The sequence below is a fragment of the Agromyces ramosus genome (assembly GCF_004216665.1).
Taxonomy (GTDB): domain Bacteria; phylum Actinomycetota; class Actinomycetes; order Actinomycetales; family Microbacteriaceae; genus Agromyces; species Agromyces ramosus.
The window spans coordinates 1,299,133-1,356,167 of record NZ_SGWY01000001.1; the positions used below are offsets into that span (position 1 = coordinate 1,299,133).

The window sequence follows — 57,035 nt, forward strand, 5'->3', positions numbered from 1 at the left end:
GCCTCGTAGCCGCCGCAGCTGCGCAGGATCGTGGTCCAGCTCGGGCCGCTCGCCTCGGTGAGCGATCGCGTGGCGAGCAGGCGCGCGGTCATGTCGGCACGCTCGATCGCGCGTCCGAGCGAGAAGAAGTGCCACGCCTCGTCGCGGCTCGTCGCCGAGTCCACGACGCCGATCGCGAGGGCGGAGCGATCGCGCACCCAGCGAAAGAACTCGTGCGTCTTGTCGGAGGCGACGCGCCGCGGCATCCGTGCGTTCGTCTGGTTGAGCGCCTCCCACAGCTCGGTTGAGACGATCTCCCGGGCGCGGCGGGCGTTCTCGCGCGCCGACGCGATCGAGTGCGCGATCGACGCGGGATGCGTGCGGTCGACGGCGAGCAGCGCGATCACGTCGTCGCGGCCGAGGGCCACGTCGTCGTTCGCCTCGCTGCCCATGACCGACAGCAGCGAGCGGCAGGCGGTGTCCTCGTCGATCCACGGGTCCTCCAGCAGCAGCTGCAGGTGCACGTCGAGGATCCGCGCGGTGCCGTCGCTGCGCTCGATGTAGCGGCCGATCCAGAACAGCGACTCGGCGATGCGGCTCAGCATGGGGCGCCTCCCCCATCGTCGAGCGGATGCCGCGGCGTCCGCTGCTGCTGCTGTTGCTGTTGCTGCTGGCGCGCCGGCGCATCCTCGTCCTGCGGCGACGCATCCGGTCGGTGGCTGCGGTGCGGTGCGGCCTGCTCGGCTTCGACGACCGGCGTGGACGCGGTCGCGGGGGCGCTGGCCTGGTCGGCGACGACCGCGCCGACACGGGCGCGGGCAGCCGGGGCGATGCCGGGGATCGGCCCGGTGATCGTGCCGCCGTCGAGCACCCACGTGTCCTTCGATCCGCCGCCCTGGCTGGAGTTCACCACGAGCTGGCCCTCGGGAAGCGCGACCCGCGTGAGCCCGCCCGGCAGCACCCACACGTCGTTCCCGTCGTTCACCGCGAACGGCCGGAGGTCGGCATGGCGCGGGCGCATGCCGTCCTCGACGAGTGTCGGGATCGTCGACAACTGCACCACCGGCTGCGCGATCCAGCCGCGCGGGTCGGCGAGCAGGCGGAGGCGGAGCTCGGCGAGCTCGGTGCGCGAGGCATCCGGCCCGACGACCAGGCCCTTGCCGCCCGAGCCGTCGACGGGCTTGACCACCAGCTCGTCGAGCCGGTCGAGCACCTCGGCGAGCGCGGCGGGCTCCTCGAGTCGCCACGTGTCGACGTTGGGAAGGATCGGCTCCTCGCCGAGGAAGTACCGGATGAGGTCGGGCACGTAGGTGTAGACGAGCTTGTCGTCGGCGACGCCGTTGCCGACCGCGTTCGCGATCGTCACGTGACCGAGTCGCGCGGCGAGCATCAGCCCGGGGGCGCCGAGCACCGAGTCCGGCCGGAACTGCTGCGGATCGAGGAACTCGTCGTCGACGCGACGGTAGATCACGTCGACGCGAGTGGGACCGGCGGTCGTGCGCATCCACACGCGGCCGCCGGAGCAGAACAGGTCGCGGCCCTCGACGAGCTCGACGCCCATGAGTCGCGCGAGCAGGGTGTGCTCGTAGTACGCGGAGTTGTAGACGCCCGGCGTCAGCACGACGACCGTCGGATCGTCGACGCCCTCGGGCGCGCTCGCACGCAGCGCCTGGAGCAGGCGGTTCGGGTAGTCGCCGACCGGCCGCACCCGCATCGACGTGAACAGCTCGGGCAGGGTCTGCGCCATGACCCGGCGGTTGGAGATGACGTAGCTCACGCCGCTCGGCACGCGCACGTTGTCCTCGAGCACCCGCCAGGCGCCGAGCTCGTCGCGGATCACGTCGATGCCGGAGACGTGCACGCGCACGCCGTTCGCACCCACGATGCCGGCGGCCTGCCGGTGGTAGTGGGTCGAGGAGCTGATCAGCGCCGCTGGGATCACCCCGTCGCGGATCGCGTGCTGCGGGCCGTAGACGTCGGCGAGGAACCGCTCGAGCGCGCGCACCCGCTGCGCGACGCCCGCCTCGACGATGCTCCAGTCGGAGGCCGCGATGACGCGCGGCACGGCGTCGAGCGGGAACGGTCGCTCCTCGCCCGCGAAGTCGAAGGTGACGCCCTGTGCGAGGTACGAGCTCGCCAGTGCGTCGGTGCGGCCGCGGAGCTCGTCCTGCGACATCCGCGCGAGCGCCGGGTAGAGCTCGCGGTACGGCTCGCGCACGGTGCCGGGCTCGGCGGGGAACATCTCGTCCCACGGGCGGGCGGCGCGCTTCCGCTTCCGCCCCGACCGCGTCGTGGCGTACCCGTCGAAGAGCGTTCCCATGTCGGAAGGCTTCCAGTAGTCGGTTACCGGGATGTTTCCGACACGCGACGCGCGGCGCATCCGTGGCACGGAGAAGCCCCCAGGCTCGGGCCATCCCGAGGGCTGGGGGCTTCGTTCCACTCGCTGCGGCTAGCAGGAGTTCGGCGCGCCCTGGCTGTTGGGCGGGTTCACGGTGCACTCGTCCTCGAGATCCTGGGGCTCCGGACTCGTGTTCGTCGTGTTGCCCTTCGTCTCCACCGTCGAGGTGGAGCCGACGCCGGCCTGGTTCTTCCCGGGACCTTCGAACGTCGCGCACGTCACCGTGCCCCGGTCCTTGGTACAGCCGTCTGGGAGCGGCGCTGCCGCGGCCCCCATGGCCGAGGCGCCGACCAGCAGCCCCGTCAGCGCGAAGGTTGCGAGGAGTTTCCGCATGGTTCCCCCTTGGAACGCCGGGCATGCCGATGCCCGGAACGTGAGGAGCGTCGGGTGGCACTCCCCTCCGCGCAGTCGCACCGGCGAGCGCAGATTCTCGGGTTGCACGTCCCGCGACTACGAGGAATCCTCAGGTTATGGCGGGCAACCGCGCGCGACAAGTCCCCCAATGAAGGGGGCACGCGCCGGGAGGCGCCGGACGGCCGGTCGCGGGGAACCGAGTGTCCTTAGCAAGGCTAATGAGCTAGGCTAACTATCCATGGCCACCATCGCAGAACAGAGCGCTGAGCTCCGCATGGCGACGTTCCGGCTGTCCCGGCGGCTCCGCGCGCAGAAGGCCGACCAGGGCCTCTCCGACGCCCAGTTCGCGGTGCTCGGCGTGCTCTACCGGCACGACGCGCTGACGCTCACCGAGCTGGCCGAACAGGAGCGCGTGTCCGCCCCGTCGATGAACCGCACCGTCAACTGCCTCGAGGAGTCGGGCTACATCGAGCGCGTCGCCGACGACCTCGACCGCCGCAAGGCGAACATCACCCTCACCGCTTCGGGCCGCGACGTCGTGAAGGCCACGATCTCCCAGCGCGACGCCTGGCTCACCACGCGCCTCCGCGAGCTGTCCAAGGACGACCGCGCCGCGCTGGCCCGAGCCGCCGAGCTGATGGGAGGGCTCGCGACCCAGTGAGTGCGATGTTCCGCTCCCTCGCCAGCCGCGACTATCGCATCTGGTTCATCGGCGCCCTCGTCTCCAACATCGGAGCGTGGATGCAGGCCACCGCCCAGAACTGGGTGGTGCTCACCGAGCTCACCGACACCGACGCCCTCGCCGTCGGCATCACCATGGCGCTGCAGTTCGCGCCGCAGCTCCTCCTCGTGCCGATCACGGGCCTCATCGCCGACCGGTTCGAACGCCGCAGGATCCTCATGGTCACGCAGAGCTGCCTCATGGTGCTCGGCCTCGCGCTCGGGCTGCTGCTCATCCTCGGCCACGCCGAGCTCTGGCACCTCTACGGCTTCGCGCTGGCCCTCGGCCTCGTGAACGCGGTCGACACGCCCGCGCGCCAGACGTTCGTCGCCGACCTCGTGTCGGGGTCGAACATGTCGAACGCGGTCGCGCTCAACTCGGCGTCCTTCAACGCCGCACGCATGATCGGCCCGGCCGTCGCGGGATTCCTCATCGCGCTCGTCGGTTCGGGCTGGGTCTTCGTCATCAACGCGTTCACCTTCGTGGCCGTGCTCGTCGCGCTCGCGATGCTGCGCGGCATGACGGTGCACCGGATGCCGCGGGCGACCGGCTCCGGCAGCCAGTTCGTGGCGGGCTTCCGCTACGTCGCGCGGCGTCCCGACCTCGTGATCGTGTTCGTGATCGTCTTCCTCATCGGCGCGTTCGGCATGAACTTCCCGATCTTCTCCTCGACCATGGCGGTCGAGTTCGGGCGCGGCGCCGGCGAGTACGGCGTGCTCAACTCGATCCTCGCGATCGGCTCGCTCACCGGCGCGCTCCTCGCGGCGCGACGCGAGCGGGCGCGCATGCGGGTCATCATCCTCGCCTCGGCCTTCTTCGGCGTCGCCGTGCTCATCGCCGCATTCATGCCGACGTACTGGGCCTTCGCGGCCTCGACCATCCTCATCGGATTCGGCGCGGTGTCGATCCTCACCACCGCGAACGGGTACGTGCAGACCACGACCGATCCCGAGCTGCGCGGCCGCGTGATGGCGCTCTACATGGCGATCCTCGTCGGCGGCACGCCCATCGGCGCCCCGATCGTCGGCGCCGTCGCCGACACGTGGGGTCCTCGCTGGGCGCTCGGCGTGGCCGCGGTCGCGGCGGGTGCGGCCGCGCTCATCGGCCTCGGCTGGCTCGTCTTCGCGCGGGGAATGCACCTCGCGCGGCATCCGCGGGCCCGCTGGCGGCCCGTCGTGCGATTCGCGGACGCCCCGACGGCCGCGATCGCGGTCATCCCCACGCGACCCGTGCGGGTGGTGCGCGACCAGGGCTCCCCGCCCCGCGAGCTCCGGGACCACGGGGAGCTCGTGCCGTCGGTGCCGAACGCACGGCTCGTGCCGGCCGACTTCTCCGAGGAGGTCGCGCTCACCTCGCCGATCCCGGTGCCACGGTCGCACCCACGCGACCGCGCGGCGCCGCATCCCGACGTCGCCGCACCGCACCGCGACGTGGCCGCATCGCGGCCCGCGTCGGCGCACCCCCGCACGCACGCACGCGGCACGCCGCCGGCGCCGGAGCGGACGACGCGCTGACCGCGTGCGAGCGGTGCCGTCAGCCCCCGGTCGAGGCGCGCACGACCAGCTCGGGCTGGAACACCACCTGCTGCCGCTCGAACTCCTCACCGCGCTCGGCCTCCTTCAGGAGCAGGTCGACCGCGGTGTAGCCGATGAGCGACGCCGGCTGGCGGATCGACGAGAGCGGCACCACCGCGGCCGAGGCGAAGTCGATGTCGTCGTAGCCGATGAGTGCGACCTCGTCGGGGACGCGCACCGAGCCCTGCATCATCAGCGCCTGCAGCACGCCCATGGCGAGCAGGTCGTTCGCCGCGAACACCGCATCCGGGCGTTCGGCGGGCCGGCGCTCCCGGATCGCCTCGCCCGCCGCGCGACCCTGCAGCACGGTCAGCGAATCGGTCTCGATGACCTCGAGGGTCATCCCCGGCGTCGCCGCGACCGCGCGACGCGCGCCCTCCAGCCGGTCGGCGACCTGGCGGATGCTCGACGGACCGCCGACGAACGCGATACGGCGACGCCCGGTCTCGGCGAGGTGGCGCACGGCGAGCTCGCCGCCGACGACGTCGTCGACGGCCACCGACGAGTAGCTGCGGTCGGCGGCCTCGCGGTCGACGAGCACCACCGGCGTGCCGCGTGCGCGGAGCCGGGCCAGGCGCGGCAGGTCGTCGGCGAGCGGTGAGATGAGCACGCCGTGCACCCGCTGCTCCTCGAACAGGTCGAGGTACGAGCCCTCGCGGTCGGCGTTCTCGTCGCTGTTGCCGAGCAGGATGGTCATGCCGTCCTCCGCCGCGCGATCCTCCGCGCCGCGGGCGACATCCGTGAAGAACGGGTTGCGCACGTCGAGCACGACGAGCCCGATGGATCGGCTCCGGCCGGCGCGCAGCTGCCGCGCCGCGTCGTTGCGCACGAAGCCGAGCTCCGCGATCGCGGCGATCACCCGCTCCACCGTGGCGGGGGCGACCTTGTCGGGACGGTTCAGCACGTTCGAGACCGTGCCCACCGACACGGATGCCGCGGCCGCGACGTCCCGCACGCTCACTGCCATCGGATCCCCTCGTCGATCGCCGCCCGCACATGCCGATGAGACGCAACCCGGCTCGTTCACACAGTATTGCGCATCGTGCGCCCAAAATGAATCGAATCAATAACGAGATCGGACAGAGGTTGACGCCAGCGGCCGATAGCCCTAGCATCGGGTTACTGAAACGATTCATTCCTCAACGCGGAGGTGCGTGCTACCGATGTCGCCAGAACCGACCACCGACGTCGGCACACCACCGCCGACCGTGCTCGCCCTGCGCCACGCCGCGAAGACCTTCGGTCCCGTGGTCGCCCTGGCCGATGGCACGATCGAGCTTCGTGCAGGCGAGATCCACGCCCTCGTGGGTGAGAACGGCGCGGGCAAGTCGACCCTCGTGAAGATCCTCGCCGGCCTCTACCACCCGGATGCCGGGGAGTTCACCGTCGACGGGCAGCCGGTCGCCTTCCGTACGGTCGCCGACAGCAAGGCCGCCGGCATCTCGGTCATCTACCAGGAGCCGACGCTCTTCCCCGACCTCACGGTCGCCGAGAACATCTTCATCGGGCGCCAGCCGAAAGGGCGAAGCGGCCTGATCAGCCGCGCACGCATGCGCACCGAGGCGCGCTCGCTGTTCGAGCGGCTCGGAGTGCCGATCGATCCCGACCGCATCGCCGAGGGCCTCTCGATCGCCGATCAGCAGATCATCGAGATCGCGAAGGCGATCTCACTCGACGCGAAGGTGGTCGTGATGGACGAGCCGACCGCGGCGCTCTCGGGGGTCGAGGTCGACCGCCTCTTCGCCGTGGCCCGCGGGCTCCGCGATGGCGGCGCCGGGATCCTGTTCATCTCGCACCGCTTCGACGAGATCTTCGCGCTCACCGACCGCATCACCGTGATGCGCGACGGCCGCTACATCGGCACCCACGACACCGCCGCCGTCACGACCCCGGTCATCGTGCGCGAGATGGTCGGCCGCGACATCGCACAGCTCTTCCCCAAGGTCGAGGCCGAGATCGGCGACGCCGTGCTCACGGTCGAAGGGCTCTCGAGTGCGGGCGTGTTCAGCGACATCGACTTCGAGGTGCGCTCCGGCGAGATCGTCGCCCTCGCCGGACTCGTCGGCGCCGGCCGTACCGAGGTCGCGCGGGCGGTGTTCGGCATCGACGGCTACGACCGGGGGAGCGTCGAGCTGCTCGGCCGACCGCTACGTCCGCGTGATCCACAGGCCGCCATCGACGCCGGCATCGGGTTCGTCCCCGAGGACCGGCGCAAGCAGGGGCTCGTCATGGACCTCTCGGTTGCCCGGAACGCGACGCTGACCTTGCGCAACTCGCTCGCGCGGTTCGGCCTCATCAACGGCGCCCGCGAACGCGCCGTCGCCGCGGAGTGGACGAAGCGCCTCCAGGTGAAGACGGGCTCGCAGGAGTACACGGTCGCCACACTGTCGGGGGGCAACCAGCAGAAGGTCGTCCTCGCCAAGTGGCTCGCCACCGAGCCGAAGCTCCTCATCGTCGACGAGCCCACCCGCGGCATCGACGTGGGTACGAAGGCCGAGGTGCACCGACTCCTCTCCGACCTCGCGGGGCGCGGCATCGCGATCCTGATGATCTCGTCAGAGCTTCCCGAGGTGCTCGGCATGGCCGACCGGGTCCTCGTCATGCACGAAGGCCGTATCACCGCCCAGCTCGATCGAGCGGATGCCACACCTGAAGCCGTGATGCACGCGGCGACCGCCTCACGGGAGCACAGCGCATGACCGACACCGTCACGTCGACGCCCACGCCGGCGCCGACTCCCCCGCCCCGGAAGTCCCGAGTGGGCGGCTCGCGCCTCGCCGCGGTGCTGCGCCTGCGCGAGTTCCCGGTCGCGCTCGCGCTCATCCTGCTTGTGCTCATCACGTACGCGGCCAACCCGCTCTTCCTCTCGCCGCAGGGCACGAAGGACCTGCTGCTCAACGCGACGATCATCATCATCCTCGCCGTCGGCCAGGCGATCGTGATCATCACACGCAACGTCGACCTGTCAGTGGGATCGATCCTCGGCCTGGTCGCATTCGGCACCGGTTCGCTCTTCGCGAACGTGCCCGGCATCCCGATCATCGCGGTCTTCGCGGTCGGGCTCGCCTTCGGCGCGATCCTCGGCGCGATCAACGGCCTCCTCGTGACCCTCGCCCGCGTGCCGGCGCTCGTCATCACGCTCGGCACGCTGTACATCTACCGCGGCCTCAACAATGCGTGGGCCGGCGGCACGCAGTACTTCGCTGGCGACCGCCCGGATGAGTTCGGCGCGCTGTCGGTCGACACGATCCTCGGTTTCCCGATCATCACGCTGCTCGCCGTCCTCGTGGTCGTCATCGTCGCGATCGTCATGGCGGGCACGCGAGCGGGTCGCGACCTCTACGCGATCGGATCCGATCCCGACGCCGCGACCCTCTTCGGCATCCCGGTCGGCCGCCGCGTCTTCATCGCCTTCGCCGTGAACGGGCTGCTCGCAGGCCTCGCGGGCGTGCTCTACGCTTCCCGCTTCAATTCCGTGGGCGCGACGACGGGAACGGGCCTCGAGCTCGACGTCGTCGCTGCGGCGGTCGTCGGCGGCGTCGCGATCTTCGGCGGCAGCGGCTCGGTGGTCGGCGCCGCGATCGGCGCCCTCCTCCTCACGACGATCACGAGCGCGCTCACCGCGCTGCGGGTCGACAAGTTCTGGCAGCAGGCGATCGTGGGCGTGCTCATCCTCGCCGCGATCATCATCGACCGCGTCGCGAGCATCCGAACCGCTCGCCGACTCCGAATGAGCGAGGCACGCGATGTCTGACCCCCGAAGCACGGAGACGGTGGAGCCCACCGCGACGTCGACCGTCTCGGCCGACACGACGAAGACGCTCCGCGACGAGCCGCGCGGCCGCACCGGCTGGGCCCGCATCCTGCTCGGGCGCGACGCGATCATGATCTACCTGCTCATCGCGACGATCATCATCGCGATGATCTCGATCCCCCGCTTCGCGTCGCCCGTGACCGTCGGCTTCCTCCTGCTCGACGTGATCCCGGTGCTGCTCATCGCGATGCCGATGACCCTCATCATCATCACGGGCGAGATCGACCTGTCGGTCGCGTCGATAGCGGGACTCACGAGCGCCCTCATGGGCGTGCTCTGGCAGGCCGGGTGGGACATCGGAATCGTGCTCGTCCTCGGACTGGTGATCGGCGTTCTCGCCGGCATGTTCAACGGCTTCCTCGTCGCCGTCTTCGGGCTTCCGTCGCTGGCGGTGACGATCGGCACCCTGGCGCTGTTCCGCGGGCTCGCGCTCGTCGTCATCGGCGACAACGCCGTCGCGAACTTCCCGCCCGAGCTCACGGGGTTCTTCACATCGAAGATCGGCGCGACCGGAATCCCCACCGTCATGATCGGCGTGGTGCTCATCGTGGCCGTCTTCGGTGTGATCCTGCACTTCACCCCATTCGGGCGCGGCCTCTACGCCCTCGGGTTCAGCACCGAGGCGGCGAGGTTCGTGGGCATCCACGTTGCCCGATCGAAGTTCTGGCTCTACGTCGCATCCGGTGGCGTGTCGGCCCTCGCCGGCATCTTCTGGACGCTCCGCTACTCGAGCGCCCGGTCCGACAACGCGAGCGGGCTCGAGCTCGCGGTGATCGCGGCAGTGCTCCTCGGCGGCGTGTCCATCTTCGGCGGCAAGGGCTCGATCCCGGGCGTCGTCGCCGGTGTCCTCCTCATCGGCACGATCAACTATGCGCTGCGACTCGGACGCGTCTCCGATGTCGTGCTCATCATCGTCACCGGCACGCTGCTGATCGCCTCGGTCGTCGCACCGAGCATCTTCGATGCCGTGAAACGCCGACGCCACGATCGCCGTGTGCGCCGCGAACTCCCCCAGGCTCAGCCCTCGGGGTCGGTCAGCGCCTAGCACCTGGCGCATGAAGGAAGGAAGAGACAATGGAGTTGTTCCGCACTCGCACCGGTCGGGCCACACGCGCCCGCCGGATCGCGACCATCGCCGCAAGCGCGGCGACCATCGCCCTCATCGCCACGGGTTGCGCCGCCGGCGGGGGCTCGGAGTCCGGCGAAGGCTCGGGCGCCGAGGGCGACCAGACGATTACGTTCATCCCGAAGCAGCTCAACAACCCGTACACCGACGTGGTGCTCGGCGGCGGCGAGGAAGGCGCTGAGGAGGCAGGCTTCGCGTCGAGCGCGGTCGTCGGTCCGCTCGACGCGAGCGCGTCGAGCCAGGTCTCGTTCATCAACGCCGAGACCCAGGCAGGCACGAACGTCATCGTCATCGCCGCGAACGACCCCGACGCGGTCTGCTCCGCGCTCGAGGAGGCGCGAACCGGCGGGGCCAAGATCGTCGCCTTCGACTCCGACGCGAACCCCGACTGCCGCGATGTGTTCATCAGCCAGGTCGTGGCGAAGGAGGTCGCGCTCATCCAGGTGGAACTCATCGCCGAGCAGATCGGCGGCGCCGGTGAGATCGCGATCCTCTCGGCCACCGCGAACGCCACCAACCAGAACGAGTGGATCAAGTTCATGGAGGAGGAGCTCGCGTCGAACCCCGACTACGCCGACATCGAGCTCGTCGCGAAGGTCTACGGCGACGACGACGACACGAAGTCGTTCCAGGAGGCCCAGGGCCTCATGCAGGCGTATCCGAACCTGAAGGGCATCATCTCGCCAACGACGGTCGGCATCGCCGCGACGGCGCGTTACCTCTCCGAGTCGGAGTACAAGGGCAAGGTGGCCCTCACGGGTCTCGGTCTGCCCAACGAGATGCGCCCGTTCGTGAAGGACGGCACCGTCACCGAGTTCGCACTGTGGGACCCGGCGCAGCTCGGCTATGTGGCGGCGTTCGCCGGCAAGGCCCTTGCTGACGGCGACATCACCGGCGCGGTCGGCGACACGTTCGAGGCCGGCGAGCTCGGCGAGCGCGAGATCGAAGAGGGCGGCATCGTCATCGTCGGTCCGCCCACCGTGTTCAACGCCGACAACATCGACGACTACGACTTCTAGTCGCTGAACCCGGGCGGATGCCGCGAGCCGCGGCTGCGGCATCCGCCCACTCTTCAGGCACCCGCCTGTACGCCGTTTCGGAGTTCCGCAGGACCGCCCGCCACCCGCGGACACCGGCGGAGCTGCCGAATCCGTGGACAGACCCGCCAAGCTCACGAAGGAGTGACGACCCATGACCGACGCACCCGCACGCGACGTGAGCGGACTGCTGCCGCCGAAGGCGCGGCGCAAACCGCGCATCGGCCTGGTCGCCGGCGGACTCGGCACCTACTGGCCGCAGTTCCCCGACCTGCTGCCCCAGCTGCAGGAGTCCGCACGCTACGTGTCGGAGCGATTCCGCGGCATGGACGCCGAGGTGACCGACGTCGGCTTCATCTCCGACGCGCAGGAGGGCTCGGTCGCCGCCGAGCAGCTGCGGCAGGCCGACTGCGACCTCATCGTGTTGTTCCTCACGACCTACCTCACGTCGTCGATGGTGCTGCCGATCGCGCAACGCGCGAACACGCCCGTGCTCGTGATCGACCTGCAACCGACCGAGAAGATGGACCACGCCTCGTTCGACACCGGCAAGTGGCTGGCGTACTGCGGGCAGTGCCCGGTGCCCGAGGTCGGCAACGTGTTCCGGCGGGCCGGTATCCCGTTCCGCAGCGTCTCGGGCTGGCTGCGCCAGGAGTCGGCGTGGCAGCGCATCGAGCGCTGGATCAATGCGGCGCACGTTCGCGCGGCGCTCCGCCACGCGCGACACGGCCTCATGGGCCACGTCTACCCGGGCATGCTCGACGTGTCGACCGACCTCACGCTGCTGCCCGTCACGTTCGGCTCGCATGTCGAGGTGCTCGAGTTCGATGACCTGCGGGTTCGCGTCGAGCGGGTCACCGACGCCGAGACGAGCGACCGGATGTCCCTCGCCCGCGAGATCTTCACGCTCGACGACACGGTCAACGACGAGGACTTCGCCTGGGGCGCCCGCGTCTCGGTGGGACTCGATCGCCTCGTCGAGGACTTCGATCTCGATTCGCTCGCCTACTACCACCGCGGACTCGACGGCGAGCAGCACGAACGCCTTGGGGCGGGCATGATCCTCGGTGCGTCGCTCCTGACGGCGAGGGGCATCCCCGCGACGGGCGAGTACGAGTTGCGCACCACGGTCGCCCAGCTCGCGACGCAGGTCGTCGGCGCGGGCGGGTCGTTCTGCGAGATCCAGGCGCTCAACTTCGAAGACAACGTGGTCGAGATGGGCCACGACGGCCCGGCGCACCTCGCGGTGTCGGCCCGCGACCCGCTGCTGCGGGGGCTCGGCGTCTACCACGGCAAGCGCGGTTGGGGCGTCTCGGTCGAGTTCGACGTGCAGTCCGGGCCGGTCACGCTGCTCGGACTCGGGCAGGACCGCGACGGCGGCCTCGCGTTCGTGGCGTCCGAGGGCACCGTGGTGCCGGGACCGCTGCTCGAGATCGGGAACACGACCAGTCGGGTCGACTTCGGGCGCGACCCGGGCGAGTGGGTCGATGAGTGGTCGGCGACCGGGATCGGCCATCACTGGTCGTTGTCGGTCGGCCATCGTGCCGGCGATTACCGCGCGGCGGCCTCGCTGCTCGGTATCGACTACCGGGAGGTGTGAGGCGCGTGTACTGTGATGGAAAGCGCATTCCCGATTGCGAAGCCGAACGTCGTGATCTAAACTTGAAACGATTCATTCACGAGAGAGACGGAACTCGACGATGAGCGAGACCAGCGGCCCAGGCGTCGCGCCCTTCGAACGCGTGTGCTTCCAGCTCCAGGTGAAACCCGAGCGCATCGATGAGTACCGCGAGCGCCATGCCGCTGTCTGGCCCGACATGCTCGAGGCCCTCAAGGCGACCGGTTGGAACAACTACTCTCTCTTCCTTCGCGATGACGGACTGCTCATCGGCTACGTCGAGACGCCGTCGATCGTTGACGCCCAGGCCGCGATGGCGCGCACCGACGTGAACGCCCGATGGCAGGCCGAGATGGGCGACTTCTTCGTCGACCTCGACGTGCCGCCCGACGAGGGATTCGTCAGGCTCACCGAGGTGTTCCACCTCGAGGACCAGCTCGCCGCGCTCGACGACGACGCGGCATCCGACCCCGCCCTCAGCGGCACCAGCACAGAAAGCAGCGACTCGTGAGCACCCTTCCCAGCAACCTCCTCGACCAGCTCGAACTGCAGTCGATCGAGCTCCCCTCCTGGGCGTTCGGCAACTCGGGCACCCGCTTCAAGGTGTTCGCCACGCCGGGCACGCCCCGCGACCCGTACGAGAAGATCGCGGATGCCGCGCAGGTCCACGCGTACACGGCGCTCGCGCCGACGGTGGCGCTGCACATCCCGTGGGACAAGGTCGACTCCTACGACGACCTGCGCAAGCACGCCGAAGACCAGGGCGTCGCGCTCGGCACCATCAACTCGAACACCTTCCAGGACGACGACTACAAGTTCGGCGCACTCACGCACGAGGACGCCGCCGTACGGCAGAAGGCGATCGACCACCACTTCGAGTGCATCGACATCATGCACGCGACCGGCAGCCGTGACCTGAAGATCTGGCTCGCCGAGGGCTCGAACTACCCCGGCCAGGCCGACCTGCGCGGCCGTCAGGACCGCCTGCACGAGTCGCTCGCCACGATCTACGAGCGCCTCGGCGACGAGGACCGCCTCGTGCTCGAGTACAAGTTCTTCGAGCCGGCGTTCTACCACACCGACGTTCCCGACTGGGGCACGAGCTACGCCCAGGTCGCGGCGCTCGGCGACAAGGCGATGGTCTGCCTCGACACGGGCCACCACGCGCCCGGCACGAACATCGAGTTCATCGTCATGCAGCTGCTGCGCCTCGGCAAGCTCGGCTCGTTCGACTTCAACTCGCGGTTCTACGCGGACGACGACCTCATCGTGGGCGCCGCGGACCCGTTCCAGCTGTTCCGCATCATCTTCGAGGTGATCCGCGGCGGCGGCTTCAACCACCCCGACGTGGCATTCATGCTCGACCAGTGCCACAACGTCGAGGACAAGATCCCCGGCCAGATCCGCTCCGTGCTCAACGTGCAGGAGATGACGGCTCGCGCGCTCCTCGTCGACACCGACGCCCTGCGTGCGGCGCAGGTCGCCGGCGACGTGCTCGAGGCCAACCGCATCTTCATGGACGCGTTCTACACCGATGTGCGGCCCGCCCTCGCCGAGTGGCGCGAGTCGCGCGGCCTGCCCGCCGACCCGATGGCCGCGTTCGCGGCATCCGGATACCTCGCCCGGATCGCGGCCGACCGCGTCGGCGGCGTGCAGGCCGGATGGGGCGCCTGAGCCGATGACGCAGCAGACGCCGTTCGCCGCGGCCGACGGCCTCGTGCGGGTGTACCCGGCGGATGCCGCGGGGGCCCGTCCGACGCCGTGCCTCGTGTGGGCGCATGGCGGCGGCTTCGTCGCGGGCGACCTGGACATGCCCGAGGCCGACCGGCTGGCCCGGACCTTCGCCGCGCGCGGCGTCACCGTCGTCTCGATCGACTACCGCCTCGTGGGCGACGGCGCCGGACGGTATCCCGCAGGCTCGGACGACGTGCTCGCGGCGTGGCGCTGGACCCTCGAGCACGCCGAGGAGCTCGGCCTCGATTCCACGCGGCTCGCGATCGGCGGGGCCAGCGCCGGCGCGAACCTCGTGACGGGCGCCGTGCTACGGCTGCTCGGCCGTGCTCCGGCGGCGACCGGCCCGGCACTGCCCGCCGGCGTCTTCCTCGCCTATCCGACCCTGCTCGCGGTGCAGCCCGCGCCGGGGCCCGAGCTCCGCGCCGCACTCGACGCGAACCCCGCGGCCGACCGGTTCGGCCCCGACGCCGTGCGCGACATGTACGAGACCTACCTCGGCGGCTCCGTCGACGACGCGCCGCTCACCGCGGTGCCGGGTCTCGCCGAACCGTCCGACGTCGTCGGCTTCCCGTCGACGATCGTCGTGAACGGCGACGTCGACGAGCTCCGCGTCTCCGGCGAGCTCTTCGCGGCGACCCTCGCCGCGGCCGGCGTCCCCGTCGAGCTCGCGTTGGAGCCCGGTACCGAGCACGGCCACCTCAACGAGGCCGACGAGCCCGCCGCATCCGCCACCGTCGACCGCGTCGCCGCCTGGATCGACCGCGGGTTCGAGCCCGCGGCATCCGGTGCGCTCGCGGCATCCGGCCACACGACCACCACCTGAACCCCACGAAGGAACCACCTCATGACGAACCAGGCAGCTGCCGACCTCATCGCGCGGTCGAACCGCCTCGGCGCCGACCCGAAGAACACGAACTACGCCGGCGGCAACACGTCGGCGAAGGGCACCGAGACCGATCCGGTCACCGGCGAGCCCGTCGAGCTGCTCTGGGTGAAGGGCTCGGGCGGCGACCTCGGCACCCTCACCGAACAGGGCCTCGCGGTGCTTCGGCTCGACCGCCTGCGCGCACTCGTCGACGTCTACCCGGGCGTCGACCGCGAGGATGAGATGGTCGCCGCGTTCGACTACACGCTGCACGGCAAGGGCGGCGCGGCGCCGTCGATCGACACGGCCATGCACGGCCTCGTCGACGCGGCGCACGTCGACCACCTGCACCCCGACTCCGGCATCGCCATCGCGACGGCCGCCGACGGCGAGGAGCTGACACGGAAGATCTTCGGCGACAGGGTCGTGTGGGTGCCCTGGCGCCGACCGGGCTTCCAGCTGGGCCTCGACATCGCCGAGGTCAAGGCGCAGAACCCGCAGGCGATCGGCTGCATCCTCGGCGGGCACGGCATCACGGCGTGGGGCGACACGTCGGAGGAGTCCGAGCAGAACTCGCTCTGGATCATCGACACCGCCGCGGCCTACATCGCCGAGCACGGCACGGCCGACCCCTTCGGCGCCGAGCTCGAGGGGCACGGTCCGCTCGAGGCATCCGAGCGCCGGGCGAAGGCCGCCGCGCTGGCGGCGACGATCCGCGGGCTGGCGAGCCACGACCGGCCGATGGTCGGCCACTTCACGGATGCCCCCGAGGTGCTCGACTTCCTCGCCCGCAGCGAGCACCCCCGCCTCGCCGCGCTCGGCACGAGCTGCCCCGACCACTTCCTGCGCACGAAGGTCAAGCCCATGGTGCTCGACCTGCCCGCCAGCGCGTCGATCGAGGACTCGGTCGCGCGCCTGAAGGAGCTGCACGAGGCCTACCGCGCCGACTACCAGGCGTACTACGACGCCCACGCCACGGCGGAGAGCCCCGCGATCCGCGGCGCCGACCCGCTCATCGTGCTCGTGCCCGGCGTCGGCATGTTCAGCTACGGCGCGAACAAGCAGACCGCCCGCGTCGCCGGCGAGTTCTACGTCAACGCGATCAACGTGATGCGGGGCGCCGAGGCGCTCTCCACGTACTCCCCCATCTCCGACGCCGAGAAGTTCCGCATCGAGTACTGGGCGCTCGAGGAGGCGAAGCTCCAGCGCATGCCGAAGCCGAAGCCGCACGCGACCCGCATCGCGCTCGTCACCGGCGCGGCATCCGGCATCGGCAAGGCCATCGCGACCCGCCTCGCCGCCGAGGGCGCCTGCGTCGTGATCGCCGACCTCGACCTCGAGAAGGCGCAGGCCGCCGCCGCCGAGATCGGCAACGCCGACGTGGCGATCGGGGTGCAGGCGAACGTGACGGATGCCGCGGCGGTCCAGGCCGCGATCGACGACGCGGTGCTCGCCTTCGGCGGGCTCGACCTCGTGGTGAACAACGCGGGCCTGTCGCTGTCGAAGCCGCTGCTCGAGACCACCGAGGCGGACTGGGACCTGCAGCACGACGTCATGGCCAAGGGCTCGTTCCTCGTGTCGAAGGCCGCCGCGCGGGTGCTCATCGACCAGGGCCTCGGCGGCGACATCATCTACATCTCCTCGAAGAACTCCGTGTTCGCCGGGCCGAACAACATCGCCTACTCCGCGACGAAGGCCGACCAGGCCCATCAGGTGCGCCTGCTCGCGGTCGAGCTCGGCGAGTACGGCATCAAGGTCAACGGCATCAACCCCGACGGCGTCGTGCGCGGCTCGGGCATCTTCGCGAGCGGATGGGGCGCCAACCGCGCCAAGACCTACGGCATCGAGGAGGAGGACCTCGGCAAGTTCTACGCCCAGCGCACGATCCTCAAGCGCGAGGTGCTCCCCGAGAACGTCGCGAACGCCGTGATCGTGCTCACCGGACCCGAGCTCTCGCACACCACCGGCCTGCACCTCCCGGTCGACGCGGGCGTCGCCGCCGCCTTCCTGCGATGAGCGCGGGGACCGGCGGCGTGCCGGGCGGGGGCACCGTCGCGGCGGTCGACCTCGGCGCGACCAGCGGACGCGTCATCCTCGGCCGTGTCGACGGACGGGCGGGCACGCTCGAGCTCGACCACGTCGCGCGGTTCCCGAACGACCCCGTGCGCCTCGCGTCCGGCCTGCACTGGGACTTCACGGGCCTGTACCGCGACGTGACGCGCGGGCTCGCCGACGCCTTCCGCCGCGATCCGGCGGTCGCCTCGATCGGCGTCGACTCGTGGGCGGTCGACTACGGCCTCCTCCGCGGCGACCGGCTGCTCGGCGAGCCGTTCCACTACCGCGACGAGCGCAACGAGCGCGGCGTCGAGGCGGTGCACCGGGTCGTCCCCTTCAAGAGCCTCTATCGCCGCAACGGCCTCCAGTTCCTGCCGTTCAACACGATCTACCAGCTCGCCGTCGAACGAGACGGCGGATGCCTCGACCTCGCCGATTCCCTGCTGCTCGTGCCCGACCTCGTCGGCTTCCAGCTCACGGGGGCGCGGGTGTCCGAGCGCACGAACGCGTCGACCACGGGCCTCGTCGGCGTGGAGTCGGGCGAGTGGGACGACGAGCTCATCGAGCGGCTCGGGCTCGCGGCATCCGTCTTCGCGCCGCTCGTCGACCCCGGCGAGTCGATCGGCGGACTGCGTCCGCGCGTCGCCGCCGACCTCGGCGCGCCGGCGGGGATCGAGGTCGTGGCGGTCGGCTCGCACGACACGGCGTCCGCCGTGGTCGCCGTGCCGATGCGCGCCGAGTCGGCGGCCTACATCTCGTGCGGCACGTGGGGCCTCGTCGGCGTCGAGCTCGAGCGCCCGGTGACGACGGATGCCGCACGGCTGGCGAACTTCACGAACGAGGGCGGCGTCGACGGGCGCGTGCGGTTCCTGCACAACGTGATGGGACTCTGGCTGCTCTCGGAGTCGGTGCGCTGGTGGGAACGCGACGGCGAGCGGATCGACCTGCCCGAGCTGCTCGCGGCCGCGGCATCCGTCACGGCCCCGGTCCCGGTGTTCGACGCGAACGACTCGAGCTTCCTCGCCCCGGGCGACCTGCCCGGCCGCATCACCGAGTGGTGCCTGGATCGCGGCATCGCCGCGCCGCAGGGCCGGGCCGAGTTCGCCCGCTCGATCATCGAGAGCCTCGCCGAGGCGTTCGCCGGGGCCGTGCGCGACGCGTCCATCCTCTCGGGGGTCGACGTCGAGACGATCCACATCGTGGGTGGCGGCGCTCTCAACGGCCTGCTCTGCCAGCGCACCGCCGACCGCGCCGGGTTGCCCGTGCTGGCCGGGCCCGTCGAGGCGACCGCGATCGGCAACGTGCTCGTGCAGGCCCGCGCCCAGGGCTTCGCGGGCGGGGACCTCGAGTCGCTGCGTGCGCTCGTCGCCTCGGCGTTCGCACCGACACGCTACGAGCCCTCAGCCTCCTGACCGGGTCAATGCCCGTGCGCGAGCTGCTGCAGCAGGACCACGGCGAGACCGAGCGCCACGAGGGCGCCGAGCGCGACGAGCTGCTTCCACCACGCGACCTGAGTCCGGCGCACCGCCACGAAGCCGATGAGGCCGAGGGTCACGAGGTAGACGACGGACGCGGCACGCAGCGCTCCGTCGAGCTCCAGCACGCCGAACGCCGCGAGCGCGAGGAGGATCAACGGCACGCCCGCCGAGGCGATCGCGGTGCCCGAGACGCGCAGCATGCGCCCCAGCTCGGTGCGGTCTGGGAACGCCGCGTGCACCGCGAGGTGCGCGATGACGTCGGCCACGAAGCCCGCGGCCGTGATCGCCACGATGCCGACGAGGAGCGTGAGGGCGGCCCGGTTCGCCGAGACGTGCTCGACGTTCGCCTGCTGCACCAGGACGATGGCGAGGCCGGTGAACGTGGCGTAGATGCGTTCCTTCAGCGCCTCGGCCCGCTCGTCGACGGGCCGCTCGGGGCGTGCCCGCTCGCGCTCGCCGAGCTCACGGTCGACCTCGCCGCCGGCGGCCCCACCCTCGTCGCGCTCCACCATGCGCGTCACGGTAGCAGTCGCGCCCAGCGCGCATCAGGCCATGACGGATGCCGCGGCGGGCGCGCGGCCGCGGGCCCGTTCGGTGTCGCGCATGCCGCGCGCTGCCTCCGCTCTCCGTGCGGCATCCGCTCTGCGAGCGGCATCCGCTCTGGGAGGATCGGATCATGACCGATGCCCGCCGCCACCTGCTCGTGACCCTGCCCGGCGCGACCCTGCGTCGCGAGCTCGAGCGAACGCCCGGCGGCGTGCCCGACGGGGTGGAGCTCCGCGAATGGGGCCTCGCCGGACCCCCGCCCGTGGAGCCCGGAACGCGCATCGACCTCGTCGTGCCGCCGTACATGGGTGCGGCCGACCGGCTCGGCGCCTTGGATGGCGTCGACGTGGGGCTCGTGCAGTCCCAGTCGATCGGGTACGACGACGTGCCCGGCGCGCTGCCGCCCGGACACGTCTTCGCGAACGCGGCGAGCGTGCACGAGACCTCGACCGCGGAGCTCGCCCTGGCGCTCGTGCTCGCCGCGCAACGCGGGATCCCCGATTTCGTGCGCGCCGCGAGCGAGGGGCGATGGGCGCCCGCCCGCCACGAGAGCCTCGCCGATCGCCGCGTGCTGCTCCTCGGCTATGGCGGGGTGGGCCGGGCGATCGAGGAGCGACTCGCGCCGTTCGAAGTCGAGCTCACACGTGTCGCGAGCCGCGCCCGCGACGACGAGTCCGGGCGCATCCACGGCATCGACGAACTGCCGCAGCTGCTCCCCGCCGCCGAGGTCGTGATCGTCGCGGTCCCCCTCAACGACGCGACCACCGGGCTCGTCGATCGCGAGTTCCTCGCGGCGGTTCCCGACGGCGCACTCGTGGTGAACATCGCTCGCGGACGCGTCGCCGACACCGACGCGGTACTCGCCGAGGCGCGCGCCGGCCGGCTCCGCTTCGCGCTCGACGTCACCGACCCCGAACCGCTGCCCCAGGGGCATCCGCTGTTCGCGCTTCCGAACGTGCTCATCTCCCCGCACGTCGGCGGCGCGTCCACCGCCATGATGCCCCGCATGGCGCGCCTCCTCCGACGCCAGATCGAACGGATGCTCCGCGGCGAGGCGCCCCTCAACGTCGTGCTGCGCACCTGATCGTCCACCCCACCCGTTCCGCCCTCCCCCAACCCGAGAGGACTCCATGCCGACCTTCGCCAACGCCTTCGACTGGGTACGCCGCAACGTGGACGACGGTCCGCTCCCGAGCGCCGTGCTCGGAATCGCCACGGCGGACGGGGTGGCGGCCATCGACGCGTTCGGGGTGGAGGGCGGGCGCCCCACCGCGGTCGACGACCACTACCCGCTGTTCTCGGTGACGAAGCCGATCGTGGGGCTCGCGGCGCTGCGCCTGATCGAGGAGGGGCGACTGACCCCGGAGACGGCACTGTCCACCGCGGTGCCCGAGTTCGGCGCCGACCGCGACGACGTGGTGCGACTCCGGCACCTCGTGAGCCACACGTCGGGCATCGTCGAGCCGCCGCTCGACACCCCCGACGGCCTGCGCCCCTCGCTGCTCGCGCCCGGCCGCGACTTCGCCGCGGGCACGGTGTCGCGCTACTCGACGATCGCGTTCGAGGGGATCGCCGCGCTCATCGAACACGCGAGCGGCGGGTCGTGGGAGCAGGCCGTGGCCGCCGTCGGTCAGCGGGTCGGCGCCACCGGCCTCACGGCGGACGTGTCGGCGAGCGCGCACGAGGTCGTGGATGCCGCCGAGCAGGGGCTCGATTACGCGCAGTTCGCGGCGCTGCGGCATCCGGGCGCGGGTCTGCTCGGTCGCGCCGAGGACCTGCTCGCGATCGGCAGCGCGATGCTCGCGGGCGGCGGCCCGCTCATCTCGCACGTCGGCTCCGAGGCCATGCTGCGACCGCTCACCGCCGGCCTGCCGAAGCTGGAGCCGTACCCCGAAGCCCGCGGCCAGGACTGGGGGTTCACGTGGAACCTCCGTCACTCCGCGCCCGGTCTGCTCGCCCGGGACACGTACGGCCACGGCGGGTGGGCAGGCGCCGAATTCTGGATCACCCCGTCGCGCGGGGTGTGCTTCGCGCTGCTCACCAACATCGGCGGCGGGTTCGGCCGGTACGGCGTTGACGCCGACGAGCTGCACAACGCGGTGGTCGCGGCCGCCGGCTGAGTATCCGGGATCCCGGATTCGGGAGTACCCTGTGAATCGACCGAACGTCTGCGAGCGCGTCCTCGCGGTTCCGGATGCTCCCCGCAGCCCCGTTCAGTGGTGGCCCGGTTGGCGCACCAGCGCCCGCGAGCCAGGATTCGCCCATGGACACCGTGATGGAGCTGGAGATCGGGCCCGGTCCCGAGCCGGGCTCCTACGTGGCGCACGTGCTCCGGTCGGTGGGCGGCGGTGAACCGACCGAGACGTTCCGGCTCGAACTCGACGAGCTGGTCGGTCGTCGGCCCGCACTCGAGGCGAGCGTGCTGCTGTCATCGGTGTCGGCCCGGCGCATCATGCCGGACACCGAGGCCGCGCTGCAGGACGTCGGGCGGCGACTGTTCGAGGCAGCCTTCACCGGGGATGTCTACGCCGCCTACCGCACGAGCGTGGCCGTCGCATCCGAACGGGGACGGGGCGTCCAGATCGCACTGCGCCTCACCGCGCCGGGCCTCGCAGCCCTGCCCTGGGAGGCGCTCTACGACCCCGCGACCGAGACCTACCTGTGCCGCAAGGAGCCGCTCGTGCGGAACGTGCCCGCGGCGCATGCGCCGGCGGCCCTCACGATCGAACTGCCCCTGCGAGTGCTCGCCATGGTGTCGTCGCCGCGCGGCCTGCCGGCCATCGACGTCGAGCACGAGCGCGAACTGCTGGAGGAGGCGCTGCGACCGCACCTCGATGCCGGTCGGGTACGGATCGAGTGGCTCGAGCCCGTGACGTGGTCCGGCGTCCACGACAAACTCCTCGAGCAGGAGTGGCACGTGCTGCACTTCATCGGCCACGGCACCTACGACACCGACACCGATGAGGGCGTGCTCGCATTCGTCGGCCGAGACGGGCGAGCGGAGTACGTCTCGGCATCGAGCCTGGCCGACCTGCTCGCCGAGGCGGAGCCGACGCCCCGGCTCGTGCTGCTCAACTCGTGCCGTTCCGGAGCGGGCGGTACCGACGACCTGTTCTCGGGCACCGCGGCGGCGCTGGCGCACAGCGGCATCCGGGCGGTGGCCGCGATGCAGTTCTCGATCAGCGACACCGCCGCGATCGAGTTCGCCCGCGGCTTCTACTCGGCGCTGGCCCACGGCCGCGGGATCGACGAGGCCGTGCGCAGCGGTCGCATCGGCATCCTCGGCCTCGGCAGGGGCACGCTCGAGTGGGTGACCCCGGTGCTGTACCTCCGCGGCGACGACACCCGGCTCTTCGACGTCGCGCGCGCGACCATGACGCCGGCCGCTGCGGCGCCGGTGGCCGCGTCGGCAGGGTCGACGGCGTCGCCCCCACGGATTCAGCCTCCTGCGGATCGGCCGCCTCAGGAGTCCTCTTCCAGCACCGAGGGCTCGGGCCCTCGGTGGAAGCCATGGCTCGTCGGCGGTGGCGTGGTCCTCGCGGCAGCCGCCGGGGCGCTCATCACCTTCGTGTTCCTGCCGCGGGGGACGGGCGGGGTCGACGACACCGGCGGCGGCGGGGGCGGCGGCGGGGACGACGGTGGCTCGCTGACCACGAACGAGGTGACCGTGCCGATGGATGTCGCGTGGACGGCGACCGGCGTCTCGTGCGAGGAGGGCGACACCATCCGCATCTCGGCGCGCGGCCTGGGAGTGTACGGCACCAGCGGGGGCACCGTCGGGCCGGACGGCCTCCCCGGTGACGAGTCGCTGGATCAACGCGTGGAGGACGACATCCAGACGTTCGCGCTGATGGGGCGGCTCGAGAACCAGACCAAGGCGTTCTCCGTCTACACCGAGGAGGCGTACCTGTGCCCGGAGCCGGGCGAGATGTACCTCGGGCCGAATGACGTCCAACTCGACGGCAACAGCGGCGCGTTCACCGCCACCGTCACGCTCGTTCCAGCGGAATGAAGGAGCCGTGATGTCGGTGCATCCCCGCAGCGCAAGGTCAGTGGCTCCACTCCGTGCAGGCGACCCGCGAGCGAAGATGCGCCCATGAACGCGGTGATGGAGTTGGAGATCGGGCCCGGACCCGAGTCGGGCTCCTACCTCGTGCGCGTCCTGCGATCCGTCGGCGGCGGCGAGCCTTCCGAGACGATCACGCTCGACCTCGACGAACTCGTCGACCGCCGTCCCGCCCTCGAGGCGAGCGTGCTCCTGTCGTCGATCGCGGCGCGACGCGTGGTGCCCGACACCGAGGCGGCGATCCAGGACGTGGGCCGCCGGCTGTTCGAGTCCGCGTTCACGGGCAGCGTCGCGAGCGCCTATCGCACGAGCATCGCCGTCGCCTCCGAACGCGGCACGAGCGTGCAGATCGCCCTGCGACTGAACGCGCCGGGTCTTGCGGCCCTGCCATGGGAGGCGCTCTACGACCCCGAGACCCAGACCTACCTGTGCCGCAAGGAGCCGCTGGTTCGGAACGTGCCCACACCGCACGCCGCCACCGCCCTCGCGGTCGCCTCCCCGCTGCGCGTGCTCGCCATGGTCGCGTCGCCGCGTGGGCTGCCCGCGCTCGACGTCGACGGCGAGCGCGAGCGACTGCAGTCCGCGCTGGAGCCGCAGATCGCGTCCGGCCGCGTGGAGCTGCACTGGCTCGAGGACGTCTCATGGGAGGGCGTGCACCACAGTCTCCTCAGCCAGGAGTGGCACGTGCTGCACTTCATCGGACACGGCACCTACGACGTCGACACCGACGAGGGCGTGCTCGCGTTGGTCGGACGCGACGGCCGCGCCGACTACGTCACCGCGTCGAGCCTCGCCGACCTGCTCGACGAGGCCGAACCCACGCCCCGGCTCGTGGTCCTCAACTCGTGCCAGTCGGGCGCGGGTGGAACGACCGACCTGTTCTCCGGCACCGCCGCCGCCCTCGCGTACAGCGGCATCCAAGCGGTCGCGGCCATGCAGTTCTCCATCAGCGACACGGCCGCGCTCGCGTTCGCGCGCGGCTTCTACACCGCCCTCGCCTACGGCCGCGGCATCGACGAGGCGATGCGGAGCGGCCGCATCGGCATCCTCGGCATGGGCCGCGGAACGCTCGAGTGGGTCACGCCCGTGCTGTACCTCCGGGGAGAGGGCGCCCGCCTGTTCGACGTGGTGCCCGTGGAAGCGCCCAGCGCGAGTCGGTCGGATGCCTCCGCCCAACCCGTCCAGCCCGCGGCATCCGTCGCCGGCGAACCCGAGGAGCCGGCAACGCGCGGCCAGCGCCGGAAGGCGATCATCGTCGGCATCATCGCCGGCGTACTCGCGGTGGGCGGGGTGATCGCGGCGTTCGCACTGCGGCCGACCGACGGGGGCGGGTCGGACGACGGAGGCTCGGAGAGCACCGCCGAGCTCGCGGTGCCGCTGGCCATCGACTGGGTCGACGTGGGGCTCTACTGCACCCTGGGCGATGAGTTCGTGATCGAGGTGAGTGGGCGCGGCTGGCTCGATTCGACTCCGGAATCGCAGATCGGGCCCGAGGGCCTGACGGACGGCGAGCGCCCGGAGGACCGCGTGCTGGCGGACGCGAACACGGGCTCGGTCATCGGAAAGCTCAACACCACCCCCGAGATCTTCCCGGTCGGCGAGGGCACGACCTATGCCTGCCCCGCGCAGGGGGACCTGATGCTCGGGGTGAACGACACGGACCTCGCGGACAACAGCGGCGAGTTCGGGGCGTTCGTCACGCTCAACCACTAGCGGCACGGCGACGGGGGGAACCATGCAGCGGATCGCGATCTTCACGACGGAGGACGGCGGCGAGGTCGCCATCCAGGTGGCCGACGACGCTCCACCGGGCGCGGGCGAGGGCGCCCCGGTGGAGGCGCCCGGTGCGGCGCCTGGAAACGAGTACGGTGCACCGCCGGGGCTGACGGTGCGCGGCATCCCGAGCGGATCACTCCAGACCCGCGGCGTCACGAGCGGGCGCCTCGTCGAACGCACCCAGCAGAGCCTCGACGAGGTGCTCTCCCATGCGAGGCCGGCGGTGACGACGCTGCTGCGCCAGGTACGCGGGCAGGATGACGCCCCCGATGAGCTGGAGGTGGAGTTCGGCATCCAGATCAGTCTCGAGGTGGGGGCGTACATCGCGGCGGCGAGCTCGACCGCGAACTTCCGCGTGACGATGCGGTGGCACTCGCATGCGAACTGACTCCGGAGATGCACCGAGCCGGATTCCAGTGCCTGCACGGTTGGCGTGACGACCCCTGACGACAAGGATGCGCGCATGAACACGGTCATGGAGTTGGAGATCGGGCCCGGCCCGGAAGCGGGCTCCTACGTCGTGCACGTCCTGCGGTCCGTCGGCGGCGGCGAGCCGAGCCAGGCGATCACGCTCGACCTCGACGAGCTCGTGGATGGACGACCGCTCCTCGAGGCGACCGTGCTGTCTTCCTCGGTCTCGGCACGACGCGTCATGTCGGACACCGAGGCCGTCGTGCAGGAGGTCGGGCACCGGCTCTTCGAGTCGACCTTCAGCGGCGCCGTCCGCACCGCGTACCGCACGAGCATGGCGGTCGCCTCCGAGCGCGGCACGGGCGTGCAGATCGCCCTGCGCCTCACGGCGCCCGGCCTCGCAGCACTGCCGTGGGAGACCCTCTTCGATGCCGAGACCGGCGCGTACCTCTGCCGCAAGGAGCCGCTCGTGCGCTACGTGCCAGCTCCGCATGCCGCGGCCGCACTGGCCATCGAGCCCCCGATGCGGGTGCTCGGCATGATCTCCTCGCCGCGTGGGCTGCCCGCGCTCGACGTCGACGGCGAGCGGGAGCGACTCGAACAGGCCCTCCGACCGCACCTCGACTCGGGGCGGGTCGAGCTGGAGTGGCTCGACGAGGTGTCGTGGACCGGTGTGCACGGCAAGCTGCTCGAGGGGCAGTGGCACGTGCTGCACTTCGTCGGCCACGGCACGTACGACGTGGACACCGACGAGGGCGTGCTCGCGTTCGTCGGGCGCGACGGCCGCGCCGACTACGTCACCGCCTCGAGCCTCGCGGACCTGCTCGACGAGGCCGAGCCCACGCCCCGCCTCGTGGTGCTGAACTCGTGCCAGTCGGGAGCGGGTGGCACGACCGACCTGTTCTCGGGCACCGCCGCGGCACTGGCCCACAGCGGCATCCGCGCGGTCGCCGCCATGCAGTTCTCCATCAGCGACACCGCGGCGATCGAGTTCGCCCGCGGGTTCTACACCGCCCTGTCGCACGGCCGGGGCATCGACGAGGCGGTGCGGAGCGGCCGCATCGGCATCCTCGGCATGGGCCGCGGAACGCTCGAGTGGGTCACGCCCGTGCTGTACCTGCGCGGGGAGGACACGCAGCTCTTCGACGTGGCCCCGCTGTCGACCGCGGAGCTGGAGGCGCCGAAGGACTCAGCCGTCGAGGTGCCCGTCGCACCTCCGGGCCGGGCAGCGGATGCCGCACCGCCGACTCCTGCGGACGGGACCGCGACGTCGACGCCGACGCCAGCGCTGACGGCACCGGTCGCGGCGCGTGCTCCGGAGCCGGTCGACTCGCCCTCGACCTCCACGTCGAGACCGGTCGCCACGTCGGCTCCCGCAGCCGAGTCGACCGGATCGAAGCCGCCCGGCACGCCGACCGCGCCGCCACCGCGGCATCCGGCACCGGCACCGGCACCTCGAGGCTCGACGTCCTCGGGAGCAAGGTCGGAGGCGCCGTGGTGGACGGCGCCCCCCGCGCGACGGCCGCCTCCCGTTGCTCCCACCGTCTCGTCGCCCGCCGGCCGGCCGAGCGGAGTCGGCTCGAGCACCGGTACGCCGACAGCTCGACCGCCGAACTCGGGGCCGCCGAACTCCGGGCCGCCGAACCGACCCCATGCGAGCCCGGGCGCGCACCCCGCATCGACGCGACGCTGGACGCCTTGGCTTGTCGTGGGTGTCGTGTCGATCGCCGCCATCGTGGGCGCGATCGGGGCGGTCACCCTGCTTCGCCCCGATTCGGGACTCGGCGGCACGCCGATCGGCGAGTTCGTGGGTGCGCCCGACCCGGTCCGGGACGACGCCCGAACGCCGGACGAAGCCGACGCCGGGGTCCTCGTGACGGAGAAGGTGGTCCCCCTCGACTACGAGGATTTCGTCTACACCGAGTACGTCTGCCAGCCTGACGCCGAATACCGGATCACGGCCACGAGTGAAGGAGCGACGCACGATGGCACCCCGGTCGGGCCCAACGGAATCGGTGACGGAGCCGGCGCCGAGTCCCCGCCCTACGCATACGCGTTGGCCTCACTCCTCGTGGGGGTGCGCGGCTCCGACGCAATGGAGTTCGTCGGCAGTGACGGCGCGTACACGTGCCAGAGCTCGGCGGAGATGAAGCTCACCGTGAACGACGTCGTGAACCTCGAACGCAACTCCGGCCACTTCCGTGTGCGGATCTCCCAGGTCTCCGGCGGATGACGGGAGGCCGAATCGATGGAAACGGCGATCGAGTTGGAGATCGGATCGGGACCTGATCCCGGCACCTATGTCGTGCGCGTGCTGCGTTCGGTCGGCGGCGGCGAGCCGGTGGCGACGATCAGGCTGGACGTCGACGAGCTCGTCTCGCAACGGCCGCACGTCGAGGCGAGCATCCTGTCGTCGTCGGTCTCGACGCGGCGGATCATGTCCGACACCGAGGCTGCCGTGCAGGGCGTGGGGGTCCAGCTGTTCGATGCGACCTTCACCGGCGACATCCGCACGGCGTACCGGACCAGCGCGGCCGTCGCGGCCGAGCGCGGCAAGGGCGTGCAGATCGCGCTGCGGCTCGACGCGCCGGGCCTGGCGGCACTGCCGTGGGAGGCGCTGTTCGACCCTGAGACCCAGGCATACCTGTGCCTCAAGGAGCCGCTCGTGCGCCACGTACCGGCGCCCTTCTCGCCGCCCGCGCTGGCGGTCACCCCGCCGCTCAAGGTGCTGGGAATGATCTCGTCGCCGTCGGGCCTGCCCGCACTCGACGTCGAGGCGGAGCGCGGTCGCCTCGAGGAGGCCCTGCGCCCTCACCTCGACGCGGGGCGAGTCGAGCTGCACTGGCTCGACGACGTCAGTTGGACCGGCGTGCACGACAAGCTCCTCGAGGAGGAGTGGCACGTGCTGCACTTCATCGGCCACGGAGGGTACGACACCGAGACCGACGAGGGCGTGCTCGCCTTCGTCGGACGCAATGGCCGCGTCGACTACGTGCCGGCTTCGAGGCTCGCCGACCTCCTCGACGAGGCCGAGCCGACGCCGCGGCTCGTGGTGCTGAACTCATGCCAGTCCGGGGCATCCGGCACCCTCGATCTCTTCTCCGGCACGGCGGCGGCGCTCGCGCACAGCGGCATCCACGCGGTCGCCGCGATGCAGTACGCGATCAGCGACGACGCCGCCATCGCGTTCGCCCGCGGGTTCTACAAGGCGCTCGCGCACGGTCGCGGCATCGACGAGGCGGTGCGCAGCGGACGCATCGGCATCCTCGGCCTCAGTCGCGGAACCCTCGAGTGGATCACGCCCGTGCTGTACCTCCGCGGAGAGGACACGCACCTCTTCGACATCGCGCCGATGCCGGAAGGTCCGCCCGCGCGGGCGCGGCCGGTCCGACGGAAGGCGTGGCTGATCGCGGCGGCGATCGCGGCCATCGCGGTCGGGGGCGGCGTCGCCGCGGCGCTGCTGCTGCGCCCCGACGGCGGCGTGTCAGGGAACGGCGGCGGTCAGGGCAACGGCGGACAGCCGGTGATGAAGGAGGTGACGGTGCCGGTCGACCAGGCGTGGACCGAGACCGGTGTGTTCTGCGCCGCCAACGGCACCCTCAACGTCAAGGCCAGCGGGCAGGCCACCTACGACGAGACCGAAGCGCCCGTGGGCCCCGACGGGGTGACCAGCGGGGAGCTCTTCGAATCGCGGGTCTACCGGGACGCGGACACCGCATCGCTCATCGGGTCGCTCGACACGTATTCCGAGCCGTTCTTCGTCGGCTATGCGGCCAGGTACGAGTGTCCGATCGACGGCTGGCTCCTCCTCGGCATCAACGACAACGACCTCGCCGGCAATCGGGGCGAGTTCTGGGCGGCGGTCACCTACACGCCGCCGCAGTGACGGAACGGATGTGGCGGACGGACCACCTGCACGCCCGACGCCTCGCGACCGTCCGGTGCCGCTCCCACCTCGCCCGAGGGTGCGGGTCGCTACCATCGGGAGCAACCCCCTCGACGGAAGGTCGACATGCCCACTACGGCAGAACCCCGGGTCGCGCTCTACTTCGACTTCGACAACATCGTCATCTCGCGCTACGACCAGCTGCACGGCGACGGCGCCTACCGCAAGGACACGTCGCGCGGAAAGGCACCCACCGCCGGCACGCAGACCGCCGGCAAGCTCGTCACCGCGACCGTCGACATCGACGCCGTACTCGACTTCGCCGCCACGTTCGGCACGATCGCGATCGCTCGCGCCTACGCCGACTGGTCGACGCCCATCAACGCGAGCTACCGCGGCCAGCTCATCGACCGGGCGGTCGACCTCGTGCAGCTCTTCCCCCTGTCGGCGACGAAGAACGGCGCCGACATCCGCCTCTCGGTCGACGCCGTGGAGGACATGTTCCGCATCGAGGACCTCACGCACATCGTGATCGTCGCCGGCGATTCCGACTACGTCGCGCTGGCGCAGAAGGCCAAGCGCCTCGGCCGGTACGTCGTGGGCATCGGCGTCGCGGGCGGCACGAGCCGTGCGCTCACGGCATCGTGCGACGAGTACGCCGACTACGACGCCTTGCTCACAACGGATGCCGCAGTCGAGGAGGACGAGGCCGCCGCGGGCGAGCCGCCGGCGGCATCCGCGGCAGAGGCGCCGGCGGCATCCGCGGCGGAGGCGCCGAAGACGAGGCGGGCCAGTCGTGGTGGCGGCAGGGCCAAGTCGACGGATGCCGCGGCGACGGCCCCCGCGGCTGCCGCGCCCGCCGAGGCGGACGAAACCCGCGATGCCGCCGAGTCCCCCGCCGCGAGCGGGAGCGGACGGCGCACGGCGCCGCCGCCCGCGCTGAGCTTCTCCGACGGGACGGAGGCGGCCCCGGCCTCGGGCACCCGGAATCCCGGGCGCCTCATCCTCAAGGCCCTCGAGCTGCTGCGCGCGAAGAACGATGAGGAATGGCAGCCCTCGGGTGCGGTCAAGAACCAGATGCTCCGCATGGACCCGTCGTTCCAGGAGCGGAAGCTGGGGTTCGGCTCCTTCAGTGACTTCGTGAAGTCGCGCGGCGGAGTGGTCGAGCTCGACGAGGCCGGCAACCGCATCCGGATCCGCCCCAAGAAGGGCTGACCCGGCCGACCCCGCCCCGTGTCAGGCCCCGACGCCGGTCGCGTTCGCGCCAGGCTCATCCGTGGCCTCGCCGAGCGCATCGCTCTCGTCGGGCACTCCCGGGATCTCGCCGTCCTCGGTCGGCGGCACGTCGATGTTGTACGACGACATCTCCTCAGGCGGCCGCTTCGTGTCGGGCTCCTCGCCCGGGTCGTCGGGCGCGGGCGTGTTGATGTCCGACATGCGATGCTGCTCCGATCCCGGCGCCGACGGCGCCGCCGCGCCCAGTCTCGCGCTCGTCGCCCTCTCGCGGCAGGGGGTTGCGCCGGCGATGGCGCCGGTGAAGACGACGCGGAACGATCCCACCCCACTCGCCTCATGTGGTCTGACCACATGTGCTAATGTGGTCAGACCACAGCGACGCGGCGGGAGGAGCGAACGATCATGACGGATGCCCCGACGCGCCTGCCCGTGACATCCGACACTCCGCGCGCGTGGCAGGCCGTGCTCGAGCACGTCGAATCCGGCCTGCTGAGCGGAGCCCTCGCCCCGGGCGATCGCCTCCCCGGCGAGCGCGCGCTGTCGGCCGAACTCGGCGTCGGCCGGTCGAGCGTGCGCGAGGCGCTGCGCGTGCTGGAGGTGCTCGGACTCATCCGCACGCAGGCCGGTTCCGGGCCGAGCGCGGGCGCCATCATCATCTCCACGCCGGGCGGCGGCATGAGCGCGCTCATGCGCCTGCAGGTCGCCGCGCGCGGCTTCCCCGTCGCCGACATCGTGCGCACCCGCCTGATCCTCGAGACGTCGGTCGCCGGCGACCTCGCCGAGGCGACGCCGCGCGCCGACCTGTCGAGCGCAGCGGCGTTGCTCGACGCCATGGATGCGCCCGACCTCTCGCCGGCCGAGTTCCTCGCGCTCGACGCCGCGTTCCACCTCGCCCTCGCCGAGGCATCCGGCAACCAGGTCATCACCGCCACGATGGCGGGCCTGCGCAGCGGCATCGAGGGGTACGCCCGCGCGGGCGTGGCCACGATCGCCGACTGGGACGCGACATCCGCCCGCCTGCGGGCCGAGCACCGCGGCATCCTCACGGCGATCAGCGCAGCGGATGCCTCGACAGCGCGCACCCGCATCCACGACCACATCTCGGGCTACTACGCCGAGACGTTCATCGCCCCGACCCCGACCACGACCACGACCCCGACCCCGACACCCACCACGACCCCGACCCCGACCACGACTCCGAGGTGACGCCAACCGTCCTTCGCGCACCCCGGAAGGACGATTCGCGTCATTTCGCGACATCCGCACGAGAGAGAGCACCGACCATGGTCCAGCGCCAGTTCCCGAACCCCAAGGAGCTCGCCGAGCTCATGCGCTTCAGGGCGCCGACGCTCAACGCCACCGACCGGCGCCTCGAGAAGGCCCTGACGATCGCCGACCTGCGCGACATCGCGAAGCGCCGCACGCCGAAGGCGCCGTTCGACTACACCGAGGGCGCTGCCGAGGGCGAGCTCTCGATCGCCCGCGCGCGTCAGGCGTTTCAGGACATCGAGTTCCACCCGTCGATCCTGCGCAACGTGCCCGTGGTCGACACGAGCCGCGAGGTGCTCGGCGGCCCGAGCGCGCTGCCCTTCGGCATCGCCCCGACCGGATTCACCCGACTCATGCAGACCGAGGGCGAAGAGGCCGGCGCCGGGGCGGCAGGGGCCGCGGGCATCCCGTTCACGCTCTCCACGCTCGGCACCACCTCGATCGAGGGCGTGAAGGCGGCGAACCCCCACGGACGCAACTGGTTCCAGCTCTACGTGATGCGCGACCGCGAGATCTCGTACGAGCTCGCCCGCCGCGCGGCATCCGCCGGCTTCGACACCCTGTTCTTCACGGTCGACACGCCCGTCGCGGGTGCGCGTCTGCGCGACAAGCGCAACGGCTTCTCGATCCCGCCGCAGCTGACGCCCGGGACCATCATCAACGCGATCCCCCGCCCGGCGTGGTGGATCAACTTCCTCACGACGCCGAAGCTCGAGTTCGCCTCGCTCTCGTCGACCGGCGGCACGGTCGGCGAGCTGCTCGACTCCGCGATGGACCCGACGATCTCGCTCGAGGACCTCGACGTCATCCGCGAGATCTGGCCGGGCAACATCGTGGTCAAGGGCGTGCAGACCGTCGAGGACGCGAGGATCCTCGCCGGCAAGGGCGTCGACGGCGTCGTGCTCTCCAACCACGGCGGCCGCCAGCTCGACCGGGCGCCCATCCCGTTCCACCTGCTGCCCCACGTCGTGCGCGAGGTCGGAGCGGACATGGAGGTGCACCTCGACACGGGCATCATGTCGGGCGCCGACATCGTCGCGTCGATCGCGCTCGGTGCGCGCTTCACGCTCATCGGCCGGGCGTACCTCTACGGCCTCATGGCCGGCGGCCGTCGGGGCGTCGACAAGACGATCGACATCCTCCGCACCGAGATCGTGCGCACGATGAAGCTGCTCGAGGTCGCCACGCTCGACGAGCTCGGCCCGCAGCACGTGACCCAGCTCGCGCGACTCCAGCCGATCGCGAAGCCGGTGGCGGCTGCCGCGGAGGCGGCTGCCTCGTCGAAGCCCACGACCGTGCGCTCGCCGCGTCCCTCCTCGGCGTCGACGTCGGCGGCCGTGAAGCCCGCCGCACGGAGCTCCGTCACGAAGTAGCCGGCGGAATGCGGCGGCCCGGCAGCCGCACGTACTGCGGCACCCGCTCGGCGTACCGCGCGTACTCGCCGCCGAACTGGCGTCGGAGCTCGCGTTCCTCCACGACCGAGCCTCCGAGGTGCTCGACGAGGACGGCCACGGGCACCGTCGCCGCCACCCAGGCGGATCCGCGCAGCACGCCGACACCGAGGTGGATGAGCCACCATCCGAGGTACATGGGGTGGCGGCTGAAGGCGTACGGTCCAGTCGTGACGAGCGATTCCGGCTGCTCGAGCTGGAACTCCCCGGAGGTGCGACGGCGACGTTCGACGAGCGCCCACACGTTCAGCGCGCATCCTGCGGCGAGCAGGGCGGCACCCGCCGCCCGCGTGGGTGAGCGCGGGCCAGGGAGCGGAGCGGGGCGAACGCGTTCGAGCAGGAGCACCGCGACGACGCCCACGGCAGACCCCGCCGGCAGCGGCAGGTTCTGGTAGATCGCCTTGGCGCGCTGGGCGACGTTCGGCATCATGACACCCGCTCCGCGTGTGCAGGGCGTGAACCCCGCCGCTCCCATGCCGCCCGATACCGGACGAACCACACCAGCATCAGCGCGGACGCGGCCAGGTAGAAGGTGTGCAGGAACCAGATCGGCCCGAACGGCAGGCTGAACACGTAGAACGAGTAGAGGGCGTTGCCCGCGTTCGTGATCGCGAGGTTGCCGAGGCTGTACGAGGAGAGGTCCCTCGTGCGCGCGGCCTTCACCAGCATGGGCAGGTAGCTCATGGCGAAGAGGCCGGTCGACAGGACGCCGGCGAACACGGCGAGGTCCATGGCACAGAGGTTACGAAGCCGACCGTGCCGCGGCATCCGGAGAATCACCCATTCCGCGGATGCCTCCTGGATCGGGTTCCCCCTCCGAATACGACCCGCCGACCCTGAGTCAGATCAGGGCGTGCTCGTAGGCGTAGGCGGTGGCCGCCGCGCGCGAGGAGATGCCGAGCTTCGTGAACACGTTGCTGAGGTGCCGGTCGACGGTCTTCTCGCTGACGTAGAGCTCGCCGGCGATGGCGCGGTTCGTCTTGCCCTCCGCCACGAGCCGCACGACCTCGATCTCGCGCGGCGTCAGCGGAGTCGGCGGCGCGCCCGGCGCACGACGCGACAGCGCATCCACCGCGATCACATCGGGCACGGCGCCGAGCTCCTCGAACACGGCACGCGCCGCATCGAGCTCCATGGATGCCGAGTCCTCATCGGCGAGCGCACGGCGTGCCCGCGCCGTGAGCACCCGGCACCGCGCCGCGTCGTAGGGCATGTCGAGTTCCTGCAGGATCCGCCATGCCGAGCGCAACTCGTCGAGCGCTCCCTCCGCATCGCCCTCCTCGATGCGCACCGCCGCGTCGCTCCGCGCCGCGAGCGCCCGCACCATGGGCACCGCAGCGTCGAGCGCGGCGGCCGTGAGCTCGTCGGCGGCCTCGCGCGCGGCCGCGGCATCGCCCGCCGCGAGCTCGATCTCGACGACGGCGACGAGCAGCTGCCGCCTGGTCGCCGGATCGGCCTCTCCGATCGCCGCGTGCACCAGTGCCCGTGCGTCGCGCACCCGGCCCTGTGCGAGTCGCAGCAGCGCCAGGCCGGGCTGCGGCGGGTAACCGCCCTCACCCGCGCGGTGGTACGACCGCTCCGCCGCGTCGAACTCGCCGCGGAGCCGATGCACCTCCGCCTCCTCGTACCACGCGCCGAACGCGCCCGACCAGTCGCCGATCCGCACCCGCTCCTGTGCCACCCGCGCGGCGGCCATCGCGTCGGACCATGCGCCGTGCAGGCTGTAGAGCGCCGCACGGTGCGCCTGGCATTGGCCCGTGAACATCACCATGTCGGGGCGCTCGCCGCACCAGCGCTCGAGCGCGATCGTCCACTCGCGGGCGCGGCGCACGTCGAAAGCCAGGTGGCACGTGCCGATCACCGAGCAGTAGACGACCCCGGATGCCACGGGCGAGACCTCGCCGGCGGTGACCGCCACCATCGCCTCGTCGAGCAGCGCGAGCCCCGGTGCCGGCTTCCCGAGCATGATGAGGGCCTGCCCCTGCCCGAGCTGCGCGAGCGTCATCGCGTCGCGGTCCCCGACGCGGTCGGCGGCGGCGAAGGCCTCGGCGAACGTGCGCTCGGCGCCGGCCGGCTCCCCCGAGTACAGCGCCTCGAGCGCGGCCGCGACGAGCAGGAGCCCCTCGGCCGTGGCGCTGCCGTCGGCGGTGCCGGCGATCCGGCGCGCTCGGGCGAGCCAGCCGCTGCTGCGGGCCTCGTCGCCCTTGCCGCCGAGGTAGAGCCCGATCCAGGTGGCGCATCGAGCCGCACCAGCCCGGTCCTCGATGCCGAGGAATGCCTCGTGCGCCCGCGTCGCGAGGTCGATGCCCTCGTCCTCCCGGCCGAGCAGGAGCGCGACCGTCGAGAGCCGCTCGAGGTCGGGCCCACCGAGCCGGTCATCGCGGTCGGCCTCGGTGAACGCCTCGAACGCCGCTTCCCAGCGGTGGTCGTCGAACGCCGCGCGGCCACGGTCGAGCACGGTCGAGCCGGTCATCGCGCCGCCCGCCTCCGGTCAGGACCGCCCGAATCGGGCGGTGCGCCGGCCCAACCGACGGACACGCTTCAGGTCGGCCTCGGCCTGCTCGCGATCGGTCGGCGTCGTGATCGACGCCGCGATCGTGTGGAACGCGACGAACTCCGCCATCTTGCGCGCCCGCTTCGCCTGCGCACGCCGCCGCTTGATCGTCTTGGCTCGTCGCTTGACGTCGGAATCCTCGAGCGCCTTTCGCCGTGCGTCGCCCGAGCTCGTGGCTCGGACCGACGCGAGCTCGAGGCGCGAAGCTGCCCGCTTGGCGGTCCGCTTCGCGCGTTGCGGATTCGCGTCGAGTTCGCGCCGCGCCGCGCGCACGTCCTCCTGGGCGGAGGCCGTGACCGCCTCGAGGCTCGCGCGGGCGTCGCGCGACAGTGTCTTCGCCAGCTTCCGCGTCTCCCTGCCCGCCCGCTTCGCCTCGGCGACGGCCTTGCGCGCCTCGCGTCGTTCGCGGCGCTGCACCTCGTTCGCCCGTGCCATGACACCCTCCCATCGGGTTTCACGACCAGTGTGGCACCGGAGCCGACGCTGCGCACGGCGGTTGACGGCCCCCGGTGCGGGCGGCTACCCGCGCTCGGGAGGCGACGCCTCCGCCGCTCAGACCTCGATCGCCCCGCCGTGCTCCTGGAGGTGGCGCCGCAGGGTGAGCTCGGGGTCCGATGCCTGGCGCTCCCGATATCCCGCGAAGTCGAGCTGCCGGCGCAGACTCGTGCCCTCCCGCATCTGATCGGCCTGCGCGGTCTCGGTGCGCTGGATCTGCCGGGCCAGTTCGACGACGTCGTCCACGCGGTCGGATGCCACGACCAGCACGCCGTCGTCGTCGGCGAACACGTGATCCGCCTCGGTCACGGCGATCCCGTCGAGGAACGCGGTCGGCATCCGACGACCGGCGGGCGGCACGCGACGGGGACCGTAGGGGCACGCGCCCAGGCTGAACACCGGCAGGCCGATCTCGCGGAGCTGGGCGGTGTCGCGGTGCAGGCCCCAGACGACCACCGCGGCGAGCCCGGCACGCTCCGCCTCGAGCACCATCAGGTCGCCGATGCACGCCTCGTCGAGTCGGCCGCCGTTGTCGATCACGAGCACGTCGCCGGGAGCCGCGTCGTCGATCGTCTCGAGCAGCACGTCGACGCTGCCGAGGTGCGTGACCGGACGCGCGCGTCCTCCGAGCGGCGGGCACGGCGCCAGCGCCCGAATGGCGACCGGCGCGAGGCGCGCGTCGACGCCGAGGCGCAGTGCCGCGTCGGCGAGCGCCGCGGTCGGCGGTGCGGATGCCCCGGAGACGGGTGTTGCGGCAGTGGCGTCGTGCATGATCGACCTCCGAATCGTGCTGGCGGTTCGAGCATGCCACGCGGACGCGTGCCGCGCCCGCGGCATCCGCTCAGTCCTCGTCGATGAGCTCGAGCAGCTTCTTCGCCTCGTCGCGGATCTCGTCGTGGTCGAATTGCCCGGCGCGGCTCTCGAGCGCGATCACGCCGCAACGGTGCACCTTCGTGAAGTCGCCGTATGGGAACTTGTAGTGGCCCTTGGTCTCCCGGGCGACCTCGTCGTCGACGCCGAGATGCCAGTGGCCGTACTCGGCCCAGCCGTGCTTCTCGATGAACGCGTTCTCCTCGTCGGGCGTCGGGGCGTCCTCGCTCCAGTCGTCGCGCTCGTCGCGGACGACCTTGCCGTCACGTACGAGCGAGCGAGCCTGACGGAGTCCTGGCTCGTGCAGCTTCACGGTCATGCGGTGCTCCCTCCTCGGAAAGCGGTCGCACGAGGTCCGCCGTGCGATCACCTTCCCGGTCTACGAGCGCGCGGGCGTCGCGTCAACGGGTTGCGGATGCCGCGAGAGGGCTCTGCTCGGTCGCCGACGCGCTGGCAGGGCCGGCGACGTCGATGCGCGTTCGGCCTCCCACGAAGCGCTCGGTGTCCGACACCGCCGCGGTGAGCAGGGCGACGAGCTGGTCGTCGGGATCGACCACGCAGGCCCGTGCGATCCCGTCGACCGCGACGGTCACGATGTCGCGGCATTGCCGGACGGTCATCCCGGGCCGCATGCGCACACGGGGCATCTCGTCGATGAACCGGGTCGCCCACTCATCCGCATCGGGGGCTGCGCGGAGCGCCGCCCGGGCCAGGGTCGCCGCCTCGACAGCGGACTCATCGCGCCGGTCGCGGAGGACATCGAGGGCGACATGCAGCCCCACGGCCTGCGAGCGCTGGCGCTCCTCGGCGACGATGGGCAGGGCGGCATGCGCGGCTCGCACGGCGAGCAGGACGTCGAGCAACGGATCGTCGCTCGTCAGGCCGACGACGCTCGGGATCAGCGGCGTGAGCCGGGCGCGGCCGGTGTCGCTCGTGCGGTCGTTCACCATGCGGGCGAGATGCGCGAGCGTTCCGTGCGTGCAGGCGGGATGGTCGCTCCAGCGCTCTCCCGCGAGATACGAGGCGAACTCCATGAAGCACGCCCCACTGCGTGGTGAGCGGTGCCGGCCGGGAGACAGGATCGGCAGGAACTCGGTTTGGGCGATCACGCTGCGCATGGGAACCTCCTCGCTCCCTCCACTCTGCGCTCGTCCGGCCCGGGATTCAAGGCCGATCGACGACGGGCGGGAGCAACCACCGTTCCGTACCATGCAGATATGGCACGCAGGGGTGCGTACGCGAAGGGCGTCGCGAAGCGCGAGGAGATCCTCACCGCGGCGCTCGACGTGATCGCGCGCAACGGGTACCGCCGCACGTCGGTGCGCGAGCTCGCCGACGCCGTCGGGCTCAGCCAAGCCGGCCTCCTGCACTACTTCGCATCGAAGGAGGAGCTCTTCCAGGAGATCCTCCGCAAGCGCGACGACGTCGACATGGCGGCGTTCGACGACGAGCGCGAGCATCGCATCGACGGGTTCTTCGCGCTGATCCGGCACAACTCCGAGGTGCCGGGGCTCGTGCAGCTCTACGCCCAGGTCTCGACCGAGGCGTGCGACCCCGAGCACCCGGCGCATGCCTTCTTCGTCGAGCGCTACGAGCAGTTCCGCGAAATATTCGGCAAGCTCCTGCGCGAGGAGCAGGCGGCGGGCAACATCGACCCCGACCTCGACGCCGACCGCATCGCCAACCTGTTCCTGGCCGCCGCCGATGGCCTCCAGACCCAGTGGATGCTCGATCCCTCGATCGACATGGCCGACCACGTCGCCTACCTCTGGCACCTCGTCACGCGAAGGGACTGAGCGGATGCCGCGGGCACCGCCCGCGTCCACGACGTGCCGTCAGTGGTCGCCGACCACGCCCTCGCGGGGGCGAAGCCACGCGTCGCCCGGTGAACGCGCGGATCGCGTGCCCCGAACGGGGTACGTGACCCGCGGCGACACGCCCAGCATGCTTGCGACATGACGAACGTCGGCGAGACATCCGTTCCCACCACGACCGGCCCGCTGGCCGCCCATCGCGAACACTCCATCCTCGTGCTCGAACACCTCGTGACCCACGGGCCGGCGACCCGCAGCGAGCTCGCCACCGCGACCGGACTCGGTCGCGGCGCGATCGCCGGCCTCACCGCACGCCTCATCGACGCCGGCGTGCTCAGGCCGGCCGAGCACGATCCCTCCGGCGACGGCCGGGCGACCCCGCTCTCGCTCTCGGCCGCCGACCACGTGCTCGTCACCACGCTGCTGCGTCCCGACGAAGCGGTGGCGACGGTCGCCCGCCTCTCCGGCGAGGAACTCGCGCGCTTCACGGTCCCGCTCGACGACCCAGTCGCCGACGACGAGGCTCCGCCCGCCGCGAGTCGCGCCCTCGACGCCCTCGCCGTCGCACTCGACCGGGCGCTGGCGCGCGCCGAGCGCTCGGAGCATCCGATCGCCGATGTCACGGTGCTCGTGGCCGGCGCGGTCGCCGGCGCTCCGCCCGTCGTGATCACCGATCCGCTCCTGGGCGCCGAGCCCGTCGACGTGCTCGGCGAGCTGCGCGTCCGTACGCCCGGGCTCGCGGCGATCGAGGCGCGACTGCTGCTGCCAGTCACCCTCGAGCCCGCCGCCGCGGCCGCGGCCGCGGCCGAGCGGGCGGAACTCCCCGGCGTGCACGACCTGCTCTACCTCGACGGCGACACCGGCATCGGCGCCGCCGCGATCTCGGGCGGCCGACCGCTCGTCGGCGCCCACGGCCTCGCCGTGACCTTCGCCCACCTGCCGGTGGTGCAGGGCGGCGTGCGCTGCGAGTGCGGGCAGCGCGGATGCCTCGCCACCGTCGCCGCGCCCGAGATCGTGCTCGAGCGCGCGGGCCTCGACACGTTCGCGGCCGGGAACGGGCACGACGCCGCCCTCGAGGAGCTCGTCGCCCGCGTCGGGGCATCCGACGACCGCGCCCGCTGGTCTTGGCTCGACGCCGCGCTCTGGATCGGACGCGCCCTGCAGCTCGTGGTGCCCGCGGTCGACCCGGCGATGGTGGTCGTCGGCGGCTACTGGTCCCAGCTGCTCGGCGACATCGACACGGCCTACCGCTCGAACCGGCCGACGATCGGCGGCGGCGCGCTCCAGCCCGTCCCCACCATCACGGCGGGGCGGCTGGGCCCGGAAGCCGCCCTGGTCGGCGCACGACGCCAGGCGCGCGAGCGTCTCATCGCCGAGCCGCTCCTGCTCGCCGGCTGAGGCGCGGCGCCGCGACCGATCCTCGGGAACCGGTCGCTCCCCCTCAGGCGCGCGAGCGCCCGGATGCCGACGACCCGCTGCCGCCGTCCGCGGGCTGCACCGCGGCTCGGCGCCCGAACCGGGACCGCAGCCCCCACGCCGTCACCCGCGCGGCCGCCTCGATCACGATCGCCGGGCGCATCTTGGACTCGCCCCGCACGCGTTCGACGAACGTGACCGGCACCTCCACGACGTTGAGCCCCGCCTCACGCGCGTGCCACAGCATGTCGACCTGGAACCCGTAGCCGCGCGTGTGCACGGCCTCGAGGGGGATGCGGCGGATGGCGTCGGCACGGAACGCGCGATACCCCGCCGTCGCGTCGCGGGTGTCGAGGCGCAGCATCCACCGCGCGTAGGCGCTCCCCCAGCGCGACAGCAGCTCGCGATGCCTCGGCCAGTTCTCGATCGAGCCGCCGTCGATCCAGCGCGACCCGATCACGAGGTCGACGCGGCCACCCGGGGCATCCGCCCGCTCGAGCCGCTCGAGGAGGCTCGGCAGCTGCTCGGGCAGGTGCGATCCGTCGGCGTCGAGCTGCACGATCGGGTCGTATCCGCGCTCGAGCGCCCACGCGAACGACTCGAGGTAGGCGCCGCCGAGTCCGTTCCTGGCGGTGCGGTGCAGCACGTGCACGGCCGCGTCGGCCGCAGCCAGCTCGTCGGCGAGGTCGCCGGTGCCGTCCGGCGACGAGTCGTCGACCACGAGCACGGATGCCTCGGGCACGGCGGCACGCACCCGAGCCACGGTGTCAGCGAGGTTCTCGCGCTCGTTGTAGGTCGGGATCACCACGAGTGTGCCGGCCATTCGCTCCCTCACCTCGGGCGGATCTGTCCGCGCTATCGTAACGGCCCGCGGCGCACTGCGACGCCCACCGTGGGCGGAGCACACCGTCACCGTCCCGTTGAACGGCGGCTCCTGCGATGCTGGACTGGGATCACCGGCGGGATCGCCGCCACCTCCGGCACCGAGCAGTGAGGACGCCCCATGCCGAACACCAGCGTCGACAACCCCGACCGCCCTCGTGCCGTAGCGTGACCGGCGGTTCGGGCGTGATCGGTGGAGGGGTGCGCCTCGCCTGGGCGGATCCTGCCGAGTTCGACCTCGCTCGAGCGTGGCGCCTGCTCGCGCCGGCGGAGGTGGCTCGCGCCACCGAGATCGCCGACGCCGCCCGCCGGAACCGTTTCCTCCTCGGGCGGATGCTCCTGCGCGATCTCGCCGCGGATGCGGGCGGGCTCCCGCCCGAGCGGGTGACGGTGACGGCCGCCTGCGAACGGTGCGGCGGCGAGCATGGGCGCCCGGCGCTGCGGTGGCCGGATGCGGCGGGGCCGCCGCCGAACGTGACGGTGGCCTCCTGCCCGCGACTCGTCGTCGCGGCGCTCGCGCCCCCGGGCATCCGGGTGGGCGTCGACGTGGAGCCGCGGCGGGCGCCGCCCGGCCACGAACCGGCGCGCCGCACGGAGCTCGCCGCCGTGCTCGGTGGCCCGTCGCGGTCCGCGGTGCGCCGATGGGTGCGTGCCGAGGCGGTGCTGAAGGCCGACGGCCGCGGCCTGCGCGTGGATCCGGCCTCCGTCGTCGTGCGGCGGCGGCTCGCACGCATCGGCGGCGAGCCCGCGCCCTACCGGATCGTCGACCGGCGGATCGCGGACTGCCTCGTCAGTGTCGCGGCCGGCCCGGCGCCGCGCTGACCGCGACCGGCGGCGGGAGGGGCGGCAGCTCGGGGCGGTAGAGCCACGCCTCGAAGAACGTGCCGACGTGGTGCCCGGTTCGCGTCGCGACGAGGTCGATGAAGTCGGCCGTGGTGGCCGTGGCATGGCGATGCGTCGTGGTCCACGCCCGGAGCGCGCCGAAGAAGTCGTCATCGCCCAGGAGGAGGCGGAGGCCGTGCAGTGTCAGGGCGCCGCGCTTGTACAGGCGGTCGTCGAACATGCTCGACGGGCCGGGATCGCCGATGAGGAGGTCCTCGGGCAGGCGGGCGAGGCGGGCGTGGTGCTCCCGGGCGAGCTGGTCCGCCGAGGCGGCGCCCGAGGCATCCGACCACAGCCACTCGGCGTAGCAGCAGAATCCCTCGTTGAGCCAGATGTCCTGCCAGCGGGCGAGGCCCACGCTGTTGCCGAACCACTGGTGGGCGAGCTCGTGGGCGATGAGCCGCTCCTCGCCACCGTGGCCGTCGATGTGGTTGGCGCCGAACACGGCGAGGCCCTGCGCCTCGAGCGGGATCTCGAGCTCGTCGGGCGTCACGACCACCGCGTAGCGCTCGAACGGATACGGGCCGAACGCGGACGCGAAGACCTCGAGCATGCGGGGCAGCGGGCCGAAGTCGGCGTTCACGCGACGCTCCAGCGACTTGGGGAAGTACACGGCACCCTCGGCCCCGTCGAAGGGCAGCGTGCGCTTCGCGTACCGACCGACCTGCAGCATCACGAGGTAGCTCGCGGTGGGCTCGCGCTGGTCGTACACCCACACGCCCTGTCCGCTGATGACCCGGTGGTCCTCGAGTTCGCCGTTGGCGACGACGGTGTAGGCGGCATCCGTCTCGAAGCGGATGCGATAGCTCGCCTTGTCGAACGGGTGGTCGTTGCACGGGAACCAGGTCGGCGCCCCCGAGGGCTGCGACGCCACCAGCACGCCGTCATCGAGCTCCTCCCAGCCGATCGCGCCCCAGGATCGGGTGCGTCGGGGCTTCGGGGCGCCGCCGTACTCGACGACGACGAGGAACTCGGCACCGGGCTCGACGGGTCGCTCGGGCGTGATGCGCAGCTTGCCCTGCACCTGGCGGAACTCCGCCCGCCGTCCTTCGACCCGCACGACCGAGGCGGAGAGGCCGACCAGGTCGAGGCTGAACCGGGCGAGCCGCTGGTTCGCCCGCAGCAGCAGCTCGGCGCTGCCGTCGAGTCGGTTGCGGGCGATGCGGTAGCGCAGGGAGAGGACGATCGACACCGTGCGATACCCGCCGTTGCCGCTCTGCGGCAGGTAGGCATCGCCCGCCGTGTCGACGCCGATCTCGGAGGCCTCCATCAGCGCACCTGGGCGTGGTAGTCGGCGACGTTCACGGCACGCCAGGGGCCGATGGGGTTGCCGCTCCAGCGACTGCCGACCGGGACCTCCTCGCCGCGCATCACGAGCGAGGCCGGACCGACCGTCGCGTGCGCGCCGATCCGCGCGGCGGGCAGGATCACGCTGTGGGGCCCGAGCGTCGCGCCCGGCTCGATCGTGACCTCGTCCATGCTCATGATTCGATCATGGAACAGGTGCGTCTGCACCACGCAGCCGCGATTCACCGTGGATCCGTCGCCGAGGGTGACGAGATCGGCCTCGGGGAGCCAGTAGCTGTCGCACCAGACGCCGCGGCCGATGTGCGCGCCGAGCGTGCGCAACCAGACGGCGAGTGCCGGGGTTCCGGCGGCCGCGCGGGCGAACCACGGTGCCGCGACCATCTCGACGAACGTGTCCGACACCTCGGTGCGCCACACGAAGCTGGACCAGAGCGGATGCTCCCCCGCCCTGATCCGGCCGACGAACGCCCACTTCGCGAGCGTCGAGGCGAGCGCGGCCACCGCACCGGCGGCGAGCATCACGACCCCGCTGAGCAGGAGCGCGACGAACACCCCGAACACCGCGGTGAGCGCCGCGAGCGTGAACAGCACGCCGAGGCCGATGCCGCAGGTGACGAACACCGGCACGATCCTGCAGAGCTCCCACAGCGTGCGGGCGACCCGCAGGCGGAACGGGGGCCGGTAGGTGCGGCGCTCGTCGGTCTCCAGCGCCGAGCGGCGCAGGCGCACCGGGGGCGACCCGAGCCACGACGTGCCGGGCTTCGACTTCACCGGCGCCACCGACAGCACCGCCACGAGCGCGTCGCGGGCGAGCCGATGGCCGGCGGCCGCGATGCCCGAGTTGCCGAGGAACGCGCGCTTGCCGATTCGGGCCCGGTCCAGGCGCATCCAGCCGCCCTGCAGCTCGTACGACGCGACCATGGTGTCGTCAGCCAGGAACGCGTGGTCGTCGATGGTGGTCATCGACGGGATGAGGAGCACCGTGGACGCCTCGACCCCGCGGCCCACCTCGGCGCCGAGCAGGCGCAGCCACACCGGCGTGAACAGGCTCGAGTAGAGCGGGAACAGGATGGTGCGCGAGGCGTCCATCAGCCGCTCGATGGTCCACGCCTGCCAGCCGACCCGGCTGCGCACCGGATGCCGGCCCTCGTGCAGCCCGATCCCGAGGAGACGCACGGCGACCATGACGAGGCCGGCGAAGGCGACGCCGGCCACGAGGGTCGCGGGAACCAACCAGGCCAGGGCGCGGAGCGCGGCGTCGCCCAGCGAGTCCGCGCCGGCCATCCCCACGGCGGTCACCGCCCCACCGGCGGCGAAGGCGGCGATCGGCAGGAGCGAGAGGAAGAGCGACGACGCGCCGTACGCGACGAGCCAACGCGTCCGCCGAGGAGGCGCGTCGGTGAGCGGGGCCGCAGGGCCGATCCGCTCGGCGGGCGACCCCGCCCAGCGCTGTCCGGCCGGCACGCGGCCGAAGACGGCGGAGCCCGGCGCGATCTCGGCGCCCTTCCCGATCCGGGCGCCGGGAAGGAGCGTGCTGCGCGCACCGACCGTCGAGCCGGCTCCGATGCGCATCCGGCCGATGCGCACGACGTCGCCGTCGATCCAGGTGCCGGCGAGGTCGACCTCGGGCTCGATCGCGGCCCGATCGCCGATCGTCAGCATGCCGGTGACGGGCGGCAGCGTGTGCAGGTCCACGTCCTCGCCGATCCTCGCACCGAGCGCGCGAGCGTAGTTCGACACCCACGGTGCGCCCGAGAGGCCCACCGCGTCGACCTGGTGGGCGATCTGGTCGGCGAGCCACATGCGCAGGTGCACGGCACCGCCCCGCGGGTAGTCGCCCGGCTCGAGCCCGGCGAGCAGGATCCTCGCCCCCGCGATCGCGATGGCCATGCGGCCGAACGGCGTGGCGAAGATCGCGAGTCCGAGGAGGAGCACCCACGACGGCACCGTCGGCAGGAACCCGAAGTCGTCGCTCAGGGCGTCGAGGATCGTCGTGGCGGTCAGCAGGTAGAGCAGCCATCGCGCGCCGCTCAGGATGAACAGCGGCACGCCCGCGAGCGTCTGCACCCACTGCGTGCCGCGCGGCGTCGGGACCGGTTGGCGGAACGACGACGCCGCCGAGCCCGGCTCCGGCGCGCGCGCGTCGAGCTCGTCCGCCATCGCGCCGAGGCGGGGATGGTCGTAGATGTCGGCGACCGTGAAGTCCGGGTCGCGTGCGCGGATCCGGCTCACGAGCTGGGCGGCCGCGAGGGATCCCCCGCCCAGGTCGAAGAAGCTCGCGTCCGGTTCCGACACCGGCACGCCGAGGACCGCCTGCCACTGCTCGGCGAGCCAGGCAGCGGATGCCCCGAGGCCGGCGGCATCCGGCTCCACCCCGGCCAGCGGCCAGGGCAGGGCCGCCCGGTCGACCTTGCCCGACGTGCGGGTGGGGAGGTCGTCGACGATCGCGAGCAGCGGCACGAGCGCCGCCGGGAGCTCCTCGGTGAGGCGGGTGCGGGCGGCGTCGCGGTCGAACCCGTGGGCGACCGCGAGGTAGCCGACGAGCACCTGGTTGCCCGCCTCTGTTCGTCGCACCGCGGCCGCGGCTCCCGAGACGCCGGGCAGCGCCTGGAGCGCCGACTCGATCTCGCCGAGCTCGATGCGTCGGCCGCCGACCTTCACCTGGTCGTCGGCACGTCCCTGGAAGAGCAGCCCCTCGCGATCGAACACCACGAGATCGCCCGAGCGGTACGCCCGCTCCCAGCCGAGCGTCGGCATCGGCGAGTACTTCACCGCGTCCTTCTCCGGGTCGAGGTATCGGGCGAGGCCCACGCCGCCGATGATGAGCTCGCCGACCGCGCCCTCGGCCACGGGCCGCTCGTCGGCGTCGACCACGGCGAGCGCCCAGCCGTCGAGCGGGAGGCCGATGCGCACCGGGCCCGTGCCGTCGAGGAGCGCGGCGCAGGCGACGACCGTGGCCTCCGTCGGGCCGTACGTGTTCCACACCTCCCGTTCGGGCGACACGAGCCGGCCGGCGAGCTCCGGCGGAACCGCCTCGCCGCCGAAGATCAGCAGTCGCACGTTCTCGATCGCCTCGGCCGGCCACAGGGCGGCGAGCGTGGGCACGGTCGAGACGACGGAGATCCCGTGGGTGACCATCCACGGACCCAGGTCCATGCCGCTGCGCACCAGGCTCCTCGGTGCGGGCACCAGGCACGCCCCGTGCCGCCACGCCAGCCACATCTCCTCGCACGACGCGTCGAAGGCCACCGACAGGCCCGCCAGCACGCGATCCCCCGGCCCGAGCGGCGCACCCTGCAGGAAGAGCCCCGCCTCGGCGTCGACGAAGGCGGCGGCAGATCGGTGCGTCACCGCGACGCCCTTCGGGGTGCCGGTCGAGCCCGAGGTGAAGATGATCCACGCGTCGTCGTCGAGTCCGGGCGGGCTGGCCACTGGGGTCGCGTACGTGCTGGCGTGCGGCGGCGTCCCGCCGAACAGCGCCGCCGGCGAGGCATCCGGTTGGACCTGGTCGCCCATCGGCTCGAACGAACCGCTGCCCGTGATCACGCCCCGCACGCCCGCCTCGCCGAACACGAGGCGGGCGCGCTCCTCCGGGTCGTCGGCGTCGACGGGAACGTACGCGGCGCCGGCGGCCATGGCCGCCAGGATCGCGATGTAGAGGTCGCGGGAACCCGAGGGCATGCGGATGCCGACGCGATCGCCGCGGCGGACACCGGCGGCGTGCAGGCGGGCCGCGGTTCGCACCACCCGAGCCAGGAGCTCGCGGTAGCTCAGCGCCCCCGCCCCGTCCTCCAGCGCCGACGCGTCGGGGTGCGCCAGCGTGGTCGCGCGCAGCACGTCGATGAGCGTCCGCGGCGGCGGCGCGAGCGCCGAGCGGTCGAGGATGCCGGGGGCGTCAGCGGTCACGTGACCTCCTGCTCGAAACGGATGCCGGGTGCCACCCGCGCGGGACACGGCCGACGACCCACGCCTCGAGCTTCAGCCGCTGAGGAAGACGACCAGTTGCGCCTTCGTGAACCGCGAGGAGCCGCGGATGCCGCGCGCGCGAGCGAGTTCACGCAGCTCCGCGACGGTTCTCCCCTCGAGGGCGGTCGCCGAGGTCGGGACGGCGGAGCCCCTCGTCGCCCGCGCCGTCGCGGCCGGCGCCTTCGCGGCCCGCGATCTCGTCGTCCGCGTCTTCGCGGCAGGGGTCTTCACTGACGGTGCCTTCGCCGCCGCCTTCGCGGCCGGCGCCTTCGCGGCCGGCGTGGCCGCCCTTGGTGCTTTCGCAGCCGACTTCGCCCCCTGGGTCTTCACCGCAGGCCGCTTCGCCGCCGGTGCCTTCGCCGCCGGTGCCTTCGCCGCTGCCGGCTTCGCGGGGGGCGCGTTCGCGGCGCGTGCCTGCACGGCCGGTGCGCTCAGTGCGGCCGACTTCACCGCGGGGGCATCCGCCGCTTCCGGCACGGGCGTGCTCGCGCTCGATGGCTTCAACACCACGGGAGGCGCCGGGACCGCGGACTTCGACGCCTTCGACGCCTTCTTCTTCGCAGCTCGCTCGTCGTCGACCAGCTTCGCCAGCTTCGCCTCGACCTTCGCCGCCTTCCTGCGCGCCGCCTTGTCGGCCTTGGCAGCGAGCCGCCTGGCCTTCGCCACTGCGTCCTTCGCGGCATCGAGCGCCTTCGCGGCGGCCTTCTCCTGCTTGCTCCGTGCCATCGTCCACCCCTGACCGAGCCGTCCGCCGAGAGACCGACGGTAGGCGTCATCGTACCGCGAGCCCTTCTCCACCGTGGCGGCACGGGCGCGGTCGCGGTATCTTCAGCGAAGACGACCGGATCTCGTCCGCCGGCACCGGTCGCGAAGGGGATTCCGATGGGCAGGCTCGTGCGTGCATCGCTCGCGGCGGCCGTGACGTGGAGGCCGGCCAGGCCGGCGTCCTCCATCTCCTGCACGGTGCGGGCCACGTTCATCGGCTCGCCGAAGCCCGTGTCGGCATCGATGATCGCCGGCAGCTCGGTCATGCGGGCGATCTGCCTGCCCCGCCCGGCGACCTCGGTGAGCGTGGTGAGCCCGATGTCGGGCAGGCCGAGGTCGGCCGAGAGCACGGCACCCGAGATGTAGACGCCGTCGAAGCCCTTCTGCTCGATCAGCCGCGCCGAGAGCGGGTTGAACGCGCCCGGGAAGCGGAGGATCTCGCCACTCGCGAGCCGTTGGCGGAAGAGCCGTCGCTTCTCGGCGGGCGGGGTCTGGGCGTAGAGCATGGTGGGCCTCCTTCGACCCAGCCTAATCGCGGAGGCGTGCGACCCCGCCGCCCTGCCCGGCCGCGAGGCGGCCGGGGGCCGAACCCCACTCAGCGCGGCCCGTAGGCGCGCAGGATCAGCCAGTCGAACGCCCGGTCCGTGAGGATCCGCCGCACGACGAGGATCGCCTTCGCGCCGAACGGCACCGCATAGCGGATGCGGGGCCGACGCGCGGTCGCGGCCGTGGCGATCGCGAGCGCGACGACCCGCGGCGAGGCACCGACTCCGGGCCGGTCGGCGAGTTCGTACACCTTCGCGAGCCGTTCCGCCTGGCGCCCGTACGCGGTGCCACCCGACCGGGCGATGGCGCTCTCGCTCGCGATCCCGCCCCACTCGGTGCGGATGGTGCCGGGCTCGATGACGACGACATGGATGCCGTGCGGCTTCAGCTCGAGCCGCAGCGAGTCACTCAGTCCCTCGACCGCGAACTTCGTGGCGTGGTACCACGCGCCGAGCGGCTCGTAGAACTTCCCGCCGATCGACGAGACGTTGACGATCCTGCCGCTGCGCTGCGCGCGCATGTGCGGCAGGACCAGCTGGGTGAGCCGGGCCAACCCGAAGACGTTCACCTCGAACTGACGTCGGGCCTCCTCGATCGGCACGTCCTCCAGGGCGCCGTACGACCCGTAGCCGGCGTTGTTCACGAGCACGTCGATGCGGCCCTGCTCGTGCAGGATCCGCTCGACGCCCGACGTGATCGACGCGTCATCCGTCACGTCCATCTCGAACACGTGCACCCCGTGCTCGGCAAGGCCGGACATGCGATCGAGACGGCGCGCCACGCCGTAGACGGTGAAGCCGCGGCGCGCGAGCTCGACGGCGGTCGCCTCGCCGATGCCGGACGAGGCACCGGTGACGAGAGCGACCCCCGCGTTCATGGTCAGAACAGGCCGGTCGGGATCTCGACGGTGACGAGCGCGCCGGGCGCCGCCGTGAAGGTGAGCGCGCCGAGCTCGTCGGGGCCGAGCTCTGGCAGGCGCTGCGCCACGTCGAGGAACCGCTCGATCTCGGCCTCCTCGAGCACCCACTCGGCGAGCGTGCGGAACTTCTGCACGTACTGCTCGCGCGCGAACGGCCGTGCGCCGAGGGGATGCGCGTCGGCGACGGCGATCTCGTCGACGATCTCGCCGCCGTCGGAGAGCTTGATGACGACCTTGCCGCCGAAGGCCTTCTCGTCGATGTCGTTCGAGTGGTAGCGGCGCGTCCACTCCTCGTCCTCGACGGTGGTCACCTTCTTCCAGAGCTCGATCGTGTCGGGGCGGTGGGCCCGCTCGGGCGAGTACGAGTCGGCGTGGTGCCACGCGCCGTCCTGCAGCGCCACCGTGAAGACGTACGGGATGGAGTGGTCGAGCGTCTCACGCGAGGCGTCGGGGTCGTACTTCTGCGGGTCGTTCGCGCCCGAGCCGATGACGTAGTGGGTGTGGTGCGACGTGTGCAGGGTGATCGACTCGATGCGCTCGGGGTCGTCGAGGATGATCGGGTACTCGTCGTGCAGCTTGCGGGCGAGGTCGATCCACGCCTGTGCCTGGTACTCGGCCGAGTGCTCCTTCGTGTACGAGTCGAGGATGGCGCGCTTGGCCTCGCCCTCGTCGGGGATCGTCACCTCGTACGAGGCATCCGGGCCGTCGAGGAGCCACGCGATGACGCCGTCCTCACCCTCGTAGATCGGCACCGGACTGGTCTCGCCGCGCATGGCCCGGTCGACCGCCTCGACGGCCATCTTGCCGGCGAAGGCGGGGGCGTGCGCCTTCCACGTGGAGATCTCGCCCTTGCGCGACTGGCGGGTGGCCGTGGTGGTGTGCAGCGCCTGCCCGATGGCCTGGAAGATCGTCTCCTGGTCGAGCCCGAGGAGCGTGCCGATGCCGGCGGCCGCCGACGGGCCGAGGTGCGCGACGTGGTCGATCTTGTGCTTGTGGAGGGAGATCGCCTTGACGAGGTCGATCTGGATCTCGTAGCCGGTCGCGATGCCGCGCACGATGTCGCGGCCGGTGAGTCCGCGCGCGGCGGCGAGGTGCTGGGCGACGGCGACGATCGGCGGGATGTTGTCGCCCGGGTGCGAGTACTCCGCCGCGAGGAACGTGTCGTGGAAGTCGAGCTCGCGCACGGCCACGCCGTTGGCCCATGCGGCCCATTCGGGCGACGTGCGCCGCGCGGCATCCGCGCCGAACACGGTTGCACCGTCGCCGCCGATCGAGACGGGGTGGGCGAGCGCCTGGCTGCGTGCCGAGACGACGGGCTTGCGAGCGAGCGAGGCCGCCGCGACGGCCGCATTGTCGATCACGCGGTTCACGACCATGTCGACCACGTCGTCGTCGAGCTCGACGGGGTCGGTCGCGACCCCGGCCAGCTGCCAGGCGAGCTGGCCTTCACGGGCCAGGTTCTCGTCACTCCGGTGGGTGCGCAGGTGGTGGGTCTTCACGCCCCAACGCTATCGAATCGAACCGGCGGATGCCGCGAACGCGGCGTATCGCGGCGGGGGGCTTGCCGTGTGCGCACTCGTGTGCCGTGCCGTACGGTTCGGCTCAGGTGGTGGCGGTATCGGGCCAGACGGGGTCGTGCAGCTGCGCGCCCATCACGTGCGCGGCGAGGCCCGGGTCGACGTCGTCGAGCGTGGCGGGGCTCCACTTGGGCGCGCGGTCCTTGTCGATGACCTGCGCGCGGATGCCCTCGCGCAGGTCGTGCTGTTCGATGAACCAGGACACGAGGCGGAACTCCTGCTCGAGCGCCTCCTCGAGGCTGCCCAGCGTGCGCGCGCGCCGCACCGACTCGAGGGTGACGGTGAGCGCGGTCGGCGAGAGCGTCTCGAGCTCGTCGGCGGCGGCGGCCGCGTAGGCGGATGCGGCTGGGTCGAGCGGCTGGGTCGGGAACGAGCTCGACGCGTCCGCCGAACCGGGCGCTGTGCGACGGCCCTCGGCGAAGGCCCGGAGGCGCGTGATGATCTCGGCGACGGTCGGGGCGGAGTAGCACGCGTCGACCCAGTCGCGGGCGAGGGCGAGGGCCGACGGACCGGGCGTCTCGTCGAAGAGCATCACGATCTCGGCGGGGCTGCCGGGGTCGGCCCGCTCGGCGAGCGCCTGCACCAGGTGCGGGAGCCGCTCCGACGGCACGAACGAGTCGGCGAAGCCGGCATGCAGGGCGTCGGCCGCATCCATCGTGCGCGAGTTCAGGGCGAGGTGCACGCCGAGCTCGCCCGGCGCCCTCGCGAGGAGCCAGGAGCCGCCGACGTCGGGCGTGAAGCCGATGCGCGTCTCGGGCATGGCCACGCGGGAGCGCTCGGTGACGACCCGGATTGCGGCGTGGCCGGCGAGGCCGATGCCGCCGCCCATCGTGATGCCGTCCATGATGGCGACGACGGGCTTCGGGTACCGCGCGATCATCGCGTCGAGCCGGTACTCCGAGCGGAAGAACTCGCGGGCGTCGTCGGCGTTGCCGTCGGTCGCGTACTCGTAGAGCTCGCGGATGTCGCCGCCGGCCGAGAAGCCGCGTTCGCCGGCGCCGTCGAGCACCACGAGCCCCACCTCGGAATCATCGCGCCAGGCCTCGAACACGGCGGTGAGCGCGCGGATCATCTCGAAGCTCAGGGCGTTCAGCGCCTGAGGCCGGTCGAGCGTCACGTGGCCGACTCCGTCGGCGACGCTCGCGGAGATCTGGTCGCTCACGAGACACACCGTAGCGTCATCCCGGCTCCGCGGCGTACCCTCCCTTCGAGGAGGGATCATGATCGAATCCGCGTTCCCGATCCTCGAGGTGTCCGACATGGATGCGGCGCTCTCGTTCTACCGCGACGCGTTCGGCGGCGTACTGACGTACCGCTTCCCGCCCGAGGGCGAGCCGGTCTACGTGTCGCTCGCCGTCGGCGCCTCGTCGCTCGGCATCGGACTCGCCGAGTCGCCGCCGCCTCCGGGCAACGTGCTCCTCTGGTTCTACGTCGACGACGTGGAGCGGGCGACGACCGAGCTCGCCGCGGCCGGGGCATCCGTCGTCGAGGAGCCCGTCGACCAGCCGTGGGGCGAGCGCACGTCGCTCGTGACCGACCCGTTCGGCACCCGCATCCGCCTGGGCGCCGCGATCTCCCCGCCGCCCGACGAGGAGTAGCCGAGGAGCACCACCCCGGCGCGCGCGGGGGGCGCGGGGTAGCATGCACGGGTGGTCCCCGTCGAGAACCTGTGGGCATTCATCGTCGCCTCGATCGTGCTCATCGTGATCCCCGGTCCGAGCGTGCTGTTCGTGATCGGGCGGTCGCTCGCGCTCGGGCGCCTCGGCGGCCTGCTCAGCGTGGTCGGCAACGCCCTCGGCATGGTGCCGCTCGTCGCCGCGGTCGCCCTCGGCGTCGGCGCCCTCGTCGCGCAGTCCGTGGTGATCTTCACGATCATCAAGTTCGCGGGCGCCCTCTACCTCGTGTACCTCGGCGTGCAGGCCATCCGCCATCGAGCGGATGCCGCGGCCGCCGTGAACGGCGAGGTGGCCACCCGCTCGCACTGGCGCCAGCTGGGCGAGGGCTTCGTCGTCGGCGTCACCAACCCGAAGACCATCGCGTTCTTCGTCGCGGTGCTCCCGCAGTTCGTCGACTTCACCGCCGGCTCGATCCCGCTGCAGCTGTTCGAGCTCGGCGTCGTGTTCATCGTGCTCGCGCTGCTCTGCGACTCGATCTGGGCGCTGGCCGCGAGCGCGGCCCGCAACTGGTTCGCCCGTTCGCCGCGGCGCGCGGCGCACCTCGCCGCGACGGGCGGCGTGATGATGATCGGCCTCGGCGGAGTGCTCGCGCTCACGGGCAACAAGCACTGACGCCGTGGCCGGCGGGCCTCGGCGTCGCGTCGGGGCGCGGCCGGGCCGCACCCGGTGCGGGGAACGGCGCGTCAGTCGCGCGTCGCGGTGCCGGTGAGGATGCCGCGGGCGAGCCCGTGGAAGAAGCAGCGGGCCCCGAGGATGGCCGGCGAGGCATCCGTGTCGATCTCGAGGCCGGGCACGTCGAGTGCGTGCACGACGAAGAGGTAGCGGTGCACGCCCGTGCCCCGCGGCGGCGCCGCGCCGATGAAGCCGCGACTGCCCTCCTCGTTGCGCAGCACGAGCGCCCCGTCGGGCAGCGACGGGCCGCCGGGGCCGCCCACGCCGGCTTCGAGGCTCGTCACCGAGACCGGGATGTTGGCCACCGACCAGTGCCACCAGCCCGAGCCGCTCGGCGCGTCGGGGTCGAGGCACGTGACGGCGAAGCTGCGCGTCGCGGCCGGGAAACCCGACCACGAGAGCTGCGGCGAGCGGTCCACGCCGCCGGCCGCGGAACTCCACTGCGGCCGGGCGAGCGCGCCGCCCTCCTGCAGGTCGGTACTCGTCACCGTGAAGGTGTCGACGGGCCGCAACCGCTGCAGCGCCTGGTAGGGGTCGACGTCGAGCATCGCGATCCTCCTCGGGGGATGGTCGTCCGCGTTCGCGGCCAGCCTACGTCGGGACCCGACGCAGCGGACCCCCCTGCGCCGCGGGTCGGCCGACTCGGCGAGCTCGCGGCATCCGATCGTATGATCTCGGGGTGGCCGTCGCCAAGATCCTCCTCTACTACGCCTTCACGCCGCTCCCCGACCCCGACGCGGTGCGGCTGTGGCAGCGCGACCTCGCGGCGTCGCTCGGCCTGCGCGGGCGCATCCTCATCTCGAAGGACGGCCTGAACGGCACCCTCGGCGGCGAGCTCGGCGCGATGAAGCGCTACGTGCGCACGACCCGGGAGTACCCCGCGTTCCGGCACGTCGACTTCAAGTGGAGCGAGGGCACCGGCCTCGACGACACGGGCGCGAGCCTCGACTTCCCGAAGCTCAGCGTCAAGGTGCGCGACGAGATCGTCTCGTTCGGCGCCCCCGGCGAGCTGCGCGTCGACGGCGACGGGGTGGTGGGCGGCGGCACCCCGCTCACGCCCGACGCCCTGCACGAGCTGGTCGCCGACCGCGGCGACGACGTCGTCTTCTTCGACGGCCGGAACGCGCTCGAGGCGGCGATCGGCCGCTTCCGCGGTGCCGTCGTGCCGGATGTCGAGACGACGCGCGACTTCGTGGAGCTGCTCGACTCCGGTGCGTACGACGAGCTCAAGGGGCGACCGGTCGTGACGTACTGCACCGGCGGCATCCGCTGCGAGGTGCTCTCGAGCCTCATGGCGAACCGGGGCTTCGGCGAGGTGTACCAGCTCGACGGCGGCATCGTGCGCTACGGCGAGCGCTTCGGCGACGACGGCCTGTGGGAAGGCTCGCTCTACGTCTTCGACGGGCGCGGCTCGGTCGACTTCAGCGACGAGGCCGCGGTGATCGGCCGGTGCGCGGGTTGCGGCGCGCCGACGAACCGCACCGCCAACTGCCCGGATGCCTCGTGCCGCGCGCAGTTCGTGACGTGCGCGTCGTGCGCGTCGATCGCATGCCGCGAACACGCCGACGCGGTCGCGGGCTGAGCCGGTCACGGTCGCACTCAGCCGGTGCGGTCGGCCTCGACGAGGTACCGCAGCGCGAAGCTGTCCACGTCGCGATGTGCATTCACGAGCACCATGGCGGCGATCCCCGCCTCACGATCGATCATCAGCGCGCTGCTGAATCCGCCCGTGGTGCCGCCGTGACCGGTGATGGTGCGCGGAGCGTCCTCGGTCACCCACCAGAAGTAGCCGATCTGCTCGGCCCGGTTGTACCCGACCGCGACCGGCTCGAGAGCCGCGCTGTGGCTGAGCGGTCCGTCGATCACGGCCTGCGCCAGTGCGATGAGATCGTCGAGCGTCGCATGCACCAGCACCGCGGGGCTGAAGCCCCCGCCCCACCATGGGGCGACCGGATGCCCCGGGCGGCTGTATCCGCCGGCATGCTCGTCGGGAACCTGCTCCGCAGTCTCGACGAGCACGGCGTCGTCCATCCCCAGCGGCTCGAGGACGCGTTCCTCGAGCAGCGTGCGGTAGTCGGTGCCCGCCGCTGCCGCCAGTGCGTGGCCGAGCAGGGCCGCGGCGAAGTTGCTGTACACCGGATCGTCGCCGGGTACGACCTGCTCGCGGCGCGCGAGCTCGATCAGCTCCTCGCGCGATGACGTGTACGGATTCCCGCCCGCGGCGAACGCGGCCTTCGACGCCGCCATCCACGCGGCATCCGTCGGCTCGAAGGGCAGGCCGCTCCGGTGCGTGGCGAGCGAGCGCAGGGTGACGGATGCCGCGGGCACGTCGCCGAGCGGCAGGTGGGCGCCGAGCGGGTCATCGAGCTCGACCTCTCCCCGTTCGATCGCGATCGCGAGCAGTTCGCCGATCAGCACCTTGGAGATCGAGCCGATCTCGTAGACGGTCTCCTCGTCGGCGCGCTCGTAGACGGTCGTCGCCTCCCCGTCCTCGATCACTGCGACCGCCGCCCGCTCCTCCTCGTTGTGGAAGGTCGTCCGAACGTCGCGTTCGAGGGCGGTCTCCGCGTCGGGTGTGGCCGAGGCGCTCCCCGCGACCGCCTCCACCGGATCGGCGGATGGCGAGACGCAACCCGTGAGGATGACCGCGGTGAGGACCGCGAGGAGGACGGTGATCCTCCGGGCGCCTCGGGACGACCGCGCCGGCGCGGGCATGGCCGCATGCTACGCCTGCGCCGCGGAGGCCGTCAGGTCCCGTCCGGGGGACAGCCCTCCCCCGGCCCCGGCCCGGCCGCGCCCGTGAGATGACGCGAATCGTCCTTCTGGCCCTGGCGAAGGACGATTCGCGTCATCTCGCGGCGACGGGCTGGCGAGGTCGTCGCGGCAGCCGCTCGCGGCGCGCGTAGGCCCGGGCCGAGCGGCTCGACAGCGCGAGCATCACGAGGATGTCCAGCGAGAGCGTGAGGAGCGTGGTCTGCAGCGTGACCTCCTGGTCGCCGACCCACCAGGTCACGAACGCCGCACTGATGCTGAACGTCGAGATCACCATCACCACGATCCGCGGCCAGTTCAGGCCGAGGTAGGTGAGCGCGGCCAGCACGAGGTCGAAGAGCAGCACGGCCCCGACCAGGGCGACCACGAAGACGTAGACCGCCTGCGACATGTCGTCGAACGCGTCACCCGTGAGCGGCGTGCCCGCCTCGTCGAACGCCGAGGTGAAGACGTCGTCCCACTGCAGCGAGAGGGCCACCAGCCAGGCGACCCCGGCCAGCACCCGCAGGAGCACCAGGGCGGAGCCG

51 protein-coding genes and 1 pseudogene (2 of these 52 only partly in view) are annotated in these 57,035 nt (G+C 72.0%); 28 read left to right on the top strand and 24 right to left on the bottom strand.

The window, feature by feature from the left end; translation table 11 throughout:
* From EV187_RS06095 to EV187_RS06105, 3 genes are all read right to left on the bottom strand, one after another.
* Positions 1-584 carry the 5' portion of an alpha-E domain-containing protein gene (locus tag EV187_RS06095; protein ID WP_130352046.1) on the bottom strand. The gene continues 346 nt to the left of window position 1, outside the view, so the window shows 584 of its 930 coding nt (coding positions 1-584); the start codon lies at positions 582-584; its stop codon lies off the left edge, out of view.
* Entirely contained in the window at positions 578-2,299 is a 1,722-nt protein-coding gene (locus EV187_RS06100) for a circularly permuted type 2 ATP-grasp protein (RefSeq protein ID WP_130352047.1), read from the bottom strand. The genes EV187_RS06095 and EV187_RS06100 overlap by 7 nt, the downstream gene beginning before the upstream one ends.
* A 129-nt stretch (positions 2,300-2,428) precedes the next feature.
* Positions 2,429-2,710, bottom strand: a complete 282-nt coding sequence (locus EV187_RS06105) for a hypothetical protein (protein WP_130352048.1) — start codon at positions 2,708-2,710, stop codon at positions 2,429-2,431.
* Between the two features lie 259 nt (positions 2,711-2,969).
* Here EV187_RS06105 and EV187_RS06110 point away from each other — a divergent pair, with 259 nt between their 5' ends.
* Positions 2,970-3,392 (top strand): MarR family winged helix-turn-helix transcriptional regulator, encoded by a 423-nt coding sequence (locus EV187_RS06110; protein ID WP_130352049.1) that lies wholly within the window; start codon positions 2,970-2,972, stop codon positions 3,390-3,392.
* 5 nt (positions 3,393-3,397) lie between these two features.
* A complete protein-coding gene (locus EV187_RS06115) occupies positions 3,398-4,966 on the top strand; it encodes an MFS transporter (RefSeq protein ID WP_130352050.1) in 1,569 nt (522 codons plus the stop codon).
* A 19-nt stretch (positions 4,967-4,985) separates the two neighbouring features.
* Here EV187_RS06115 and EV187_RS06120 read toward each other — a convergent pair whose 3' ends face one another.
* Positions 4,986-5,993 carry a LacI family DNA-binding transcriptional regulator gene (locus EV187_RS06120; RefSeq protein ID WP_130352051.1) on the bottom strand — a complete coding sequence of 336 codons (1,008 nt, stop codon included), beginning with the start codon at positions 5,991-5,993 and terminating at the stop codon, positions 4,986-4,988.
* Positions 5,994-6,189: 196 nt separating this feature from the next.
* Between EV187_RS06120 and EV187_RS06125 the strand changes: the two genes are divergently transcribed.
* From EV187_RS06125 to EV187_RS06170, 10 genes are all read left to right on the top strand, one after another.
* Positions 6,190-7,725, top strand: coding sequence for a sugar ABC transporter ATP-binding protein (locus EV187_RS06125; RefSeq protein ID WP_130352052.1), 1,536 nt, complete (start codon positions 6,190-6,192; stop codon positions 7,723-7,725).
* The gene (locus EV187_RS06130; protein WP_130352053.1) at positions 7,722-8,780 is read left to right on the top strand and encodes an ABC transporter permease; all 1,059 of its coding nucleotides are present in this window, start codon (positions 7,722-7,724) and stop codon (positions 8,778-8,780) included. Before EV187_RS06125 ends, EV187_RS06130 begins: the two co-directional genes overlap by 4 nt.
* On the top strand, positions 8,773-9,885 hold the full coding sequence (locus EV187_RS06135) for an ABC transporter permease (protein ID WP_130352054.1): 1,113 nt from the start codon (positions 8,773-8,775) through the stop codon (positions 9,883-9,885). Before EV187_RS06130 ends, EV187_RS06135 begins: the two co-directional genes overlap by 8 nt.
* Positions 9,886-9,914: 29 nt before the next feature.
* Positions 9,915-10,985 carry a rhamnose ABC transporter substrate-binding protein gene (gene rhaS, locus EV187_RS06140; protein ID WP_130352055.1) on the top strand — a complete coding sequence of 357 codons (1,071 nt, stop codon included), beginning with the start codon at positions 9,915-9,917 and terminating at the stop codon, positions 10,983-10,985.
* A gap of 172 nt (positions 10,986-11,157) precedes the next feature.
* On the top strand, positions 11,158-12,603 hold the full coding sequence (locus tag EV187_RS06145) for an L-fucose/L-arabinose isomerase family protein (RefSeq protein ID WP_130352056.1): 1,446 nt from the start codon (positions 11,158-11,160) through the stop codon (positions 12,601-12,603).
* Between the two features lie 100 nt (positions 12,604-12,703).
* On the top strand, positions 12,704-13,132 hold the full coding sequence (locus EV187_RS06150) for an L-rhamnose mutarotase (protein WP_130352057.1): 429 nt from the start codon (positions 12,704-12,706) through the stop codon (positions 13,130-13,132).
* Positions 13,129-14,295, top strand: coding sequence for an L-rhamnose isomerase (rhaI, locus tag EV187_RS06155; protein ID WP_130352058.1), 1,167 nt, complete (start codon positions 13,129-13,131; stop codon positions 14,293-14,295). The genes EV187_RS06150 and rhaI overlap by 4 nt, the downstream gene beginning before the upstream one ends.
* Positions 14,296-14,299: 4 nt before the next feature.
* Positions 14,300-15,178: an alpha/beta hydrolase gene (locus tag EV187_RS06160; protein ID WP_130352059.1), complete on the top strand. Its 879-nt coding sequence runs from the start codon at positions 14,300-14,302 to the stop codon at positions 15,176-15,178.
* Positions 15,179-15,199: 21 nt separating this feature from the next.
* A complete protein-coding gene (locus EV187_RS06165; RefSeq protein ID WP_130352060.1) occupies positions 15,200-17,236 on the top strand; it encodes a bifunctional aldolase/short-chain dehydrogenase in 2,037 nt (678 codons plus the stop codon).
* Positions 17,233-18,687: a rhamnulokinase gene (locus EV187_RS06170; protein ID WP_130352061.1), complete on the top strand. Its 1,455-nt coding sequence runs from the start codon at positions 17,233-17,235 to the stop codon at positions 18,685-18,687. Before EV187_RS06165 ends, EV187_RS06170 begins: the two co-directional genes overlap by 4 nt.
* Before the next feature lie 5 nt (positions 18,688-18,692).
* On the opposite strand, the gene EV187_RS06175 is transcribed toward EV187_RS06170, so the two are convergent.
* Positions 18,693-19,265 carry a hypothetical protein gene (locus tag EV187_RS06175; protein ID WP_130352062.1) on the bottom strand — a complete coding sequence of 191 codons (573 nt, stop codon included), beginning with the start codon at positions 19,263-19,265 and terminating at the stop codon, positions 18,693-18,695.
* Between the two features lie 164 nt (positions 19,266-19,429).
* Here EV187_RS06175 and EV187_RS06180 point away from each other — a divergent pair, with 164 nt between their 5' ends.
* The 8 genes from EV187_RS06180 to EV187_RS06215 all read left to right on the top strand — a co-directional run bounded on the left by EV187_RS06180 (position 19,430) and on the right by EV187_RS06215 (position 30,653).
* Positions 19,430-20,383, top strand: a complete 954-nt coding sequence (locus EV187_RS06180; RefSeq protein WP_130352063.1) for a 2-hydroxyacid dehydrogenase — start codon at positions 19,430-19,432, stop codon at positions 20,381-20,383.
* 46 nt (positions 20,384-20,429) lie between these two features.
* Positions 20,430-21,419, top strand: coding sequence for a serine hydrolase domain-containing protein (locus EV187_RS06185; protein WP_130352064.1), 990 nt, complete (start codon positions 20,430-20,432; stop codon positions 21,417-21,419).
* A 143-nt stretch (positions 21,420-21,562) separates the two neighbouring features.
* Complete coding sequence (locus EV187_RS06190) at positions 21,563-23,311, top strand: CHAT domain-containing protein (RefSeq protein ID WP_130352065.1); 1,749 nt, start codon at positions 21,563-21,565, stop codon at positions 23,309-23,311.
* 84 nt (positions 23,312-23,395) lie between these two features.
* Positions 23,396-25,078: a CHAT domain-containing protein gene (locus tag EV187_RS06195; RefSeq protein ID WP_130352066.1), complete on the top strand. Its 1,683-nt coding sequence runs from the start codon at positions 23,396-23,398 to the stop codon at positions 25,076-25,078.
* 22 nt (positions 25,079-25,100) lie between these two features.
* Positions 25,101-25,529, top strand: a complete 429-nt coding sequence (locus EV187_RS06200; protein ID WP_130352067.1) for a CU044_2847 family protein — start codon at positions 25,101-25,103, stop codon at positions 25,527-25,529.
* A gap of 75 nt (positions 25,530-25,604) precedes the next feature.
* Positions 25,605-27,785, top strand: a complete 2,181-nt coding sequence (locus tag EV187_RS06205) for a CHAT domain-containing protein (protein ID WP_130352068.1) — start codon at positions 25,605-25,607, stop codon at positions 27,783-27,785.
* 15 nt (positions 27,786-27,800) lie between these two features.
* On the top strand, positions 27,801-29,438 hold the full coding sequence (locus EV187_RS06210) for a CHAT domain-containing protein (protein ID WP_130352069.1): 1,638 nt from the start codon (positions 27,801-27,803) through the stop codon (positions 29,436-29,438).
* A 126-nt stretch (positions 29,439-29,564) separates the two neighbouring features.
* Positions 29,565-30,653, top strand: a complete 1,089-nt coding sequence (locus tag EV187_RS06215; protein ID WP_130352070.1) for an NYN domain-containing protein — start codon at positions 29,565-29,567, stop codon at positions 30,651-30,653.
* Positions 30,654-30,674: 21 nt separating this feature from the next.
* Here the strand turns inward: EV187_RS06215 and EV187_RS06220 are convergent, their stop codons facing one another.
* Positions 30,675-30,875 carry a hypothetical protein gene (locus EV187_RS06220; RefSeq protein WP_130352071.1) on the bottom strand — a complete coding sequence of 67 codons (201 nt, stop codon included), beginning with the start codon at positions 30,873-30,875 and terminating at the stop codon, positions 30,675-30,677.
* A 201-nt stretch (positions 30,876-31,076) separates the two neighbouring features.
* On the opposite strand from EV187_RS06220, the gene EV187_RS06225 reads away from it, so the two are divergent.
* Positions 31,077-31,880, top strand: a complete 804-nt coding sequence (locus EV187_RS06225) for a FadR/GntR family transcriptional regulator (RefSeq protein WP_130352072.1) — start codon at positions 31,077-31,079, stop codon at positions 31,878-31,880.
* Positions 31,881-31,957: 77 nt separating this feature from the next.
* Positions 31,958-33,316, top strand: coding sequence for an alpha-hydroxy acid oxidase (locus tag EV187_RS06230; protein ID WP_130352073.1), 1,359 nt, complete (start codon positions 31,958-31,960; stop codon positions 33,314-33,316).
* Here the strand turns inward: EV187_RS06230 and EV187_RS06235 are convergent.
* From EV187_RS06235 to EV187_RS06265, 7 genes are all read right to left on the bottom strand, one after another.
* Entirely contained in the window at positions 33,306-33,824 is a 519-nt protein-coding gene (locus EV187_RS06235) for a methyltransferase family protein (protein WP_130352074.1), read from the bottom strand. The two genes, EV187_RS06230 and EV187_RS06235, sit on opposite strands and share 11 nt — an antisense overlap.
* A complete protein-coding gene (locus EV187_RS06240; RefSeq protein ID WP_130352075.1) occupies positions 33,821-34,126 on the bottom strand; it encodes a hypothetical protein in 306 nt (101 codons plus the stop codon). Before EV187_RS06240 ends, EV187_RS06235 begins: the two co-directional genes overlap by 4 nt.
* Before the next feature lie 109 nt (positions 34,127-34,235).
* The gene (locus EV187_RS06245; protein WP_130352076.1) at positions 34,236-35,867 is read right to left on the bottom strand and encodes a response regulator transcription factor; all 1,632 of its coding nucleotides are present in this window, start codon (positions 35,865-35,867) and stop codon (positions 34,236-34,238) included.
* Positions 35,868-35,885: 18 nt separating this feature from the next.
* Complete coding sequence (locus EV187_RS06250; protein WP_130352077.1) at positions 35,886-36,383, bottom strand: hypothetical protein; 498 nt, start codon at positions 36,381-36,383, stop codon at positions 35,886-35,888.
* A gap of 117 nt (positions 36,384-36,500) precedes the next feature.
* Positions 36,501-37,214: an RraA family protein gene (locus EV187_RS06255; protein WP_130352078.1), complete on the bottom strand. Its 714-nt coding sequence runs from the start codon at positions 37,212-37,214 to the stop codon at positions 36,501-36,503.
* A gap of 70 nt (positions 37,215-37,284) precedes the next feature.
* A complete protein-coding gene (locus EV187_RS06260) occupies positions 37,285-37,632 on the bottom strand; it encodes a hypothetical protein (protein ID WP_130352079.1) in 348 nt (115 codons plus the stop codon).
* Between the two features lie 82 nt (positions 37,633-37,714).
* Complete coding sequence (locus tag EV187_RS06265; protein WP_130352081.1) at positions 37,715-38,431, bottom strand: hypothetical protein; 717 nt, start codon at positions 38,429-38,431, stop codon at positions 37,715-37,717.
* A 99-nt stretch (positions 38,432-38,530) separates the two neighbouring features.
* Between EV187_RS06265 and EV187_RS06270 the strand changes: the two genes are divergently transcribed.
* On the top strand, positions 38,531-39,109 hold the full coding sequence (locus tag EV187_RS06270) for a TetR/AcrR family transcriptional regulator (RefSeq protein ID WP_130352082.1): 579 nt from the start codon (positions 38,531-38,533) through the stop codon (positions 39,107-39,109).
* 159 nt (positions 39,110-39,268) lie between these two features.
* A complete protein-coding gene (locus EV187_RS06275) occupies positions 39,269-40,525 on the top strand; it encodes an ROK family transcriptional regulator (RefSeq protein WP_130352084.1) in 1,257 nt (418 codons plus the stop codon).
* Between the two features lie 43 nt (positions 40,526-40,568).
* Here EV187_RS06275 and EV187_RS06280 read toward each other — a convergent pair whose 3' ends face one another.
* A complete protein-coding gene (locus tag EV187_RS06280) occupies positions 40,569-41,366 on the bottom strand; it encodes a polyprenol monophosphomannose synthase (protein ID WP_130352086.1) in 798 nt (265 codons plus the stop codon).
* 245 nt (positions 41,367-41,611) lie between these two features.
* On the opposite strand from EV187_RS06280, the gene EV187_RS06285 reads away from it, so the two are divergent.
* On the top strand, positions 41,612-42,247 hold the full coding sequence (locus tag EV187_RS06285; protein WP_130352088.1) for a 4'-phosphopantetheinyl transferase family protein: 636 nt from the start codon (positions 41,612-41,614) through the stop codon (positions 42,245-42,247).
* Here the strand turns inward: EV187_RS06285 and EV187_RS06290 are convergent.
* From EV187_RS06290 to EV187_RS06320, 7 genes and pseudogenes are all read right to left on the bottom strand, one after another.
* On the bottom strand, positions 42,216-43,577 hold the full coding sequence (locus EV187_RS06290) for a M1 family metallopeptidase (protein ID WP_130352090.1): 1,362 nt from the start codon (positions 43,575-43,577) through the stop codon (positions 42,216-42,218). The two genes, EV187_RS06285 and EV187_RS06290, sit on opposite strands and share 32 nt — an antisense overlap.
* A complete protein-coding gene (locus EV187_RS06295; protein ID WP_130352091.1) occupies positions 43,577-47,521 on the bottom strand; it encodes a Pls/PosA family non-ribosomal peptide synthetase in 3,945 nt (1,314 codons plus the stop codon). Before EV187_RS06295 ends, EV187_RS06290 begins: the two co-directional genes overlap by 1 nt.
* 72 nt (positions 47,522-47,593) lie before the next feature.
* The gene (locus EV187_RS18515) at positions 47,594-48,307 is read right to left on the bottom strand and encodes a Rho termination factor N-terminal domain-containing protein (RefSeq protein ID WP_207221774.1); all 714 of its coding nucleotides are present in this window, start codon (positions 48,305-48,307) and stop codon (positions 47,594-47,596) included.
* 194 nt (positions 48,308-48,501) lie between these two features.
* Positions 48,502-48,852 (bottom strand): annotated as a pseudogene (locus tag EV187_RS06305) (isocitrate lyase/PEP mutase family protein); the annotation flags it as partial.
* Between the two features lie 89 nt (positions 48,853-48,941).
* Entirely contained in the window at positions 48,942-49,769 is an 828-nt protein-coding gene (locus EV187_RS06310; RefSeq protein ID WP_130352093.1) for an oxidoreductase, read from the bottom strand.
* Between the two features lie 2 nt (positions 49,770-49,771).
* Entirely contained in the window at positions 49,772-51,310 is a 1,539-nt protein-coding gene (locus EV187_RS06315; RefSeq protein WP_130352094.1) for an MmgE/PrpD family protein, read from the bottom strand.
* 103 nt (positions 51,311-51,413) lie between these two features.
* On the bottom strand, positions 51,414-52,550 hold the full coding sequence (locus EV187_RS06320; protein ID WP_165391119.1) for an enoyl-CoA hydratase/isomerase family protein: 1,137 nt from the start codon (positions 52,548-52,550) through the stop codon (positions 51,414-51,416).
* Positions 52,551-52,608: 58 nt separating this feature from the next.
* Between EV187_RS06320 and EV187_RS06325 the strand changes: the two genes are divergently transcribed.
* Positions 52,609-52,986: a VOC family protein gene (locus tag EV187_RS06325; RefSeq protein ID WP_130352096.1), complete on the top strand. Its 378-nt coding sequence runs from the start codon at positions 52,609-52,611 to the stop codon at positions 52,984-52,986.
* 51 nt (positions 52,987-53,037) lie between these two features.
* Positions 53,038-53,676, top strand: coding sequence for a LysE family translocator (locus EV187_RS06330; RefSeq protein WP_130352098.1), 639 nt, complete (start codon positions 53,038-53,040; stop codon positions 53,674-53,676).
* 71 nt (positions 53,677-53,747) lie between these two features.
* Here EV187_RS06330 and EV187_RS06335 read toward each other — a convergent pair whose 3' ends face one another.
* The gene (locus EV187_RS06335; RefSeq protein WP_130352099.1) at positions 53,748-54,284 is read right to left on the bottom strand and encodes a YbhB/YbcL family Raf kinase inhibitor-like protein; all 537 of its coding nucleotides are present in this window, start codon (positions 54,282-54,284) and stop codon (positions 53,748-53,750) included.
* A gap of 131 nt (positions 54,285-54,415) precedes the next feature.
* Here EV187_RS06335 and trhO point away from each other — a divergent pair, with 131 nt between their 5' ends.
* Positions 54,416-55,318 (top strand): oxygen-dependent tRNA uridine(34) hydroxylase TrhO, encoded by a 903-nt coding sequence (gene trhO / locus EV187_RS06340; RefSeq protein ID WP_130352101.1) that lies wholly within the window; start codon positions 54,416-54,418, stop codon positions 55,316-55,318.
* A gap of 17 nt (positions 55,319-55,335) precedes the next feature.
* On the opposite strand, the gene EV187_RS06345 is transcribed toward trhO, so the two are convergent.
* Together EV187_RS06345 and EV187_RS06350 are read right to left on the bottom strand one after the other, a co-directional pair.
* Positions 55,336-56,451, bottom strand: a complete 1,116-nt coding sequence (locus EV187_RS06345) for a serine hydrolase domain-containing protein (protein WP_130352103.1) — start codon at positions 56,449-56,451, stop codon at positions 55,336-55,338.
* A gap of 133 nt (positions 56,452-56,584) precedes the next feature.
* Positions 56,585-57,035, bottom strand: the 3' portion of a protein-coding gene (locus EV187_RS06350) for a hypothetical protein (protein WP_130352105.1). The gene runs 101 nt beyond the window's last position; only the last 451 of its 552 coding nucleotides appear in the window; its start codon lies beyond the right edge, outside the window; it ends in the stop codon at positions 56,585-56,587.

Coding starts and splice junctions, on each gene's coding strand:
- EV187_RS06100 (WP_130352047.1), bottom strand. CDS start 2,299: ATGGGAACGCTCTTCGACGGGTACGCCACGACGCGGTCGGGGCGGAAG.
- EV187_RS06105 (WP_130352048.1), bottom strand. CDS start 2,710: ATGCGGAAACTCCTCGCAACCTTCGCGCTGACGGGGCTGCTGGTCGGC.
- EV187_RS06110 (WP_130352049.1), top strand. CDS start 2,970: ATGGCCACCATCGCAGAACAGAGCGCTGAGCTCCGCATGGCGACGTTC.
- EV187_RS06115 (WP_130352050.1), top strand. CDS start 3,398: ATGTTCCGCTCCCTCGCCAGCCGCGACTATCGCATCTGGTTCATCGGC.
- EV187_RS06120 (WP_130352051.1), bottom strand. CDS start 5,993: ATGGCAGTGAGCGTGCGGGACGTCGCGGCCGCGGCATCCGTGTCGGTG.
- EV187_RS06125 (WP_130352052.1), top strand. CDS start 6,190: ATGTCGCCAGAACCGACCACCGACGTCGGCACACCACCGCCGACCGTG.
- EV187_RS06130 (WP_130352053.1), top strand. CDS start 7,722: ATGACCGACACCGTCACGTCGACGCCCACGCCGGCGCCGACTCCCCCG.
- EV187_RS06135 (WP_130352054.1), top strand. CDS start 8,773: ATGTCTGACCCCCGAAGCACGGAGACGGTGGAGCCCACCGCGACGTCG.
- rhaS (WP_130352055.1), top strand. CDS start 9,915: ATGGAGTTGTTCCGCACTCGCACCGGTCGGGCCACACGCGCCCGCCGG.
- EV187_RS06145 (WP_130352056.1), top strand. CDS start 11,158: ATGACCGACGCACCCGCACGCGACGTGAGCGGACTGCTGCCGCCGAAG.
- EV187_RS06150 (WP_130352057.1), top strand. CDS start 12,704: ATGAGCGAGACCAGCGGCCCAGGCGTCGCGCCCTTCGAACGCGTGTGC.
- EV187_RS06160 (WP_130352059.1), top strand. CDS start 14,300: ATGACGCAGCAGACGCCGTTCGCCGCGGCCGACGGCCTCGTGCGGGTG.
- EV187_RS06165 (WP_130352060.1), top strand. CDS start 15,200: ATGACGAACCAGGCAGCTGCCGACCTCATCGCGCGGTCGAACCGCCTC.
- EV187_RS06170 (WP_130352061.1), top strand. CDS start 17,233: ATGAGCGCGGGGACCGGCGGCGTGCCGGGCGGGGGCACCGTCGCGGCG.
- EV187_RS06175 (WP_130352062.1), bottom strand. CDS start 19,265: ATGGTGGAGCGCGACGAGGGTGGGGCCGCCGGCGGCGAGGTCGACCGT.
- EV187_RS06180 (WP_130352063.1), top strand. CDS start 19,430: ATGACCGATGCCCGCCGCCACCTGCTCGTGACCCTGCCCGGCGCGACC.
- EV187_RS06185 (WP_130352064.1), top strand. CDS start 20,430: ATGCCGACCTTCGCCAACGCCTTCGACTGGGTACGCCGCAACGTGGAC.
- EV187_RS06190 (WP_130352065.1), top strand. CDS start 21,563: ATGGACACCGTGATGGAGCTGGAGATCGGGCCCGGTCCCGAGCCGGGC.
- EV187_RS06195 (WP_130352066.1), top strand. CDS start 23,396: ATGAACGCGGTGATGGAGTTGGAGATCGGGCCCGGACCCGAGTCGGGC.
- EV187_RS06200 (WP_130352067.1), top strand. CDS start 25,101: ATGCAGCGGATCGCGATCTTCACGACGGAGGACGGCGGCGAGGTCGCC.
- EV187_RS06205 (WP_130352068.1), top strand. CDS start 25,605: ATGAACACGGTCATGGAGTTGGAGATCGGGCCCGGCCCGGAAGCGGGC.
- EV187_RS06210 (WP_130352069.1), top strand. CDS start 27,801: ATGGAAACGGCGATCGAGTTGGAGATCGGATCGGGACCTGATCCCGGC.
- EV187_RS06215 (WP_130352070.1), top strand. CDS start 29,565: ATGCCCACTACGGCAGAACCCCGGGTCGCGCTCTACTTCGACTTCGAC.
- EV187_RS06220 (WP_130352071.1), bottom strand. CDS start 30,875: ATGTCGGACATCAACACGCCCGCGCCCGACGACCCGGGCGAGGAGCCC.
- EV187_RS06225 (WP_130352072.1), top strand. CDS start 31,077: ATGACGGATGCCCCGACGCGCCTGCCCGTGACATCCGACACTCCGCGC.
- EV187_RS06230 (WP_130352073.1), top strand. CDS start 31,958: ATGGTCCAGCGCCAGTTCCCGAACCCCAAGGAGCTCGCCGAGCTCATG.
- EV187_RS06235 (WP_130352074.1), bottom strand. CDS start 33,824: ATGATGCCGAACGTCGCCCAGCGCGCCAAGGCGATCTACCAGAACCTG.
- EV187_RS06240 (WP_130352075.1), bottom strand. CDS start 34,126: ATGGACCTCGCCGTGTTCGCCGGCGTCCTGTCGACCGGCCTCTTCGCC.
- EV187_RS06245 (WP_130352076.1), bottom strand. CDS start 35,867: ATGACCGGCTCGACCGTGCTCGACCGTGGCCGCGCGGCGTTCGACGAC.
- EV187_RS06250 (WP_130352077.1), bottom strand. CDS start 36,383: ATGGCACGGGCGAACGAGGTGCAGCGCCGCGAACGACGCGAGGCGCGC.
- EV187_RS06255 (WP_130352078.1), bottom strand. CDS start 37,214: ATGCACGACGCCACTGCCGCAACACCCGTCTCCGGGGCATCCGCACCG.
- EV187_RS06260 (WP_130352079.1), bottom strand. CDS start 37,632: ATGACCGTGAAGCTGCACGAGCCAGGACTCCGTCAGGCTCGCTCGCTC.
- EV187_RS06265 (WP_130352081.1), bottom strand. CDS start 38,431: ATGCGCAGCGTGATCGCCCAAACCGAGTTCCTGCCGATCCTGTCTCCC.
- EV187_RS06270 (WP_130352082.1), top strand. CDS start 38,531: ATGGCACGCAGGGGTGCGTACGCGAAGGGCGTCGCGAAGCGCGAGGAG.
- EV187_RS06275 (WP_130352084.1), top strand. CDS start 39,269: ATGACGAACGTCGGCGAGACATCCGTTCCCACCACGACCGGCCCGCTG.
- EV187_RS06280 (WP_130352086.1), bottom strand. CDS start 41,366: ATGGCCGGCACACTCGTGGTGATCCCGACCTACAACGAGCGCGAGAAC.
- EV187_RS06290 (WP_130352090.1), bottom strand. CDS start 43,577: ATGGAGGCCTCCGAGATCGGCGTCGACACGGCGGGCGATGCCTACCTG.
- EV187_RS18515 (WP_207221774.1), bottom strand. CDS start 48,307: ATGGCACGGAGCAAGCAGGAGAAGGCCGCCGCGAAGGCGCTCGATGCC.
- EV187_RS06310 (WP_130352093.1), bottom strand. CDS start 49,769: ATGAACGCGGGGGTCGCTCTCGTCACCGGTGCCTCGTCCGGCATCGGC.
- EV187_RS06325 (WP_130352096.1), top strand. CDS start 52,609: ATGATCGAATCCGCGTTCCCGATCCTCGAGGTGTCCGACATGGATGCG.
- EV187_RS06335 (WP_130352099.1), bottom strand. CDS start 54,284: ATGCTCGACGTCGACCCCTACCAGGCGCTGCAGCGGTTGCGGCCCGTC.
- EV187_RS06345 (WP_130352103.1), bottom strand. CDS start 56,451: ATGCCCGCGCCGGCGCGGTCGTCCCGAGGCGCCCGGAGGATCACCGTC.